This is a genomic window from Serratia sp. ASV30, from assembly GCF_016428815.1.
Taxonomy (GTDB): Bacteria; Pseudomonadota; Gammaproteobacteria; order Enterobacterales; family Enterobacteriaceae; genus Chania; species Chania fonticola_C.
In genome coordinates this window covers 1-43,012 of sequence record NZ_JAELTL010000048.1, presented here as the reverse complement: position 1 = coordinate 43,012, position 43,012 = coordinate 1, and the positions used below count along the sequence as shown (strand labels likewise).

Below are 43,012 nucleotides of genomic sequence, written 5' to 3'. Positions count from 1 at the left end.
GGCCAACAGTTCCTGCACGATATCCGCTTCCTGTTGGTTTTTGCTGCTGGCAAAGTGATGCACTTCTCCCTCGCTCGGCAGGAAGATATCGGTATATTCGAGGATGTAATCGAAGGCCTGGCTCATCTCCGGGATATTGAGCATCTCTTTGCGAATGTTGGGATCGAACGACACCGTCCCCTTATTGGCCTTGACGATCTGGATCGCCCGGCGCATGGCATCGATGATGCGGAATGAGAACAGCGAAGAACCCATAATGTGGAAATGCTGGCACTGGTTCAGCAAGCCCAGATCGATATGGTCGGCGGTAAAGAAGCCGCAGGCGCTGTTGGGGATATTGAAGATAAAATCGCGTTCCAGCGGGTTGCGATAGCTGACAAATGCCGTGCCGGTCGGGGCCTTGTCGATCACGCTGATGCCGTCGGTGATCACCCCTTCCAGACGCAGGCGCTCGATATTCAGGCGGCCAAAATCGTCGTTGCCCACGCAGCCAAACAGCGTGGAGCCAAAGCCAAGCCGCGCCACCTGAGCGGCATAGATAGCCGGTGCCCCGCTGGGGAACGGCCCAAGAAACTCGCCTGGCTGAGTGAATCCCTGATTATAATTTTTTGAAAGGAATTCAACCAGTAACTCACCCATCGTGCAGATGCTAACTGACATAAGTGCCCCTTTATTCCCCGATCGTTTCCCGGTTGGCCCAGGTAAAACATTCGTTATTGGTGTAGCGGATGCTGAAGTCGGATTCGAATAATTGCTGCTGATAATGTTCATTCACGCCACGGTTGGTCACCAGATTGTCCACCTGGCTGAGGTGGCCGATAGTCCCGATCGCACTGGCCTGAATGGGCAAATGGGTAATGATGGCGGTTTTATTCTGCGCCTTGTCCAGGCAGCGTTGGTAATGGGACGCCAACAGCGGCTGATCGATATTCAGGATGCCGGAGCTGTCCGTAATGCTGGCCTCGAGAATGCAGTGGTTGATGGTGAACTGTTGGATCACGCTATCCAACGCTTTACCGCTCAGCGCGGTATGCGAGCGGATCAACTCCCCACCCGCGACGATAATCTCACCGTCCAAAAACTGATCGGCCAGGATCGCATGCTGTAAGTCATTGACGATCAGCCGCAGCTTTTTCAGGCCGCTCAGGAACGGGATGATCTTGCGGCAGATATCGCCATGGCCGAGAAATAGCGTATCGCGATCGGCAATCATCCTGGCGCAGTGGCGGGCGATTTCCAACTGGTTAGCCAGCGTGAGTGGGGGCAGGGCGATCCCTGGTTCGGTCGGCTCCGCCAGCGGCTGCGTTGGGGTTGCAATGGCACCACCAAAGGATCGCTTGAGGTAGCCTTGCTGTTCCAGGTAGCTGAGATCGCCACGGATCGTCACGCCGGAAACCCCTAACTGGGCAGAAAGATCGTCGACCTTGATCTCCCCTTGCTGGCCGACGATTTCAGCAATTTTCAATCTGCGTTTCAGCAGGTTAGATGACTTTCTGGGCACATTCGCCCCCATCGTTAAACGGTAATAAGGGCTACTATATCCTTCATACTTTCTAATTGAAAGTAATACCCACGCAGGCTTTCGTTATTTTGAAAGTCAGGATTGGGCTAGTGTTTAGGTTTATATTTTTCTTATTATTCATGCTATTAGGTGATTCTCGATGGAGGGTATACACCCGAGATAGGGTAATCTTCAGCGCACAAACACCGGAACATACCTTATGTTTCGTAATCAACATCTAGTTATATTACGTTTTGAAAGTTATTTGATAATCTTCGATCCCTGTCACGCTTTTTTGCGCGTTTTCTCTCTATATTCGGTTTCACTTGGAAAGTTTATCTAACTAAATTTTCATTTTGTAATTACCGACTGCGGTATCAGGTGCGGGATCGAGGAGAATCGATGTACATCATTTCAAGCAAGAATATGCTGCAGAAAGCGCAGCAGCAAGGGTACGCGGTGCCAGCATTCAACATCCACAACCTGGAAACCTTGCAGGTGGTGGTAGAAACCGCTGCACAGTATCGTTCACCAGTGATCCTGGCGGGAACGACCGGCACTTACCGCTACGGTGGGCTGGAAAACATCATCATGATCGTCAAGGCACTGGCGCATGAGTATCAGATCCCGCTGGCGTTGCATTTGGATCATCACGAAGAGCCCGCCGATATCTACCATAAGATCAACGCCGGGATCCGTTCCGTGATGATCGACGGCTCTCACTTTCCTTTTGAAGAAAACGTGGCGCTGGTCAAACAAATCGTTGAATACAGCCACCGCTACGATGCCAGCGTTGAGGCTGAGCTAGGCCGCCTGGGAGGCCAGGAAGACGACCTGATCGTGGAAGGGAAAGACGCTATCTACACCTCGCCGGAGGCGGCGGTGGAGTTTGTTGCCCGTACCGGGATCGATTCGCTGGCGGTGGCTATCGGTACCGCACATGGTCTGTACCAGTCCGAGCCCAAGCTGGATTTTGCCCGTCTGGAACAGATCCGCGATCGTGTGGAAGTGCCGCTGGTGCTGCACGGGGCTTCCGGCCTGAGCGATAGCGATATCCGCCGCTGTATCCGTTTAGGCATCTGCAAGGTCAACGTGGCTACCGAGCTGAAAATCGCTTTTTCGGATGCCCTGAAAGAATATTTCCACCAGCATCCGGATGCCAATGACCCGCGCCACTATATGCAGCCAGCGAAAAGCGCTATGCAACGGGTAGTGGAAAAAGTGATTGGCGTGTGCGGCTGCGAGGGCCAATTATAACTATTAACGCGTAACACCCCTACAAAACAGCAAGCTAAATTAGCAGAAATAATAAAAACTGAGGATAGATCATGCATAAATTAAAGGTATTAGGCTCAGTGCTGGCCATCGGCCTGGCAATATTCTCACAGGCAACGTTGGCCAAGGAATATAAAATTGGCGCATCGCTGCTGACGCAACAGCATCCATTCTATATTGATCTGGCCGACGCAATGAAAGCGGAAGCCAAGAAAGACGACGTGGTGCTGAATATTTCGATTGCCAATCAGGATCTGAATAAACAACTCTCTGACGTAGAAGACTTTATTACCAAGAAGGTTGACGCCATTATTATTTCGCCGGTGGATTCCAAAGGCGTGCAGGCGGCGATTATCAAAGCGGAGAAAGCCGGTATTCCGGTTATTACCGTTGATGTGGCCGCCGAAGGCGTGCCGGTGGTCACTCACGTGGCGACCGACAACTACGCCGGTGGCGTCGAAGCGGGCAAGCTGATGGGCAAACTGCTCAACGGCAAAGGCAAGGTAGCGATTATCGATTATCCGGCGCTGCAATCGGTGGTGGCACGCGTGGACGGCTTCAAGAAAGGGCTGGCCGATACGCCTGACGTGAAGATTGTGGCGATCCAAACCGGCATCACTCGGGCGGAAGCGTTAACCGTGGCGCAGAACATGATGCAGGCGCACCCGGATCTGAATGGCCTGTTTGGTTTTGGCGATGATGCTGCGCTGGCTGCGGTGATCGCCGCCAAATCCGCGCGTAACGACAATATCAAGATCATCGGTTTCGACGGGATGAAAGAGGCTCGCGACGCCGTCGACAGCGACAAGACCTTTGTGGCCGTTATCCGCCAATATCCAGACCAAATGGGAGCCAAGGCTATTGATGCTGCCGTTGACCATCTGAACGGCAAGCCAGTCGCCAAGTTGATCCCAGTTGCACCAGGTGTTTATACCGGTAAATAACACTGCTCGTTATCCCAAGCTTCAGTGGCTAACCCTTACCCCAACCCTCTCCCAAAGGGAGAGGGAGTTGGTCGGAGTGCTTGATTGGTCCGTGCTGCTTCGGGAAGTGAGTAGTAAGAAGCAAGAGGACTGGGTATTACACAGAGAAACCAACGAACTCGATCGGTCCACTCTCCCTTTGGGAAAGGGCTGGGGTGAGAGGCCACGTGGGTGGAGGAAATAATGACGGATACGGTGCTGGCGGTAACGGAAATAGCCAAAAGTTTCGGCCATGTTAACGCATTAAAAAATGTCAGCCTGAAAATACGCAAAGGTAAAGTCCATACGCTACTGGGTGAAAATGGTGCCGGCAAATCTACGCTAATGAAAATCCTGGCAGGAATTTATCCGCCGACCAAAGGGGAAATACGCCTCAAAGGGCAAAACGTCACTATTAACAACCCGCAGCATTCCAGAAAGTTGGGTATCGCGATTATTTTTCAGGAACTGAGCCTGAGCAATAATATGAGCGTAGCAGAAAATATCTACGCTAATAATGAGCCAACCCGCTTTGGTTTTATTAACGATAGCCAGATGGTGAATGATTGCCAACGCCTGCTGGCGGACTTGGCCATTCCGCTCGATCCACAGCAAATTGTCGGCACCATGTCGATGGCCCAGCGCCAACTGGTAGAGATTGCCAAGGCGCTGAGCTACCCAGCAGATGTCGTGATCATGGATGAACCAACGTCGTCGCTGAGCGATAACGAGGCCGACATCCTGTTTGGCATCATCGACAAGCTGAAACAGCGCGGCTGCGCGGTGATTTATATCTCGCACCGCATGGATGAGATCATGCGGGTATCTGATGATATCTCGGTGCTGCGCGACGGCGAGTTCATTGCCACCCATGATAAACACCAGACCGATATTCACCGGCTGATTGCCCAGATGGTTGGCCGCGAAATGACCAACATCTACCCGCCACGCATCGGCGAACCTCCTTCAGCAGAGCAAGTGCCGGTGCTGGAAGTCAGGCAATTTTCGCAGGACAAACTGTTTCACGATATCCACTTCTCACTGCGTGCAGGTGAAGTGCTGGGCTTTTTTGGGCTGGTGGGATCGGGGCGTTCAGACGTAATGAAGGCCATTTTTGGCCTGACCGGCTATCAGGGTGAAATTCGCATTGATGAGGCGGTAGTCACTATTCGCAATCCAAAGCAGGCGATAGAGCATGGTATCGCCTTCGTGACGGAAAATCGCAAGGAGGAGGGGTTGGTGCTGATGCATGACGTAAGCATGAACACCCATCACGTCGCCTTTCAGTATGCGGGCTCCAGCCTGATCAACCATAAGCACGAAGAGGCGAAAACCCAGCAGGCGATCCGGCGGATGAACATCAAGGTTAGTTCGCCCCACCAACTGGTCAGTACTCTGAGCGGCGGCAATCAGCAAAAGATTGTGCTGTCGAAATGGTTGGAAAAAGTGCCACGGATCTTAATCCTCGACGAGCCAACGCGCGGCGTGGATGTCGGTGCCAAGTTCGAGATCTACAACGTCATACGCCAGCTTGCTGCGCAGGGCACTGCCATTATCTTGATCTCTTCCGAACTGCCGGAAGTCATGGCGCTCAGCGATCGGCTGGTGGTGATGCGCGCCAAGCAGATCGCCGACGTTTTTGCCACCGCTGGACTCACGCAAACCCAGGTCATGACCGCAGCAACAGGAGTGAAATAATGAGCGATAAAGTGCTGGCCGCCGAGGGCCATTCGGCGTTCAACGGGCCAGGGAAACTGGCAAAAGCCGCCAAGCAGTACGGCGGCATACTGGCGGGCCTGGTGGCCTTGGTGATCCTGTTCAGCGTGATCAACGACAGCTTCCTGAGCGTGAATAATATTACCAATATTATTTTGCAGGTCTCGATCATTGCCATTACCGCCTATGGCATGACTTACGTGCTGTTGCTGGGGGATATCGATCTTTCGGTGGGGTCAACCATTGCGCTGGTGGGGACCTTTGCTGCGCTTGGTCTGTCGTTTGGCATCCCGTTTATTCTGGTGATCCCGCTGTCGATTATGGCCGCGCTGGTGCTGGGCCTGGTTAACGGTAGCCTGACTGCGCTGGCCGGTATCCCGTCGTTTATCGTTACCGTCGCGACGATGGGCATCTTCCGGGGCATTGCCTATATCGTCACCGACGGCACGCCGATCATGATCAAAAACGAGGCGTTTTTGGCTCTGGGCAACGGCGAGTTCCTTTATATCCCGATCCCAATCTGGATCCTGTTGGTGTTGCTGATCGTCAACCATTTCATCCTGTCGAAAACCACCTTTGGCCGCAAAATTTATATCACCGGCGGTAATAAAGAAGCTGCGATCTATTCGGGGATTAACGTTTCCGCGCTGAAAATAAAGGTCTTTATGATCACCGCCGTGATGGCGGGCATCAGCGGCATGATCCTGGCTTCACGGCTGTATTCCGGCCAGCCTAATGCCGCGTTGAGCTATGAGCTGGACGCGATCGCCGCCGCGGTGTTGGGGGGCACCAGCCTGAATGGCGGCTACGGCACGGTGATCGGCACCATGATTGGTGCCCTGACCATTGGGGTCATCAACAACGGTATGAATTTAATGAACGTGCCTTATTTCTATCAAATGGTGGTGAAGGGACTGGTGATCCTTATCGCGGTGTATGTCGACGTCCGAAACAAGAAGAAACGCGGCTAACGATCACAGGCAGATTTGTATAAGGAACGGGACAATGAGAAAAATTTATACCATCGGCGAGATCCTGGTTGAGATCATGGCCGATAAAGTTGGCCAATCTTTTACCCATCCAGGCTCATGGAATGGCCCTTTTCCCAGCGGCGCCCCGGCGATTTTTATCGACCAGGTGACCAAGCTGGGCGGGCAGTGCGGCATCATCAGCTGCGTGGGTAACGACGGTTTCGGCACGTTGAATATCGAGCGCCTAAAGGCTGACGGAGTGGATACGCGCGGTATCCGTGTGTTGCCGCATGAGACGACCGGCAGCGCCTTCGTCACTTACCACTCCAACGGCGATCGCGATTTTATTTTCAATATCAAGAACGCAGCCTGTGGGAAATTATCGGCCGAACATGTGAATGCCGAACTGCTGCAGGACTGCCAGCACTTCCACATCATGGGTTCATCGCTGTTTTCCTTCCATATGGTGGACGCGGTGAAGAAGGCTGCGGGGATCGTCAAAGCGAACGGTGGCACCTTGTCTTTCGATCCGAATATCCGCAAGGAAATGCTCAATATCCCCGAGATGCGTGATGCGCTGCATTACGTGCTGGAGCTGACCGATATCTATATGCCGAGCGAAGGCGAAGTGATGCTGCTGTCTTCCCAAACCACGCTGGATGAGGCGATTGCTCGCTACCTGAAGGACGGCATTAAAGAAGTGGTGGTGAAACGCGGCAGTAAAGGGGCGAGCTATTATTCCGCGGATGAAACCCTGCATATCGACAGCTATGCCGTAGACGAGGTCGATCCGACCGGGGCGGGCGACTGCTTTGGCGGCGCTTACATTGCTTGCCGGTTACAGGGGCACAGCGTTTCCCAGGCGCTGCGCTATGCCAATGCCTGCGGTGCACTGGCGGTAACCCGGCGTGGGCCAATGGAAGGGACTTCTACCTTCGCTGAAATCGACACTTTCTTGCAGCAGCAACGGACCGTGCCGGTCGGCGCGCTGTAAATAACATTCCAACGTCTTGAATTTTCAGTTCAGGACATTGCTTTACCCTATGAATTTCAAGTCACAGCTAGGCAACAAGCTTGTTCATCCCAGGAGCTTACTTTTAGAAAGTGGCTGGGGTGGGCAAGTGCAGGTAACAAGGCTGTAACTTGAAAGGCGACGGGTAAATGAGGCCATAAGCATGAAATCTATTATCCAGCAGCATAAAAGCGGCAAGCATATTGGTATCTGTTCGGTTTGCTCGGCACATCCGTTGGTGATTGAGGCCACGTTGCGTTTTGACCTGGCTAGCCAGCGTAAGGTATTGATTGAGGCCACTTCCAACCAGGTGAACCAATTTGGCGGCTACACCGGGATGAAACCGGCGGATTTCCGCGAGTTTGTGTATGCCATTGCCGCCAAGATTGGCTTCCCGCAGTCACGGTTGATATTGGGGGGTGACCATCTTGGGCCGAACTGTTGGCAGGATGAACCGGCTGGGCTGGCGATGGAGAAAGCCGAACGCCTGATTGCCGATTACGTTCAGGCTGGGTTCAGTAAAATTCATCTGGATGCTTCCATGTCCTGCGCGGACGATCCGGTTCCTTTACCGCCAACGGTGGTGGCCGAGCGTGCGGCGCGGCTATGTGCGGTGGCGGAAGCGGCTGCCACCTTAGAGCAGCGGCAGGCGCTGAGCTACGTGATAGGTACGGAAGTGCCGGTTCCGGGTGGGGAAAGCCACGCTATCGCTCAGGTACACGTCACACGGCCACAGGATGCCGCCAAGACCATCGAGACGCATCGGCAGGCGTTTGCTCGCTTAGGTTTGGAGCAGGCCATGGAGCGGGTTGTGGGGCTGGTGGTGCAGCCGGGAGTCGAGTTCGACCATTCCACGGTGATCCACTATCAGCCGGAACAGGCACGCGAGCTTTCCGCCATGATTGAGTCAACGCCGTTGGTGTTTGAAGCCCACTCTACGGATTATCAAACCCCGAAAGCGTTCCGCCAGTTGGTGCGCGATCACTTTGCGATCCTGAAAGTCGGCCCGGCGCTGACCTTTGCCCTGCGTGAAGCGATCTTCAGCCTGGCGCTGATAGAGAAGGAGCTGATTGCCGCAGAACAGCAGAGCCACGTGCTGGCAGTGATCGATAGCGTGATGCAGGATGAGCCCAAGTATTGGAAGAAGTATTACGATCCGCGTCATTCGAAGGCGATGATCGATCTGCACTACAGCCTGTCCGATCGGATCCGCTATTACTGGCCTGAAGCGCGCATTAGCGCGGCCATCGACAAGCTGGTGGCAAACCTGAGCGGAGTAGCCATTCCGTTGGGTATGCTGAGCCAGTATTTCCCGCTGCAATTCCCACGCCTGATGGCTGGCGAGTGTGCCGGTGACCCACTTAGCCTGATTATCGACAAGATCCAGGAGGTTTTGCGGGCGTATGCTTATGGGTGCGATACCCCTCACCCCAACCCTCTCCCACAGGGAGAGGGAGCTGTCCGGAGTTCTTGATTGGCCCGTGCTGTTTCGGAATCAAGGTGAGTCAGTTGGTGCTAATGATGAATCACTACATTTTCAGCCTAACTCGATCGGTCCCCTCGCCCTTTGGGAGAGGGTTAGGGTGAGGGGCAAAATCCCTCTCTCCATTAAATAAAAAAACACCGCAGAAGTTCTCATGCGGTGTTTTTTATTAGCCCAATATCGTTAACCGATAATCAGGTTTCCTGCAGACCCAGCTTCTTCTCCAGATAGTGGATGTTGGTGCCACCATGCTGGAAGTTTTCGTCGGTCATGATCTTCTGCTGCAGTTCAACGTTGGTTTTGATGCCATCGATGATCAGCTCAGCCAGGGCGTTCTTCATGCGGGCAATCGCCACGTCACGGTTTTCACCGTAGGTGATCAGCTTGCCAATCATGGAGTCATAGTACGGCGGCACGGTATAGCCAGCGTAGATATGAGATTCCCAACGCACGCCGAAACCACCAGGAGCGTGGAAGCGGGTGATCTTGCCTGGGCTTGGCAGGAAGGTGTTCGGGTCTTCGGCGTTGATACGGCATTCCACCGCATGGCCTTGCACCTTCACTTCGTCCTGTTTGATCGACAGCGGCTGACCGGCAGCGATACGCAGCTGCTCTTTGATCAGATCCACGCCGGTGATCATTTCGGTAACCGGATGTTCTACCTGGATACGGGTGTTCATTTCAATGAAATAGAACTCGCCGTTCTCATACAGGAACTCAAAGGTACCTGCACCGCGGTAGCCGATTTCCACACAGGCTTTTGAACAGCGTTCACCGATGTAGCGGCGCAGCTCTGGGGTGATCCCCGGTGCTGGTGCCTCTTCGACCACTTTCTGGTGGCGGCGCTGCATGGAGCAGTCACGTTCAGCCAGATAGATGGCGTTGCCCTGGCCGTCTGCCAACACCTGAATTTCGATGTGGCGAGGGTTTTCCAGGTACTTCTCCATATACACCATGTCGTTGTTGAAAGCCGCTTTGGCTTCCGCTTTGGTCATGGAGATGGATTGTTCGAGATCTTTGTCGCCGCGCACAACGCGCATGCCGCGACCGCCGCCGCCGCCGGAAGCCTTGATGATCACCGGATAACCGATGCGCTTGGCGAAGGCACGGTTTTTGTCCATGTCATCGGTCAGCGGGCCGTCGGAGCCTGGTACGCAAGGTACGCCGGCTTTTTTCATCGCGCTGATGGCTGAAACCTTGTCACCCATCAGGCGAATGGTTTCGGCGCGTGGGCCGATGAAGATAAAGCCAGAGCGCTCTACCTGCTCGGCAAAGTCGGCATTCTCGGACAAGAAGCCATAACCCGGGTGGATCGCCACGGCGCCGGTAATTTCGGCGGCGGAGATGATGGCCGGGATGTTCAGATAGCTTTTAACTGACGGTGCAGGGCCGATACAAACGGTCTCATCCGCCAGCAGAACGTGTTTCAGATCGCGGTCGGCACTTGAGTGAACGGCAACGGTTTTGATGCCCAGTTCTTTACAAGCGCGCAGGATACGTAGCGCGATCTCGCCACGGTTGGCGATAACAATTTTATCTAGCATGGTGCGCCTCGTTATTCGATGACGACCAGTGGCTCGTCAAATTCAACCGGTTGGCCGTTTTCTACCAGGATCGCTTTAACCACACCGGATTTGTCCGCTTCAATCTGGTTCATCATTTTCATGGCTTCAACGATGCACAGAGTATCACCGGCGTTCACTTTCTGGCCCACTTCCACGAAGGCTTTCGCGTCCGGGCTTGGGGTGCGGTAGAAGGTCCCTACCATTGGTGAACGAACGATATGGCCACTCATGGCCGCTGGTGCTGCTGGGGTTTCTGCGGCAGCAGGGGCAACGGCGGTGGCCAGAGCAGGTTGCTGCTGGGCTGGCATTGCGTACTGCTGCATCATTGGGTAAGCCTGCACCGGTGCGGCACGGCTGATGCGAACCGACTCTTCGCCTTCAGAGATTTCCAGTTCAGAAATGCCTGATTCTTCAACCAGTTCGATCAGTTTCTTGATTTTACGAATATCCATGAGTGTGATTCCGTACTCTTTTTGTGTAGCAATTAGTGGGTTTTTGACAAACGGCGAACCGCTGCCTGTAAAGCAAATGTGTAGCCATCCGCGCCGAGGCCACAGATCACGCCTACCGCGATATCAGACAGGTAGGAGTGATGACGGAAAGGCTCACGAGCGTACACGTTGGACAGATGGATCTCGATAAACGGGATCTCTACTGCCAACAGTGCATCGCGCAACGCCACGCTGGTGTGCGTGAACGCGGCGGCGTTAATCAGGATAAAATCCGTATTGCCGCGTGCCTGATGAATGCGATCGATGAGCGCATGCTCGGCGTTGGACTGCAGATGGCTCAGGGTGATATCTAGCGCGAGCGCCTGGTTTTCCAATCCGTTAACAATCTCTGCCAGCGTAGCGCTGCCGTACTTTTCCGGCTCACGCGTCCCCAGCAGATTGAGATTGGGGCCGTTCAGAAGCAAAATGTGAAACTTATCCGCCATTGTGCTGGTATCTCCGGCAATAAAACCATCATCGTAGAAAATAACCCGATGTCACCGATTTGTCACCTGTTACGCGCAGATTTTGCTGCAGCGACAGGCTCAAGGTCGGGCATTATAACGATATCGTGGCAATTCGCAGCTAAATACTGGTCTTATCAGCGAAGATATTCAACCCTAAATCAGCAAACACCCAGTGCCGCTATTGGATTATGAGGGGTAGAACACAGAAAAGTTCCGCGCCCCGGTAGGGGATTTTTACCGTCAATCTTGCCGGTTTTAGCGTGGTTTACGCCACCACGAGCGGAATTTCTTGTAACGCAGAGCTAACAACAGCAGCGCCAGCGAGGCATAAATAAAAGGCTGCGGTGACAACGTTTTTACCGACCAAAGGTAGTGGATCGGTGCCAGGATCGCCACCAGATAGACGAAGTTATGCAGCTTCTGCCAGTTGGCCCCCAATTTACGCTGCGCCCATAGCGTTGAGGTGGCCGCCAGAGCTAACAAAATCAACCAGCAGAGGATACCTAACGTCAGATAGGGGCGGGTTACCAGTTCGCGCCCCAGCAGGCCTATGTTGCTCAGCCCCAGTTCCAGCGTCGAGTAGCTTACCAGATGCAGGGTTCCCCAGGCAAAACACCACAAACCCAGCAGACGTCGGCAACGGATCAGCAGCGGCTGGCGCGCGTAGCGGGCCAATGGAGTGACGAGCAGGGTGGCCAGCAGCAATTTCAACGTCATCCTGCCGGTAAAATGCTGGATATCTTTGGCCGGATCGGCACTGAACCAGCCCTGATCGACGGACAGCACCAGCCACAGAAAGGGCAGGAATGCTGCCAGGTAGATGGCAACTTTTAGCCAGGTGATCTGCTTGGGGGTTAAGCGCACTCAGAAGTTCTCCCGTAAATCGAGGCCGTGATACAGCGAAGCCACCTGATCGGCATAACCGTTGAACAGCAGCGTCGGCTGACGTTTCACATCCAGGATGCCGCCAGAACCGATAAAGCGCTCGGTGGCCTGCGACCAGCGCGGATGATCGACATGGGGATTCACGTTGGCGTAAAAACCATATTCGTTGGGAGCAGACAGATTCCAGGTGGTTGGCGGTTGTTCGCGGGTCAAGGTGATTTGTACGATGGACTTGATGCCCTTGAAGCCATACTTCCATGGAGTGATCAGACGCACCGGAGCACCGTTTTGCGGTGGCAGCATCTTGCCATACACGCCCACGGTCAACAGAGCCAGTGGGTGCATGGCTTCATCAAGGCGCAAACCTTCGACATAGGGATACTTGAGGCCACCCCCAATAAAGCGATCTTTCTGACCGGGCATCTGTTCTGGATCGTACAGCGTTTGAAAAGCCACGTAGCGCGCGTTGCTGTTGGGCTCGGCCAGCTTAAGCAGTTTGCCCAGCTCAAAACCGATCCACGGCACCACCATCGACCAGGCTTCAACGCAACGCATGCGATAAATGCGTTGCTCCAGCGGGAATCGCTTGAGTAAATCGTCGATATCCAGCGTTATGGGTTTACCGACTTCGCCGTCGATTTTTACCTTCCAGTCCGTCGTTTTCAGATCGCCCGCGTTGGCGGCGGGATCGGCCTTGTCCAGACCAAACTCGTAGAAGTTATTGTAACCCGAGACTTTTTCTTCAGGCGTAAGCTCCAGTTTGGCTTGCCAGGCTTCGGGCTTGCTGAAGTCCAACGCTTTACCCGGCGGGGCTGGGGGCCGATCGTTACCTTTGAACCATGACAGCAAGTCGGCTTGTGCCTGGGTGGGCAAAGCCAGCGAGGCTGCCGTGATCCCTAACGCCTGGAGTACCTTGCGCCGCTGATAGAACACGCTTTCCAGCGTGACATCGGCTTCGGTCAGTTTTCGCTGTTGTTTCATCTTTTTTCTCCGCAAGTGATGGTGTAAGCATGGCGTGAAAGCCAACTTTCTGCGAGAGGGTGGATGTAAAGAGAGGTAAACGAGAGGTAATTTCTTGTGGTGAATAAGCAGGCGCCGGATGCGGCGCCCAACAGATTACGGGCGGATTTTTACCAGGGTGCGGCCAGTGATCTGATTGTTCATCAGCGCGGTAGCAGCGGCAGGCACGTCTTCCAACTGAATTTCCTGTGTGGCTTGTTCGTAGAAGCTTTCTGGCAGAATACCGGCCAGACGTTCCCAGGCGGTTTGGCGACGATGCAGCGGCGTGAGCACCGAATCAACGCCTTGCAGACGCACGTTACGCAAGATAAACGGCATCACGGTAGTCGGCAACTTGTAGCCTCCCGCCAGGCCGCAGGCGGCAACGGTGCCGTTGTAATTCATCTGCGCCAGCACGCGAGCCAGCAATTTGTCACCGACGGTGTCGATGGCGCCAGCCCATAGCTGTTTCTCCAGCGGGCGCGGTGTTTCAATATACTCGCTACGGGGCAGGACGGTTTTGGCACCGAGGGATTTCAGATAGTCGGTATTGCTGTCGCGTCCGCTGATGGCGGTGACGCTATAGCCCAGTGCGGACAGTAGGGCGACCGCCGTGCTACCTACGCCACCGCTGGCTCCGGTGACCAGAACGTCGCCGTCCTCCGGTTTCACTCCACCTTCTTCCAGTGCCATCACGCACAGCATGGCGGTAAAACCGGCAGTGCCGAGGATCATCGCTTTGCGTTCACATAGCCCTTGTGGCAGCGGGACCAGCCATTCGCCGCTAACGCGGGCCTGTTCGCCCAACCCGCCCCAGTGACTTTCGCCAACGCCCCAACCGGTGAGCACTACGCTCTGGCCTGGTTTAAAACGTGGATCTGTGCTGCTGTGTACCAGGCCGGCAAAATCGATACCTGGCACCATTGGGAAGTGACGAATAATTTTCCCCGTGCCGGTGATCGCCAGGGCATCCTTATAGTTGAGACTGGACCAGTTGACGTCGACCGTCACATCCCCTTCTGGCAACTGCTTACTATCAATATTCTTGACTTGTGCCAGGGTTTTTTCGCCATCTTGTTCCAATAATAATACTCGCATGCATCGCTCCACGTTTTTTCATATATCATATGAATGTATGGTTCAGTATTGTCTGACTATATGCATAATAAAAAAGCCTGTCCTGATAAAGGACAAAAAAATAGTGCTTAATGGTTTTCTTCGTCGGCCAGGCTTGATAGCTTTGTAAAGCTAACCTGATGCTTGGCAAAGAAATTGAAGTCGCTTCATGATTTTTAAATATCAGGGTATTGCGTTGTTTTCAATCGAGCAGGAACGGGGCCTTGGAACATCAAAAGGTGGCTCTTCATTTTATCATCGCGCAGAAGGCACAGGGATGAGATTTACAACCAAACTCTCTGCTCTAATCACCCTGCTCGTCGCATTGGCTATGTTCTTGATGCTGATGGGGTGTTCATACAGTTTCTTTTACGTGACTCAGGAACGCCTCGAGCGCCGTTTTGAAGCCCTGGCCACCTCCATCGATCAGGCAATGCTGCTCCAACCTCTGCAGGCTCAGGATAACTGGCTGCCCTTGGTGATGCGGCCGCTAGGTATCGTTGCGATTCATGTCGATACCGAAACCAGCAACCTTTTCTCGTACAGTCTGCCGACCATCAAAGCCCCCTGGGCATCGCTGGCGGGCTACCGCCAAACCTCGTTAAACATGATGCATCACCCCGGCACCCGGGTGAATGTCACCTACCTCGATCCGTTCGCCAGCGACGTGCGTTCATTACAGTCCACGGCGGCGGTCACGCTGTCGATTGTCATCATGGTGGTGATCCTGCTGTTCAGTTTACGCTGGCTGCGTGAACAAGCAGTAGGTGAAGATCGCCTGGAGCGACGGGCGCGGCGCATTCTCAACGGCGAGCGTGAACAGGTGCTGAAGGGAGACATTCGCGAATGGCCCGCCAGCGTCAGCGGCGCGTTGGATCGTCTGCTGGCCGATTTGGCCGAAGCACGTGAGGAGCGCAGCCGGGTAGATACCTTGATCCGTGCTTTTGCCGCGCAGGATGCGAAAACCGGCCTCAATAACCGGCTGTTCTTTGATAACCAGCTCACGACTCAACTGGAAGATGTCGGGTCACACGGCATCGTCATGATGGTGCGCCTGCCGGATTTCGATACCCTGCGTGAAATTCACGGCAACGCGGCGGTGCAGGAGCTGATGTATTCATTGGTCAACCTGCTGTCCACTTTTGTCATGCGTTACCCTGCCGCCTTACTGGCCCGCTATTTCCACAGTGATTTTACCGTTCTGCTGCCACACCGCACGCTGAAAGAAGCGGACGGCATCGCGGCGCAGCTGGTCAACGCGATCGACTCCTTGCCCTCAACAGCGCTGATTGACCGCGAGGCGTTCTTGCATATTGGTATTGTTGCCTACCGCGGCGGGCAGACCACGGAAGAAATCATCGATTACGCCGAACAGGCAACCCGCCACGCCGTACTGCAAGGCGAAAACGGCTGGTACGTCTATGATAGCGATGTGCCAGAGAAAGGGCGCGGCAGCGTTAAATGGCGCACGCTGCTCGAACAGGTGCTGGCGCGTGGCGGCCCTCGTTTATATCAAAAACCGGCGGTGACGGTGGAAGGCGATGTGCATCACCGCGAAATCATGAGTCGGATTTATGATGGCGCACAGGAACTGTTGCCTGCCGAATATATGCCGCTGGTCAATCAGCTTGGGTTGGCGGAAAGCTATGACCGCCAGCAGATGAATCGGATTATTCCTTTATTGGCACTGTGGCCGGAAGAGACGCTGGCGTTTCCACTATGCGTTGATTCATTATTGCAGCGCAGTTTCCAACGTTGGCTGCGCGATACCCTGTTACAGTGTGAAAAAAGTCACCGCAGGCGAATTCTGATTGAACTTGCAGAGGCAGATGTGTGTCAACATATCGACCGTTTGCGTCCGGTGCTGCGATTGCTGACCGGATTGGGCTGTCGTCTGGCGGTTTCTCAGGCTGGGTTGACGGTGGTTAGTACCTCTTATATCAAGTCGTTACCGGTGGAGATCGTCAAGCTTCACCCAGGGTTGGTAAGGAGTATTGACCGGCGGGATGAGAATCAGCTGTTCGTTCAGAGCCTGACCGGTGCCTGCGAAGGCACTCAAGCGAAGGTTTTTGCCGCCAGCGTGCGTACGCGCAACGAATGGCAGACGCTGAAAGAGCGCGGGATCCTGGGTGGGCAGGGGGACTTTTTCGCTTCGCCAGAGCCGATCGATATAGCTCGCAAAAAATATTCGCGTCGATATCGTGTTTAACCTGATGACCGGGCAAAAATTAACGTAGAATGGCCCGTCTTTTCCTGTGGGCGTCAGTAGGTGCTTACCACCGGTGACAATCAGGAAAAATGTTAGATTTTATGAGCTGTGTTACTGCCGTTTGGTACGTTGATTTGGTGGCTAGCTGAGCCTTTGTTGAGGGATATCAGGCCCCATTCGCTTTCCGTGCATTCGGTCACAAATAACGCAGACTAATTTTCACCGAAGTAGGACGTTTTTGCGCCTTGTCGCTGCTTCGTGTGGTTGGTAAAGTAGGCGGATTTTATTTTCCGCCCCCAGCTTGCAGGATTATCCTTTCGTTATGTTTAAGAAATTTCGTGGCATGTTTTCTAATGACTTGTCCATCGACTTGGGTACCGCCAATACCCTGATTTATGTTAAAGGACAAGGCATTGTACTGAATGAACCGTCGGTGGTTGCCATTCGCCAGGATCGTGCCGGTTCACCCAAGAGCGTTGCGGCCGTAGGTCATGACGCCAAGCAGATGCTGGGGCGTACGCCTGGCAATATCGCGGCTATTCGCCCAATGAAAGACGGCGTGATCGCCGACTTCTTTGTCACCGAAAAAATGCTGCAGCATTTCATCAAGCAGGTTCATAGCAACAGCTTTATGCGCCCAAGCCCGCGCGTACTGGTTTGCGTACCTGTTGGTGCAACCCAGGTTGAACGCCGTGCGATCCGTGAGTCCGCTCAGGGTGCAGGCGCGCGTGAAGTCTTCCTGATTGAAGAGCCTATGGCTGCGGCGATCGGTGCGGGTCTGCCAGTATCGGAAGCCACCGGCTCCATGGTGGTTGATATCGGTGGTGGTACCACTGAAGTGGCGGTGATCTCGCTTAACGGCGTGGTGTACTCTTCTTCTGTGCGTATCGGCGGCGACCGCTTTGACGAAGCCATCATTAATTATGTGCGCCGTAACTACGGTTCACTGATCGGTGAAGCCACTGCAGAACGTATCAAGCACGGTATCGGCTCAGCCTATCCAGATGACGAAGTGCGTGAAATTGAAGTGCGTGGCCGTAACCTGGCTGAAGGTGTGCCGCGTGGGTTCACCATGAACTCCAATGAAATTCTCGAAGCTTTGCAGGAACCTCTGACCGGTATCGTCAGCGCGGTGATGGTTGCGCTGGAACAGTGCCCGCCGGAACTGGCTTCCGACATCTCCGAACGCGGTATGGTGCTGACCGGTGGTGGCGCATTGCTGCGTAACCTGGATCGCCTGCTGATGGAAGAGACCGGTATCCCGGTAGTGGTGGCTGAAGATCCTCTCACCTGTGTGGCTCGCGGTGGTGGCAAGGCGTTGGAAATGATCGACATGCATGGCGGCGATTTGTTCAGCGAAGAATAGTGAGCAGCCCCAGAATGGAGGGATCGTAGCGGATGACGGTATTAACCTGGCATCTGGTGCGTTCCCCTTTCTGTTGTCGAGGAACGTGCATAATTTATGAAGCCGATTTTTAGCAGGGGGCCTTCCCTGCAACTACGACTTTTCCTGGCAGTGATCGTGGCGATTGCACTGATCGTTGCCGACAGCCGGCTCGGTACGTTCGTTAAAATACGAAACTACATGGACACCGCCGTCAGCCCTTTTTACTTCTTGGCTAATGGGCCGCGTAAAGTTTTGGACAGCGTATCGGAAACGCTGGCTACCCGCCAACAGCTAGAGCTGGAAAACCGTGCTCTGCGGCAGGAACTGTTACTCAAAAACAGCGATAATCTTCTTCTTGGCCAATTCAAACAGGAAAATGCCCGTTTGCGTGAGCTGTTAGGCTCGCCGTTGCGCCAGGACGAACACAAAATGGTCACTCAGGTGATCTCCACCGGTTCAGACCCCTATAGCGATCAGGTCGTGATTGATAAAGGGTCGGACAACGGGGTGTATGAAGGCCAGCCGGTTATCAGTGATAAAGGCGTGGTCGGGCAGGTGGTGGCGGTGGCTAAAATGACCAGCCGCGTCCTGCTGATCTGTGATGCTTCCCATGCGTTGCCGATCCAGGTATTGCGCAATGATATCCGGGTGATTGCCGCAGGCAGTGGCTGTACGGATGACCTGCAGCTGGAACATCTACCGGGCAATACCGATATCCGCGTCGGGGATGTGCTGGTCACCTCCGGTTTGGGCGGGCGCTTCCCGGAAGGCTATCCGGTAGCCGTTGTGTCCTCGGTAAAAGTGGATAACCAACGCGCCTATACCGTGATCCAGGCGCGGCCAACCGCTGGTCTGCAACGCCTGCGCTATCTGTTGTTACTGTGGGGCGCCGATCGCAACGGCACTATGCCGCTGCCGCCGGAAGAAGTTCACCGCGTTGCCAATGAACGCCTGATGCAGATGATGCCGCAGGTATTGCCACCGGCCGATGCCATGGGCCCACCGGCTCCGCTGCCCGCTCCTGCTACCGGTACCGTTCAGCCGCCACCGGTGGGGACAACCCGATGAATCGCTATCGCAGCAACGGGCGCTGGATTATCTGGCTGTCATTCCTGGTGGCATTAGTGCTGCAAATCATGCCGTGGCCGGAGCAAATCTACATGTTCCGGCCGTCCTGGCTGCTGCTTATCCTCACTTATTGGGTGATGGCGCTACCCCACCGGGTTAACGTCGGCACCGGGTTTATCCTGGGGCTGATCATGGATCTGATCCTGGGTTCCACGCTCGGCGTGCGTGCGCTAGCCATGGGCATCATCGCCTATCTCGTCGCGTTCAAATTCCAATTATTCCGCAATATGGCACTGTGGCAGCAAGCGCTGATCGTCGTGCTGCTATCATTGGCTATGGACGTGGTGGTGTTCTGGGCGGAGTTTTTAGTGATCAACGTTTCTTTCCGCCCCGAGGTGTTCTGGAGTAGTGTGGTCAACGGCGTGCTTTGGCCGTGGTTATTCCTGCTGATGCGCAAGATCCGCCGTCAGTTTGCCGTACAATGAGGTTATAACGATGTTTTCGCTCTATCTTGCTTCCGGTTCTCCCCGTCGTCATGAACTGCTGACTTTGCTCGGCGTACCGTTCGAAGTCATTCTGACGCATACTGAAGAGCAGCGACAGGAAGGGGAAGCTGCGGAAAATTACGTTCGCCGTCTGGCGCAGGATAAGGCCAGAGCGGGTGTAACCCTGGCGCAACAGGATTGGCCCGTGCTGGGGGCAGATACGATCGTGGTGTTGAATGGCCAGGTGTTGGAAAAACCGCGGGATGAAGAGCATGCGGCGCAGATGCTGGCGGCCTTGTCCGGGAAGCAGCATCAGGTGATGACCGCCGTGGCGATCGCCGATAAACAGGGCGTTTTATGCCAGTTGGTGGTCACCGACGTGACGTTCCGCAATCTGTCACCACAGGATATCTGCGACTATATCGCCACGGGCGAACCGATGGATAAAGCGGGCGCTTACGGAATTCAAGGCAAGGGTGGTTGTTTCGTCAGAACGATAACCGGAAGTTATCATGCGGTGATGGGGTTGCCGCTGGTCGAAACACATGAGCTGCTCAGTCATTTTGTCGCATTACGAGAGGTAAGAACCGGTTGATGCCACCACTAGATTTCCCGTCGCCGCCATAGCGTGAGCGCAGGAAAGATAAGGGGCGGGCGCTACACCGGCTCTGAGGAGAAAGCATGACAGCTGAGCTACTGGTAAACATTACGCCGTCGGAAACGCGGGTTGCCTATATTGACGGCGGCATTCTGCAAGAGATCCATATAGAGCGCGAAGCCAAGCGTGGCATCGTGGGCAATATCTACAAAGGGCGTGTCAGCCGCGTGTTACCCGGCATGCAGGCGGCCTTTGTCGATATTGGCCTGGATAAAGCGGCCTTCCTGCACGCCTCCGATATCATGCCGCACACCGAGTGTGTTGCCGGTGATGAACAAAAGAATTTCTCTGTGCGTGATATCGCCGAACTGGTGCGCCAGGGACAGGACCTGATGGTTCAGGTGGTGAAAGATCCGCTTGGCACCAAGGGCGCACGCCTCACTACCGATATCACCCTACCTTCGCGCTACCTGGTCTTTATGCCGGGCGCTGCGCACGTGGGGGTTTCCCAGCGTATTGAAAGTGAAGCCGAACGCGAGCGTCTTAAGCGCGCCGTGGCGGGATATTGCGACGATCTGGGCGGCTTTATCATCCGCACTGCGGCGGAAGGGATCGGCGAAGAAGAGCTGGCGCAGGATGCCGCTTTCCTCAAACGCTTGTGGACCAAGGTCATGGAGCGTAAAAAGCGTAACCAGACCAAGTACAAACTGTATGGTGAACTGGCGTTGGCGCACCGTATCCTGCGCGACTTTGCCGGGGCGGCGCTGGATCGTATCCGCGTCGATTCACGCCTGACGCATGACCAACTGGTGGAATTTACCGGCGAGTACATCCCGGATATCACCAATAAGCTGGAGCTGTATACCGGCAGCCAGCCGATCTTCGATCTGTATGACGTCGAGAACGAGATCCAGCGAGCGCTGGAGCGCAAGGTTGAATTGAAGTCCGGCGGTTACCTGATCATCGATCAAACCGAAGCCATGACCACCGTGGATATCAACACCGGGGCCTTTGTCGGCCACCGCAATCTTGATGAGACCATCTTCAATACCAACATCGAAGCGACGCAGGCCATTGCCCGCCAGCTGCGGCTGCGCAACCTGGGCGGCATCATCATCATTGATTTCATCGATATGAACAATGATGAACACCGCCGCCGGGTATTGCACTCGTTGGAGCTGGCGCTGAGTAAAGATCGGGTAAAAACCACGATCAATGGTTTCTCTCAGCTAGGCTTAGTGGAGATGACGCGTAAACGCACGCGTGAAAGTATTGAGCATGTGCTGTGTAACGACTGCCCGACCTGCCAAGGGCGCGGAACGGTGAAAACGGTGGAAACTGTCTGTTATGAGATTATGCGTGAGATCGTGCGCGTGCATCATGCTTACGATTCCGATCGTTTCCTGGTCTATGCCTCTGCGGCAGTGGGTGAAGCGTTGAAAAGTGAAGAGTCTCACGCGCTGGCGGAAGTGGAAATCTTCGTTGGCAAACAGGTCAAGGTGCAGATCGAACCGTTATACAGCCAGGAACAGTTTGACGTTGTGATGATGTAATACCCCTCACCCCAACCCTCTCCCATGGGGAGAGGGAGCTGGTACGGTGTTGTGGTTAAGTATGGTGTTCTTGATGTGGCTTAATAATCTGTGATGGTCAGGTAAATTTCTGCAACTGATAACGAACTCTTTCGGTCCCCTCTCCCTGTGGGAGAGGGTTAGGGTGAGGGGCACAAGCGTTAGGTTATATATTTGGTCATTAAGGAGAAATGCGTGAGGCGACTGCCCGGGATCCTGTTAGCCACAGGCGCCATTTTGATTGTTGTTGTGGCGTTGCTGATCAGCGGGTTGCGTCTGGTGCTGCCTGAGCTTAACCACTATCGCCCGCAATTGCTGGAAAAGGTGCAGGCGATCGCTGGGGTGCCCATCGAAGCGGACTTTATCCAAGGCAGTTGGGAAACCTTTGGCCCAACGCTGGAAGCCCGCAATATCCGTTTGGCCCTACCAACAAGCACGCTCCAGATCGAGCGGGTCACGCTGGCGCTGGACGTGTGGCAATCCCTGCTGCATTGGCGCTGGCAGTTCCGCGATCTCACCTTCTACCAACTTCAGCTCGATCTTGACGCGACGCTCGGGGGTGAAGGCAGTAATGGTAATGGCCTTACTCCGAACGGGGTCAGCGATCTGTTCCTGTATCAGCTGGATCACTTTGATCTGCGCAATAGCCGTCTCTCGTTCCTGACCCCATCCGGTTCCCGCGCTGAATTCCACATCCCGCAAATGACCTGGCTCAACAGCTATAACCGCCATCGCGCGGAAGGTCAGATCAGCCTGACCAGCCTGAATGGCCAGCACGGTGCGGCACAGTTACGCCTGGATCTGCGTGATGAGCAGGGGTTACTCAATACCGGCACCATCTATATGCAGGCCGATGATATTGACATGAAGCCCTGGTTCAGCCGCTGGCTGCAAACCAATACCGGCCTGGAAAGCGCCGATTTCAGCCTGGCCGCCTGGCTCAATATCAAAAATGGTGCAATCTACAGCGGGAATGCCCTGCTTAATAAAGGTACCGCCAGTTGGTCGGCGGGTAGCGATCAACACCGGCTGGACGTCGATAACCTGGCGCTGGCACTGAGCCGTGAGGGCAACGGCTGGCAGGTGCATGTGCCGGCCCTGAATCTTAAAACCGATGGCCAAGCCTGGGCACCGGGAACCCTTACTGCGCTGTGGTTGCCGGAAAATACCCAATTTATCGGGCCAAATCAGAGTGAAGAACTCCGTATCCGCGCCACCGGCATCCAGTTGGAACGGTTGGAAGCGTTGCTGCCTACTTTTTCGTTCCTCAGCCCGGAAGTGCTGGAGCACTGGAAAGACTTACAACCTCGCGGCATGCTCAGGGCGCTGGCGCTGGATATCCCTCTGCAACAGCCGGAAAAAACCCGTTTTCAGGCGTGGTGGCAGGATCTGAGCTGGCAACACTGGAAACTGCTGCCGGGCGTTGATCACTTTTCTGGCGCATTAACCGGGGGCGTGGAAAATGGCCGCCTGACGCTGGGGCTGAACAACAGCACGCTGCCTTATGGTGATATGTTCCGAGCACCGTTGGAGATCGGCCGTGCGAGCGGGGCGTTGACCTGGCAAAACAACGCTCAAGGCTGGCAATTGGCAAGTCAAAGTCTGGATGTACAGGCCAAATCCTTGTGGATTAACGGTGATTTCCGCTATCAGCAACCGGCCAACGGCGAGCCTTGGCTGGATATTCTGGCTGGCATCCGTTTGTATGATGCCGCCGATGCCTGGCGTTATTTCCCTGAACCGCTGATGGGTAAACATTTGGTGGATTACCTCAGCGAAGCGATTCAGGGTGGGCAGGTTGATAATGCTTCCCTGATTTATGCGGGCGATCCGCAGCACTTCCCGTATGAAAAGAACGAAGGGCAGTTTCAGGTGTTTGTCCCACTACGCCACGCGACCTTCCAGTTCCAGCCGGAATGGCCAGCGCTGAACGATCTGGCGATCGACCTCGACTTTGCCAACAATGGCCTGTGGATGAACGCGCCGCAAACCAAACTGGGTGACGCGACGGGGAGAAATATTAGCGCCATCATTCCGGACTATCGCAAAGAACGCCTGTTGATTGATGCCGACGTTGCGGGCACCGGACAAGCTATCCACGACTATTTCATGCAGACGCCACTTGATGATTCTGTCGGGGCGGCATTAGATGAGCTGCAGGTGGGTGGTAATGTTAGTGGGCGCTTACATCTAAATATTCCGTTGGACGGTGAGCTGGTTAACGCCAGTGGTGAAGTGACGCTGAACAACAACTCGCTGCTGGTCAAGCCACTGGAGAGCCAGCTAGAGAGAGTGAGCGGCAAGTTCCGCTTCGACAACGGCAACCTGCAGAGCGATACCCTGACGGCCAACTGGTTTGGGCAGCCGCTGACGGTCAACTTCGATACGCTGGAAGGCAAACAGGATTATAAGGTTAACGTTGGGCTGAAAGGCGATTGGCAACCGGCCAAGGTTGAAGGCCTGCCGACAGAGTTTGCCAAAAAGCTGGCAGGCAGCGCCGCCTGGCAGGGTAAGGTGGCGATCAACCTGCCGCATAAAGGTGAGCCGAGCTATGAGATTGGTGTGAATGCCGATCTGAAAAAAGTAAGTAGTCACTTACCCTCTCCCCTGAATAAACCCGCAGGGGAAGCGTTACCCGTTAGCGTAAAAGTGAACGGCGGCCTGCAAGGATTTATGCTCAATGGCAGTGCGGGTAAGCAAAACCACTTCAACAGCGAATGGCTGCTGGCTAAACAACAGGTAACGCTGGCACGTGCCGCCTGGCAAACCGGTGGTTCCTCTACCCCAACGTTACCCAAAGATAAATCCCTGGTGCTCAAGCTGCCCGCACTGGATGGCGAGCAATGGCTGGGGCTATTGGCACCGGCGATGAAGCAAAGCAGTGGCGCAGGCAAGGTGGGCAACTTTGTGTTCCCAACCAGCGTAACGCTCGAAACCCCGCAACTGACGCTGGGCGGACAGGCGTGGCATAACCTTCAGCTGGCGGTCTTGCAGCAGTTGGCGGGAACGACCGTCACCGCCAAGGGTAAAGAGATTGATGGTAGCCTGTCGATGCCGGATAGGGGCGTGTGGCGCGCGGATCTTGGCTATCTTTACTACAACCCGCAGTTTGCTAGCGGCGACGGCAGTGCTGGCGCTACCAACCCGCTGGACTCTAAGGAGCGGATCTCTTTCCAGGGCTGGCCTTCACTGATGTTGCGCTGTAAATCCTGCTGGATGATGGGGCAGAACCTTGGCACGGTTGAAGCCGACGTTAAACACGAGGGCGACTCGTTAGTGCTCAGTCATGGTCTGGTAGATACCGGCTATGGCCGTATGAGCGCCACCGGCCTGTGGAAACAGAATGCTCAGGAAGAACGTAGTGCGTTAAAAGGTAAACTGCTGGGCAGCAAAATCGATCGCACCGCCAGCTTCTTCGGCGTGATCATTCCATTAAAAGACGCACCCTACGATATTGATTTTGATCTGCACTGGCATGGGCAACCATGGAAACCGCAGATCAACACGCTCAATGGCACCATGAAGGTCGATCTGGGCAAAGGCGAGATTGACAACGTCGGCGGTGGCAGGGCTGGGCAGTTGTTACGCCTGGTCAGCTTTGATGCCCTGCTGCGCAAATTACAGTTCGACTTCCGTGATACCTTCGGTAATGGATTTTACTTTGACTCCATACGCGGCACTATCTGGGCGAAAGATGGCATAATGCATACAGATAACTTTTTGGTGGATGGGCTGGCGGCGGATATCGCCATGAGTGGCCAGATCGACCTGGTGAAGCGCCAGATTGATATGCAGGCCGTGATAGCGCCAGAGATCTCGGCAACGGTCGGCGTGGCGACCGCGTTTGTGATCAACCCGATTGTGGGGGCGGCGGTGTTTGCGGCCTCGAAAGTGCTGGGGCCGTTGTGGAGCAAGATCTCGTTTATCCGCTATGACATTACCGGCAGCCTGGACCACCCAAGTATTCATGAGGTGTTGCGTAAGCCAAAAGAGGATAAATCGCCATGAAAAATGCTAACGTTGCGTTATTACAGCTGTGTAGCGGTGAGCAGATACGGGACAACCTGGCCCAGATTGAGCAGCAGATCAAGCAGCTCAATCCCGGGATCAAGCTGGTGATGACTCCGGAGAACGCCTTACTGTTTGCCAACTCGGCTGCCTACCGTGAACATGCGGAAACGGAAGGTCACGGGCCGTTGCAGCAGGCGGTGCGCGATATGGCTCGCCGTTACGGGGTATGGTTGCTGGTGGGTTCTATGCCATTGATCAGCCGCGAAGATCCGACACGTATCACCACCAGCAGCCTGCTGTTTGACGATCAGGGGGAAATCCGTGGTCGTTATGACAAACTGCACATGTTCGATGTAGATATCAATGATATCCACGCCCATTATCGCGAGTCAGATACCTATCAGCATGGCCAGCAATTGACGGTGGTTGATACGCCGGTTGGCCGTTTGGGCATGACGATATGCTACGACCTGCGCTTCCCTGGCCTGTATCAGGGGCTGCGCGCGAAGGGGGCGGAGCTGATCTCGGTGCCCGCCGCATTTACCCGCGTTACCGGTGAGGCACACTGGGAGATTTTGCTGCGTGCCCGCGCTATCGAGAACCAGTGTGTGATCCTGGCTCCTGCGCAGGTTGGCCGTCACGGAGCTACCCGCCGCACCTGGGGCCATTCCATGGTGGTAGACAGCTGGGGCAATGTGCTGGCAGAAAACCCCGACGCGGTTTCCGCGCTGAAAGTGCGCGTGAATACCGGCAAGTTGCATACGGTGCGCAAGCAGATGCCGGTGATGCAGCACAACCGATTCCAGCCGACGCTGATTGCGCCGGTTGAAAACTCCTCCAATAAAGAGTGAAAAAATTATGAGCCTGTCGTTTGTCAGTGAGCAGTTACTCGCTGTGAATAAGCTGAGTCATCAAGACCTGTTCTCCGTATTGGGTCAACTGGCCGAACGCCGCCTCGATTACGCCGACCTCTATTTTCAGTCCAGCTACCATGAATCCTGGGTGATTGAGGATGGCATCATCAAAGATGGCTCGTACAATATCGACCAGGGCGTTGGTGTGCGCGCGGTCAGCGGTGAAAAAACCGGTTTTGCCTATGCGGACCAAATCACCCTGAACGCCCTCAACCAAAGCGCACTGGCCGCTCGCAGCATCGTGCGTGACAGCGGCAATGGCAAAGTCCATACGCTGGGTGAGATCGGCTATCAGGCGCTTTATCCTATGCTCGATCCGCTGCAAAGCCTGCCGCGGGAAGAGAAGATCGCGCTATTGCATCGGGTAGATAAGGTGGCACGTGCAGAAGACAAGCGCGTGCAGGAAGTGACGGCCAGTATCACCGGCGTGTATGAACAGATTCTGGTTGCGGCAACGGATGGCACCTTGGCGGCGGACGTTCGCCCGCTGGTGCGTTTCTCCGTCAGTGTGCTGGTGGAAGAAAATGGCAAGCGTGAGCGCGGAGCCAGCGGTGGCGGTGGCCGTTTTGGCTATGACTACTTCCTGGAAGTGGTGGATGGTGAAGTACGTGCAGATGCTTTTGCCAAAGAAGCGGTGCGTATGGCGCTGGTCAACCTCTCTGCCGTGGCTGCCCCAGCGGGCACCATGCCTGTGGTGTTGGGCGCGGGTTGGCCGGGCGTGTTGCTGCATGAAGCTGTCGGTCACGGGCTGGAAGGTGACTTCAACCGCCGTGGTACTTCAGTATTCAGCGGCCAGATGGGGCAGTTAGTGGCTTCTGAGCTGTGCACCGTAGTGGATGATGGCACCTTGCAAGGCCGCCGTGGATCGCTTGCGATCGATGACGAAGGCGTGCCGGGTCAATACAACGTGCTGATCGAGAACGGCATTCTTAAAGGCTACATGCAGGATAAACTCAACGCACGGCTGATGGGCGTTGCGCCTACCGGTAACGGCCGCCGCGAGTCTTATGCTCACCTGCCGATGCCGCGCATGACCAACACCTACATGCTGGCGGGCAAGTCGACGCCAGAAGATATTATCGCCAGCGTGGAGTATGGCCTGTATGCGCCAAACTTTGGCGGTGGTCAGGTTGATATCACCTCCGGGAAATTTGTCTTCTCCACCTCTGAAGCCTATCTGATCGAAAATGGCCGCGTTACCAAACCGGTGAAGGGGGCCACGTTGATCGGTTCCGGCATTGAGGCGATGCAGCAGATTTCGATGGTGGGCAACGACCTGGCGCTGGACAAGGGCGTGGGCGTGTGCGGTAAAGAAGGGCAGAGCCTGCCGGTAGGGGTTGGCCAACCGACGCTGAAGCTGGATTCACTGACCGTGGGCGGCACGGCGTAATAAGCGCGGTTTTATGTATCAAGCCCTGACCCTCGGTGGGTTGGGGCTAAAGCAAAGAAGGTTAAAGCTCCTATTCAGAAGATTCGTTTCCTAAACACAGTTGCATGCACTCCAGAAACGTCTTCATGGCAGGGCTTACTGTTCGGCCTGCATGATAAGCGCAAAGCGCCATGATCGTTAGCGGATGTTCTGTGAAAGGCAAGGTCTTCAACTCACCGGACTCCAGTTCACGGACAACACAAAATCTTGGGAGGAAAGAGACGCCAAGATTTCCGGCAACACAATTTTTGATACTCTCAATGCTCCAGAGTTCGATTGTATTATCCATCGTTATCTTTCTTTCGCGAAGTGTGGATTCAAATATTTGTCTGAATATACATTGCGGTTCATTAATGATGAAACTGACAGGTATATGTTGATTTGGCCTAGTGAAATCGACATCTTCGAGTGCAGGCGAGGCAACGAGCACAAGATCCTGTTGCCCGAAATTTTCCATATGCAGCGCTTCATCATTGCCGACTCGGTAAAAAACGCCTAAATCAGCATTATCAGAAAGTAATGAATCCCGTATAGCGTAACAATTAACTGACTGTAGGGAGATGTTAACCTTTGGCGCTTTTAATCTGAAATGGCGTAATACTTCTGGCATTTTATACGCTAGCAAGGTCTCCCCAATCATCACTCGCAGTTCACCTGCAATTTCCGTCCCACATTGTGACACCTGATGAATCCCTTCCAGCACGCGGGTGAGCTCATGCACCTGGGGCAATAAGAGTTTCCCCGCGGGAGTAAGAGCCATACGGCGACCGATTTTGTCAAAAAGCTGGATGGATAACTCTTGTTCAAGCTGCTGAATTTGAAAAGTTACTGTTGATTGAGTACAGCAAAGTTTGCGGGCGGCCTGAGCGAAAGAGCCTTCTTCAACCACAGTTTTAAAAGTAACAAAACGTCGCAAGTCCACATCACACCTCGAAGCAGAAACATCGAAATATTAAAATTCAGGTATCTAAAATTTTCACTATTCTGAAATTTTACAGTGGGCTAATATCCTGTAACTAACAGGAGAATACAAGTGACATCAGCAATAATTAGTGGTTTTTTTACCTATACGTTAATAACAGCACTCACGCCAGGTCCTAATAATATTTTGGCATTAAGTTCAGTAAATCAGTTTGGATTACGCCGTAGCCTTAGGGTGCTGGCAGGCATGAGCGCAGGATTTTTTGTTCTGATGCTTGCCTGCGGAATGTTTACTTTTACGCTAATTAGCATCCTTCCCGCAGTAGCAAAATGGCTAGCCTGGGCGGGAGTTGCTTACATACTCTGGCTGGCCTGGCGCATTGGAACAAGCGATCCTGGCGTTTCACAAGGAGATGATAGGCCCCTAAGTTTCTGGATTTGTTTCTGGCTACAGTTTGCAAACGTTAAGATTATTCTTTACGGAATTACTGCTCTATCTGCGTTCGTATTACCCGTGACTCATGACGTCTTCTGGGTTGCAAGTGTCAGTATTCTTTTGGCTATCATAGGTTGCTTCGGTAACTTTGTTTGGGCACTGGCGGGGCATTTTTTTCAATCGATCTTCAGGAAGTATGGCAGAGCCGTCAATGTAACTTTGGCTTTGTTACTTGTTTATTGCGCTGTAAGGATGATTATTTAAACATGACTATCTAAGCCGTGGTATTAAAAGACAAGGTAAAGGGTTCAAAAAATCCCCCGGGCAAAATGCCAGGGATTTGTGTAAAAGAGATAGGTATAGATAGCGGCCAGCTGTTCCTGCATATATGCAAATCTGGCCTGGACTGTAGCAACCTGTCTAGACACATCGTTGGGGATCGTTGGTGCCAGCCGTCGAAATAGACAGCAACGTCCCCTGATGATAGTAAAGCGAAATCATCAGTTGGCTAAGCTCTTTGAAGTTAAACGGATCCAATGAGGTCGCTTCTTTGATCTGGTTAAGCCGGTAGGTGAGCGTGTTGCGATGTACCCCAAGTTCCCGCGCCGCGTTTGCCAGTTCGGCATTGTGCGCGATATAGGTACTCAAGGTATTGAGCAGCATTTGACCGGTGCCCAGCATCAGCAATTTATCAATTCTCTGTTTGAAATAAAGGGTGAATGAGCTGCTTCTGGCTTCATTCAACAATCCGCTAAAGGCAAACTGCTGGCCGTTAATGACTCGCGATAGTGGTAACGACTCACGAGCATGTTCTATCATCTCTTTGATCATAAATATCGATTGGCGGAAAATTCCGGCAGAGCCAGACTCTATCCCAATGCCAATAGTGTAATGGCTCAGCTGAGTTTCCATAAATGCGTTAATAGCTTTAACGGTGGCATCGGTCTGGTCGATAGCGGTGATAATTAACAGGATCTCATCATTGCTGAGCAATATTACCCGCTGGGATTTTAAAATATGTGAGAGTTTATTGAGGATGTGATCGATGGTTTGCCCCAATAAATGCCCTCCGGTTTCAATATTGATCAATACCGGCAGCAGGGGTTGAGACAGGTCGATTTCTTGCTGTACCAACTGGTGAAGTATTTCCTTTCCTTTCTCTGTGTCGCCCACTTCCAGATACTGTTTTAGCAGCAGATCCCTGATACGGTATTGCCAGTTCATTTCCCGGATAGCTAAAGACTGTTTGATCAACAGCTCCGCCGCCAGGATGGCCAGCTCGGCGTAACGCGCAATCGCGGCGGGATTGCCACTGATACCTATTACCATAACCACCTGATCATCCACGATAATCGGATGATTGATACCGGGTTGCACATTTTTGTACCGGGCGGCCTGCTGAGCATTTTCTATCGTCATACGCTGGCGGCTTTTTATCACCTCAAATGCCACTTCATGCCGTTCACCGATCCTATGTGGTTCGCCAGAAGCGATAATTATGCCCTGATGATCGATAACATTAACGTTATAATGGATAATACTCATCGCTCGTTTCACAATGGTATTAGCCAGCTCTAAGGTGATCAGCATACTCATACCTTTATGATATAAAACCTCTATTATAGTGAGGGGGGGTAAATATAATATTGAATGTTTCTTGCCAATTTCACGATAACCTTATTCACCCATCAACAGCGCTACGTAGTGAACTTAAAACAATTCAGGCAACTCAATGTGTATGCCGATTTTCCTCCATCCGACCCTCTCTTTGGCAGAGGGCCGGAAATATCTATTGCGCTAACTTAAGAGACTACCTTTCCCGTTCAAACAGCATAGAGATCCCTTGGCCTCCACCGATGCACATGGTGGCTAAGCCGGTATTGACGCCACGGCGCTCCATCTCATACATCAGTTTTACAGCGATGATGGCTCCGCTGGCCCCAACAGGGTGCCCCAACGCAATTGCTCCTCCATTGACGTTCACTTTCGCCGGATCCAACTCAAGATCGTTAATCACCGCCAATGATTGGGCAGCAAAGGCCTCATTTAGCTCAATAAGATCGATATCGTGCACCGACATATTCAACTTTTGCATCAGTTTACGAGTTGCCGGAGCCGGGCCAAAGCCCATGACTTCTGCCTCGCAACCTGCCACTGCCCAGCCTCGGATCACCATCCGGATTGGTAGCCCCAGTTTTTCCGCGTTGGCTCGGGTAGTGACAACTAACGCGGCAGCCCCATCATTGATACCTGATGACGTTGCTGCCGTGACCGTGCCGTCTTTTTTAAACGCCGGTTTCAGCTGCGCATACTTTTCTTTCGGCGTATCCCTTGGGTGCTCATCGGTGGCAAACAGACGGCTGTTCTTGCCTTCACGAACCTCCAGCGGCAGGATTTGCGAGGTAAAATGCCCCTCTTTAATGGCTGCCAAGGCTTTTTGCTGACTGCACCAGGCAAACTCGTCCATCGCCTCACGGCTGATGTGGAAACGTTCCGCGACGAACTCGGCGGTCATACCGTTGTGATAAGGGCCTTCCGGCCAGGTTAAAATAGAGACGATGCCGTCTTCCAGCTCTCCGTGCCCAAGGCGATAACCGTAACGAGCCTTGCGAATATAGTGGGGCAGTTGAGTCATATTCTCTGTCCCACAGGCGACGGTGATCTCGGCGTTACCGGTTTGCAGTTCCAGCATGCAATCGACAATCGCTTGCAGACCCGAACCGCACTGGCGGTTTACCGAATAGGACGTCGTTTCGTTTGGTAAGCCCGCGCGCAGTTGGCAAATGCGGGCGATAAAGCCACTTTCCGCGATTTGCCCGACGTTACCTACCACCACCTCATCAATTTGTGCGGGTTGCAGCCCGGCACGGGCCACGGCCTCACGGATCACCGCAGCCCCCAAATCATGCTGGTGCGTATCTTTAAAGCTACCGCCCATGGTGCCGATCGCCGTGCGTACGCCGCTGACGACGACAATGTCATTTGCATTTTTCATTCGATTCTCCTTACAGCACCATGCCGCCGCCGACGTTGATCACTTCGCCATTGATATAGCGTGCCTCGTCGGACGCCAGGAAGGCCACACAATGGCCGACATCAACCGGATCGCCAGCATATCCAGCAGGAATTTTGCCGATCATGATGTCCCAGACTTTTTCCGGCACGCCGCGGGTCATATCGGTTTCGATAAATCCTGGGCAGATGGCGTTAACGGTCACCCCTTTTTTTGCCAGCTCCCGGCAGGCCGTTTTGGTCAGGCCGATCACCCCGGCTTTTGAAGCGGCATAGTTGGCTTGCCCTACATTGCCCAACCAACTGGCCGACGAAATGTTGATGATGCGCCCGCTGGCACGCTCGCGCATGCGTACGGCGGCTTCCTGCATACAGTGGAAGGTCCCTTTCAGGTTGATATCCATCACCAGATCCCAATTCTCCTCCGTCAGCTTGTGCAACATGGCATCACGGTTAATCCCGGCGTTGTTGACCAGAATATCTATCGGCCCCAGCTGCTGCTCGGCAGCAATAAATAACTGGTTAACCTCTTCGCGGTTGGCAATATTACAGGCGATGAAAATGGCTTTATGGCCCGCGCTCACCAATTCGGCGGCGGTTTTATTACCGCCTTCCTGGTCGACATCACAAATGACTATGGCGGCCCCTTTCTCAGCCAATACCTGGGCAATGCCTCGCCCAAGACCACGGCTGGCCCCGGTGACGATAGCCACTTTATTCTTTAAACACATAGGGTACTCCTTATATTTTAATTCATGACCACGCTGAATTAGCGCAGAGATAACAAATATGTTTTTACTGCCTGGCCAGCATTTCCTTCAGACCAAAAGGGGCATCGCAAAATAGTGCCGCGTCCATCTGTTTTAATGAGGGGGAAATAAGCGGCATAAATTCCATTTGTTGTAGGATGTCACGCTCAAGATCGACGCCGGGGGCGATTTCTATCAACATCGGGCCCTGCGCCGTCAGTTCAAACACCGCTCGCTCAGTCACCAAATGCATTTTTTGTTTTTTCTGGCGGGCTATTTCACCGTTATAGGAAATCTGGTTAATCGACCTCACCAGCTTTTTAACCGAGCCCTCCTGCAGGATGGTTAATTGCCCTTGTTGGAATGCCACCTCCAGCCCCTTGGCGGTAAAGGTGGAGCAAAACACCACGTGGTGTGCATTTTGGGTAATATCGATAAACCCTCCAGCCCCGGTACAGCGGTCCCCCATACGGGTGGCATTGATATGCCCGTTAGCGTCCATCTCGCCGGCCCCCATATAGGTAATATCCACACCGGCCCCGTTGTAATATAGCATCTGCTCCTGATGGTTAATCATGGCGGTCAGGTTTTTGCCGATGCCAAAATCAACCCCGCCGGCCTGTACGCCGCCGTAGATACCTGATTCAACGGTGATGGTGACCGCTTCGCTCACCCCCTCTTCATGGATGATGGTGCCAATAACATCGTTGGGAATACCGGTGCCCAGATTGATCACGCAGTCTGGGGATAGGAATTGACAAGCGCGGCGGCCAATCACCTTGCGGATGTTGAGCGGGAGCGTTTCCACTTCGCTGGCAGGGGTAATCAGATTGCCACAATAGGCCGGATCATAGAACCAGGAAGAGGTTTGACGGTGGTCTTGTTCAGGGTCTTCACACACCACAATGGCATCAATAAAATTGCCCGGTACCACGATCTGTTTCGGGTGCAGACTCCCTTTTTCCGCCAGGTTTTTTACCTGGGCTATCACCTTGCCGCCAAAGCGTTTCGCCGCCAGCACCGCCTGCAGGATCTCCAGCTTCATGGCCTCTTCTTCACAGGTGAGGTTGCCTGCGGTATCCGCCGTAGTGCCACGGATGATCACCGTATCCAACGGGAGGGCTGGATAGAAAAGATATTCCTCCTCGCGCATACTGACCACTTCCACCAAATCAGGCAGGGAGCGGGTCAACGTATTCATTTTGCCGCCTTCCAGGCGGGGATCGATAAAGGTACCCAGCCCCACTTTGGATAAATACCCGGCCTGACCGGCCGCCATGGCCGTATACAGATGGACAATCTGCCCCTGCGGCAGACAGAAGGCTTCAACCTCATTGGCGGCAATCTTTTCCATCCACTTGGGTGCCAGCCCCCAGTGCGAACCAATAATGCGTTTTACCATGCCTGGCGGAGTAAAATGCTGATTACCGCGCTCACGATTCGACTGCCCCGCAGAGTGAATATAGGTCAGCCCGTGCGGTGTCCCTGTTTCAAGAAAGCGCTTTTCCAGAGCCTTCAAAATCGACTCCGCAGCCCCAATCAATGTCATGCCGATGGTGCACAGGGTCGAACCGTTATTCACTAACTCTGCGGCCTGCTGAGCCGAAATGACTTTATTTCTCATTATTGCTACCTTACTTCTGTGCGGCGGTGCGCCATGGCACCGCGTTTAGGCTCTATTTCTCAATCACGCTATTCATTGCAGCCGGGGGGCATTGATTGGCCGGTTTATCTTTGCTGCCTGCGGGTTGTTTCACCCGTGCAGCCCCGATGATGGCAAGGGTCTGCAGCACGATGGCAAACCACAGGCCAGCGCTAGGTGACCCGGTTCTATCTTCGAGGAGACCGAACACATAAGGCCCGAAGAACCCACCGGTAATGCCAAGGCAAGCCAGTAATCCCAACCCGCCAGCGAGCATGGGGCCGCTCATCAGCGTGGCTGGGTAGGTAAAGATGATGGATTGCACGACGAAGAACATCGAGGCACCGATACAGAAGCCGATCAGCCCTAATACCGGGCCACCCAGTACGCCAATCAGGAAACCGACGGCCATCGACATAAAGCCGGACACCAGCATGATGCGTGAGCGAGAAGCGGTATTGGCATATTTGGGCAGGAAGAAGCCACCCAAGGCTGCTGCGATCCACGGAATGGCGGTTAGCAGGCCGAGCATCAGAGTGCTCATCTTGCCGTAGCTGTTGATAATGCTGGGCAGGAAATAGGTCAGGCTGTAGACCGAAATCTGATGGGTGAAATAAATCGCCACGATCAGCATGAAGGTCTTATTGGTAAACGCCGTTTTAAAGGAAAACTTCTGGTTCTTATCCACCCCGACCGGTTGCTCTGCAGCCAGCTTGTTTTCAATATACTCAATGTCGGTTTTGGTTAGCCATTTGGCATCGCGTGGTTTATTAGGGAGTACGGCATACACATAAAACGCCAGCAGCACTGCCGGGAGCCCTTCCACGATAAACATCCATTGCCAGCCGTGCAGTCCACCCAGGCCATCCAGCATGAGCAATGCGCCGCCCAATGGTGCCCCGACAATATTGGCGATACAGACACCGAGCAGGAACATGCCTACGGCTCTGGCGCGATCTTCACGGCCAAACCAGTAGGTAAGATACAGGATGATACCGGGGTACAACCCCGCCTCTGCCGCCCCAAGCAACAGGCGCATGACATAGAAAGAGGTGGGGCCGGTGACGAAGGCCATACCTGCGGAAATCACACCCCAGGTGAACATGATGCGGGTGATCCAGAATCGGGCCCCGACCCGCGCCATGATCAGGTTGCTAGGGATCTCCATGGTGGAATAAGTCAGAAAGAACAGACCGGCTCCCAACCCGTAAGCGGTAGCGGAAAGCCCAAGATCGATGGACATCGAGGCTCGGGCAATGCCGATATTGGTTCTGTCGATAAAGCTGATGATATAAACAATGATCAGTAATGGCATCAGGTGTTTATATATTTTTGCATTCGTTATTGCCGCCTGGCTTTTCGATGCAATATCTAACGGCCGGTTTGACATGATAATGACTCCTCCTCGTGATGAGGCGATTAAATAGGGTTGCGTTTTCTGCGTTATTATTAGAGGTGCAGATGTTCTGTTATTCTCATGGTGCGCACGTTTCCTGGTGTTGGCGCACTTATTTTGACTCAGTTGGATTTCACGTTGCCTGCGTCAATTTTTGTCGTAATGCTAATTTATCGATTTTGCCATTGGCGTTTTTCGGTAATTCCGCCGCAAAGACGATTTTTGATGGTATTTTAAATTTGGCAATCTTATTTGAGAGCCAATGAATAATATTGTCACTCACCAAGGGTTTATTCCTTTGTGCCACAATAAAGGCGACGGCTTCTTCTCCGTAGATTTCGCTGCTGCTGGGAACTATGGCAATCTCCTTGACGCCAGGATAATTCGAGATCAGGTTTTCTACTTCAATGCAGTATATTTTCTCACCACCGCGGTTGATCATGTCCTTGCTGCGATCTTTGATATACAGGTAGTTATCCTGATCGAGGCAGGCGATATCGCCGGTGTAGAACCAGCCGTCGTGGAAGAACTGCTGATTGGCCGCCGGATTCTTCCAGTACTGGCTCATGACCACCGGCCCTTTCAGCCATAGATGGCCAATCTCACCGGCAGCAAGCACCTGGTGATGATCGTCGCGAATTTGGTAACTCAGGCCGGGAATGGGTAAGCCAGAACTGCCTATCTTATCGCTGCTGCGCACATCGAGCGGGAAAATGCTGGCCGGTGAAGAAGTTTCTGTCAGTCCATAGATCGGTCTGATTTCCGTGGTTGGGAACAGTTGTGCGAGCCTTTCGATAATTCCCACGTTCAAATGCCCGGCACCGCAAGCGATCATCCGTAAGCTGGAGTAGTCGCCCGCTTGTGGATACTTTTCCGCTTCTTGCAACAGTAGGATAAACACCGTTGGCGAGCCATGCAGGAAGGTAATGTGATGGTTACTGACGGTTTTTAAAATCTCTTCTGCATTGAATCTTTGCTGCAAATGCAGCGTGCCGCCAAGATGAATAAATAGGCAGAGCAAAGCCGATAGGCCGGTAATATGGCAGATAGGGATCGGCAGGATGGCGCTGTCTTGTTCGGTTAACTTAAGAGCTTGTTGGTAAGCCGTGATAGCCGCAATAAAGTTACCGTGAGTGAGCGCCGCTCCTTTTGGGGAGCCAGTGGTGCCGGAAGTATAAATAATCGCGGCAATGTCATCCGCTACGATGGCGGCAGGCTCTACGGGTTGGATCACCTTTTGGTCATCTGCATTACTCAGCATCAGTTGCCAATCGGCCAGTGACACCACCTGGCTTTGTTGCACGGGTTCCAGCGTCGCCATCCACGGCTGACTGTTGGGATCGTAGAAAACCGCCTTGGCATTAACACTGGACAGGATGATATGGCTGTCTTGCGATTTTAACTTGGTGCTTAACGGCACCACGATAATCCCCAATGCCATTGCCGCATAAAACAGCGAGCAGAATTCAGGTCGGTTACCCAGAGCCAGAACGATCACATCGCCTTTGGTGAGGTTAAAACTCTCTTTCAGACAGGCGGATGATAAATTAACATTATGATTTAAATGGTTATAACTGTATTTATGGCCTTCAAAGAACAGGGCGGTATGCTCAGTTCGGCGCTTAACGCTCTGCTGTAAACTCTGATAGAGGTGTGTGATTTTTGCCTGCTGCATAGGTTGCCCCTTCACCGACATTTACTGATGGTGGTGAGTATAGGGAAAGGCAACGGTGCAAGAATGCGCAAAATTTCACATCTTTCTTCGGTAAACAAGGCTGACGCTTTGTATAAAATGCCAACCCAGGGAGGGCAAAAAAATCGATGTTATGACGAGCTGGTTAGCAAATGTTATCGAAAATGATAAAAATTATGATGAAAAAGGTGAGTTACGGGTTTTGCTTTTATGCAGATGCATAAAAAGAGGGGGATGACGCTCGGGCTAATCCCCAGCGTCAGGGTACCGGTTAGTTCAATATTGATTGGTGCCTTGCGCACCGCCATCACGTCACATGGGTAACCGCACAAGGATCGTATGCTGGTGGAGAAGTGCCCCCCTAAGCCTATTCATATCTATGGCCGAAAAACGCGAGCCGTTCGGCCACAAATCATGCGTACTTAATTAACCGCCAGCCGCAAAGCCAAATTATGCGGATAGGGGTCAAAGTATTTTTGCGTCAGCAGGTAGCTGTCTGGGTATTCGCCCAGATAATGCTTCAGCAGCGTCAACGGCGCGAGTATTGGCAGCAACCCCTCGCGATAGTGGAGGATCACGTTATTCAGCTCGCCGCGCTGACGTGAGTTCAGCTGGTTACGAAAATACCCTTGAATGTGCATCAGCACGTTGGTGTGGTTCTTGCGCGAAGCGGGTTTTCTTAAGATCGTCATCAGTTTTTCGCGATAAGCCACGAAGAATGCATCCAGGTCTTCCCACTCGTGCAACGAGGCGACAAACGGTCCAATTTCTCGATAGCCCGCTTGGTGGTGCGCCAGCAGTTGGAGCTTGTACCGGCTGTGGAAGTCCAGCAGCGCATGGCGGGTCAGGCCGTTGGCCTTCAGGGTGTTCAACTCGTGCAGAGCGAAGATGCGCTCGACAAAGTTTTCCCGCAGCACCGGGTCGTGCAGGCGGCCATCTTCTTCGACCGGTAACCACGAGTATTTCTCCAGCAGCGCCCTGGTAAAGACGCCCACGCCCTCTTTACGCCCGCGATTGCCCTTTTCATCGTACAACCGCACGCGTTCCATACCGCAGCTCGGCGATTTTGCGCAGACGATAAAGCCCGATAGTTCGTCCAGATGTGAGAGATAGGAATCCGTGAATTCGGCCATTTTCTCCGTCATATCGTCGTGTGGCGCTTGGCTGAAGTGCAGCCGGAAATCCCCTTCGGTGGTCTGGACCAGGCGCAGGGCAGGACGGGGAGAGGGCAAGCCGATGGCCATCTCCGGGCAGATGGGTTTGAAGGCCACCCACTGCGCCAGCCCGTCCATGACAAAGCTCATGCGTTTATGTCCGCCGTCAAACCGTACGGTCGAGCCGGTTAAACATCCGCTGATCCCAATGACGGGTTGCTTATTCATGTCGCGATCCTCTTACTGTTCTTTTCGGGTGAAGAAAAGCGTCACCTGACCGACGGTGATACCGAATTTCTTCATCGCTGTTTTATTAAAAAGATGCGTGTCATCCTGCAGGTACATCCAGTCATCAAAGTGAAGCAGCCAGGTACTGCCATTGGCTTTCACGCTCATGCTGTAACGCCAGTTAAAGGCATTGCCTTCCGCCACGCCACTGGCCACACCTTCAATATCGCCTGCAGTGCCTTCGTAGCGATTGGGGCCGACGCGCCGGATATGCCACACCCGTTGCTGCTTCTCGCCATCGTCATAGACAAAGTGTTCATTTAGCGTCAGCGTGTCGCCGATGACGTTGCCAGTGATTTCCACATGGAAGCGGCGCAGCTGTTTTCCGCTGCGGTCCTGTACCATGCCCCATGCCTCGGTTTTCCCCTGGAAGTAGTGGAAGATATCAAGCGGCGGTTGTTGATGCCGGTAGTCGCTGATGTCTGTACTACAACCCACCAGAAGCATCATCAGCGCCAGGCCAAGTGTCAGAATGCGTTTCATTTTTCACCTCCGATCAACTGCTGACGTAGTTCGGGATATTGCGTGTGTGGATCGAGCCAGATGGCCAGAAAGTTGGTACTGAAGGCTGCAGACTGGCTGGAGCCGAGCGGGGTAAAGCTTTTTTCTGCCGCCGAGGCGCGATACCAGAACTGCCCCTGCTTACCTTTAAGAACAAAGGTAAGCTGTGAGCCCGGCGTGACGTCCGGCCAGAGTGACTGCAGCATGCGCAGCCAGGCTTCGCTTTGTGGTTCGCGCTCCAGGATACCCTGCGCCTGCCACTGGTCACGGGTGGCTTCGACCAACTGGTCGCGATCGATGTCGCGTTTGTAGGTAATAATCAGCGCCTGATCCTGCTCCGGCCCGTGATACCGACCATCCGGCGTGCTCAACTGGGAGGTATAAACGGCAAACGGCCCCCATGTGAGGCTGGCATCACCCACTTTGCGCCAGCTTAACCAGTCGGCGGCATGGGCGACGGGCGCGATGGCCGCCAACCACAGCAGCATCAGTAAAGAGGTTCTCATTGTCGCCTCCCCGTCAGAATATGGAACAACAGCATCAGAACCAGCCAACCCGGTGCCATCCAACTGACGACGATCCAGGTCGGCTCCCGGAAGGTCATGGCGCCCAGACGTTCGCCAATCACATACGCTACGGGACCGCCAACGGTTGCCAGCAGAGCCAGCATCCATCCCGGCAGCGTGGTCGTGAGGGTCAAGTGGGTCCAGACGGTGGCGAACATCAGCCACAGCGCCATCATCCACAGGGGTAACAGAGCATCGCTGTTAAAACCGATCAGCCCCGTCAGCACCCAGAGGGCATCTATACCGCAGCCCGCCGCGGCCAGCAGCAGGGCGTAAACACGGTGTGCAGGCGACAGCATCAGACAGGCCAGGATCGCCAGGGCGAGCCACAGAAACAGGCCGCGCTCGCGAAACAACACTACCAGCGTCCAGTAGAGATCGAACGCGAGAGCCATCAGCACGACCTGCACAGAGCGGTTCATACGCGCTCTGCGGTCAGTTGCACCACGCTGATGGTGCGTGCGTTAAAACCGGCTTCGCAGTAGCCAAAGTAGTAGAGCCACATACGGCGGAACCTTTCATCGAAACCGAGCTTTTCAATGTCCTGCCAGGCGTGCAGAAAACGCTGCCGCCAGTGCGTCAACGTGCGGGCATAGTCTGGCCCCATATCGAATAGATTACGGACGACAAAATCGGTATGACGCGTCATCAGTTCACTCATTGTCGTGATGCTAGGTAGGAACCCGCCGGGGAAGATGTAACGCTGGATAAAATCGACGCTTTTGCTGTAGTCGCGGTAGCGCTGATCCTGAATGGTGATGGCTTGAATCGCCATTTTTCCACCCGGACGCAGGCGCGCCTGACAGGTGCGGAAGAAGTCAGGCAGGTAGCGTTTACCCACGGCTTCAATCATCTCAACCGATACCAGTTTGTCGAACTCTCCGGTCAGGTCGCGGTAGTCGCACAGCAGAACCTGTACTCTGTCCTGCAATCCCGCGCGGGCTATCCGCTCTGAAGCCCAGATGTACTGTTCCCTCGACAGCGTCGTGGTGGTGACGCGGCAGCCGTAGTGACGGGCGGCGTATTCCGCCATCGCCCCCCAGCCGGTGCCAATTTCCAGCAGGTGATCGCTTGCGGTCAGCGCCAGCTGTTCGCACAGACGCGCCATTTTTGCCTGCTGGGCCTGGGAGAGAGCCTGGTCTTCGGCGGTGAACAGCGCACTGGAGTAGAGCAGATCTTCATCGAGAAAGTGCGCATAAAATTCGTTACCCAGATCGTAATGGGCAGCGATGTTTTCCCGCGCCTGTTTGCGGTAGTTACGCCGCGTCCAGTGGCGAAGCCGCTCCAAGGGCTTGCCCAGCAGGCGAAAGCCACTCTCCAGCCTTCCCAACACCTTGCCGTTGAGGGCGAGGATCTGCAACAGCGGGGTTAATTGATGCGTCTCCCACTCACCTTCCATCCAGGATTCGGCTGCGGCAAGGCTTCCACCGGTGAGCAGACGCCAGTAAACACCTGGCGCGAGGATTTGCACTTCAGCACGCAGCGCGGAAGACTCATCGCCAAAATGGAGAGTCTGCCGTCCTTCACGCACGGTGAGCGAGCCCTCGCGGATACCGCTCAGCAAACGAAAGAGTAGCCAGCGCGCGATACGGGCGTTACGAGGGATATCGGATTCAAGCGCAAAGGCAGGATCGGTCATGAGCGCTAACTCCTTCTGACGGGATGGTTGTACAGCGGCACGCGTTTAAGCCACAGCCGTAACGCTTGCCAGTAAATCGCCAGGACGGTTTTCAGGGTCATCAGCGGTATGCGCAGCAATATCGATCTCAGGGTCGCACGCGTAAGGTGCTCACGGCGAAGCGCAAGCGTGGCGTCGAACACCTTCGAGTCCTGATGATTTTCGATATGCATAAGCAGCGTTTTACCGGGGGCGTTGAAGCGCCAGTGATAGACCATATCCATCGGATTAAACGGGGAGACATGGAAGGCTTTCGGCTGCGGGCGAGCCGCCTGGCCATCCACCGCGTAATAATGGCGCTCGTTCCACGGGGTGTTGCGCACTTCGGCCAGTACCCAGCGCAGGATGCCCGTACTGTCATAGCAGTAGTAGAGATTGATCGGATTAAAATGGAAGCCGAAATAACGAAGCTGGGTCAGGAGCATGACGCGGCCATCGGGACGTTCCCCGGTCAGGGTTTGCAACCGGTCGAGGGCGTTCTCTTTAAGCGGTGTGCCGAGTGGGTAATCCGCATCATGGAAGGCGGCCGCGGCAAATCGATTACGGCGGATCCCCGCCGACGGTAGCGCATCCAGCTCGTCCAGATCGATCCAGGCCATAAACACGTTATAGCGAAAATGGTGTGATTTCGGCTGGAAGCGACGATGGCGTAACACACCCTGGTAAAGGCAGCTGTTCATCTTACAGGTTCTCCCCAGCAGCGATCTCCTTCACCACGTCCAGCGCACTGCGCACCCCATCCTCGTGAAAACCGTTGTACCAGTAGGCTCCACAGAACCAGCTCCGTTGGTGGCCGTTAATCTCGCTGCGGCGCGACTGGGCACGCCAGCTTTTCGGGTTAAACAGCGGATGCTCGTAGAC

The 43,012-nt window shown here is 54.0% G+C and carries 37 protein-coding genes and 1 pseudogene; 16 read left to right on the top strand and 22 right to left on the bottom strand.

Going from position 1 to position 43,012, the window contains the following annotated elements; translation table 11 throughout:
- Positions 1-660, bottom strand: a 660-nt coding sequence (locus JHD74_RS19135; RefSeq protein WP_199063307.1) for a sugar kinase, incomplete at its 3' end; no start/stop codon positions are given.
- 10 nt (positions 661-670) lie between these two features.
- A complete protein-coding gene (locus tag JHD74_RS19130; RefSeq protein ID WP_081375838.1) occupies positions 671-1,513 on the bottom strand; it encodes a DeoR/GlpR family DNA-binding transcription regulator in 843 nt (280 codons plus the stop codon).
- Between the two features lie 390 nt (positions 1,514-1,903).
- On the opposite strand from JHD74_RS19130, the gene JHD74_RS19125 reads away from it, so the two are divergent.
- The 6 genes from JHD74_RS19125 to gatZ all read left to right on the top strand — a co-directional run bounded on the left by JHD74_RS19125 (position 1,904) and on the right by gatZ (position 8,911).
- On the top strand, positions 1,904-2,758 hold the full coding sequence (locus tag JHD74_RS19125; RefSeq protein ID WP_074031512.1) for a tagatose bisphosphate family class II aldolase: 855 nt from the start codon (positions 1,904-1,906) through the stop codon (positions 2,756-2,758).
- Between the two features lie 71 nt (positions 2,759-2,829).
- A complete protein-coding gene (locus tag JHD74_RS19120; RefSeq protein ID WP_074031513.1) occupies positions 2,830-3,720 on the top strand; it encodes a substrate-binding domain-containing protein in 891 nt (296 codons plus the stop codon).
- 222 nt (positions 3,721-3,942) lie between these two features.
- A complete protein-coding gene (locus JHD74_RS19115) occupies positions 3,943-5,436 on the top strand; it encodes a sugar ABC transporter ATP-binding protein (protein WP_199063306.1) in 1,494 nt (497 codons plus the stop codon).
- Positions 5,436-6,425 (top strand): ABC transporter permease, encoded by a 990-nt coding sequence (locus tag JHD74_RS19110; RefSeq protein ID WP_024527973.1) that lies wholly within the window; start codon positions 5,436-5,438, stop codon positions 6,423-6,425. The genes JHD74_RS19115 and JHD74_RS19110 overlap by 1 nt, the downstream gene beginning before the upstream one ends.
- 34 nt (positions 6,426-6,459) lie before the next feature.
- The gene (locus tag JHD74_RS19105; RefSeq protein ID WP_199063305.1) at positions 6,460-7,419 is read left to right on the top strand and encodes a sugar kinase; all 960 of its coding nucleotides are present in this window, start codon (positions 6,460-6,462) and stop codon (positions 7,417-7,419) included.
- Positions 7,420-7,600: 181 nt separating this feature from the next.
- Positions 7,601-8,911, top strand: coding sequence for a tagatose-bisphosphate aldolase subunit GatZ (gene gatZ, locus JHD74_RS19100; protein ID WP_199063304.1), 1,311 nt, complete (start codon positions 7,601-7,603; stop codon positions 8,909-8,911).
- A 203-nt stretch (positions 8,912-9,114) separates the two neighbouring features.
- Here gatZ and accC read toward each other — a convergent pair whose 3' ends face one another.
- From accC to JHD74_RS19070, 6 genes are all read right to left on the bottom strand, one after another.
- Positions 9,115-10,464 (bottom strand): acetyl-CoA carboxylase biotin carboxylase subunit, encoded by a 1,350-nt coding sequence (gene accC, locus JHD74_RS19095; RefSeq protein ID WP_021180772.1) that lies wholly within the window; start codon positions 10,462-10,464, stop codon positions 9,115-9,117.
- Positions 10,465-10,475: 11 nt separating this feature from the next.
- Positions 10,476-10,937: an acetyl-CoA carboxylase biotin carboxyl carrier protein gene (accB, locus tag JHD74_RS19090; protein WP_199063303.1), complete on the bottom strand. Its 462-nt coding sequence runs from the start codon at positions 10,935-10,937 to the stop codon at positions 10,476-10,478.
- Positions 10,938-10,969: 32 nt separating this feature from the next.
- Positions 10,970-11,422 (bottom strand): type II 3-dehydroquinate dehydratase, encoded by a 453-nt coding sequence (aroQ, locus tag JHD74_RS19085; protein WP_024527969.1) that lies wholly within the window; start codon positions 11,420-11,422, stop codon positions 10,970-10,972.
- Positions 11,423-11,698: 276 nt separating this feature from the next.
- Complete coding sequence (msrQ, locus tag JHD74_RS19080; RefSeq protein ID WP_024527968.1) at positions 11,699-12,307, bottom strand: protein-methionine-sulfoxide reductase heme-binding subunit MsrQ; 609 nt, start codon at positions 12,305-12,307, stop codon at positions 11,699-11,701.
- Positions 12,308-13,309 carry a protein-methionine-sulfoxide reductase catalytic subunit MsrP gene (msrP, locus tag JHD74_RS19075; protein ID WP_199063302.1) on the bottom strand — a complete coding sequence of 334 codons (1,002 nt, stop codon included), beginning with the start codon at positions 13,307-13,309 and terminating at the stop codon, positions 12,308-12,310. It abuts the gene before it with no gap.
- Between the two features lie 135 nt (positions 13,310-13,444).
- Entirely contained in the window at positions 13,445-14,425 is a 981-nt protein-coding gene (locus tag JHD74_RS19070) for an MDR family oxidoreductase (protein ID WP_024527966.1), read from the bottom strand.
- A 295-nt stretch (positions 14,426-14,720) separates the two neighbouring features.
- Between JHD74_RS19070 and csrD the strand changes: the two genes are divergently transcribed.
- The 9 genes from csrD (at position 14,721) to tldD (ending at position 28,076) form a co-directional block, all read left to right on the top strand.
- The gene (csrD, locus tag JHD74_RS19065; protein ID WP_024527965.1) at positions 14,721-16,652 is read left to right on the top strand and encodes an RNase E specificity factor CsrD; all 1,932 of its coding nucleotides are present in this window, start codon (positions 14,721-14,723) and stop codon (positions 16,650-16,652) included.
- Between the two features lie 322 nt (positions 16,653-16,974).
- Positions 16,975-18,018 carry a rod shape-determining protein MreB gene (gene mreB / locus JHD74_RS19060; RefSeq protein WP_021180765.1) on the top strand — a complete coding sequence of 348 codons (1,044 nt, stop codon included), beginning with the start codon at positions 16,975-16,977 and terminating at the stop codon, positions 18,016-18,018.
- Between the two features lie 96 nt (positions 18,019-18,114).
- A complete protein-coding gene (mreC, locus tag JHD74_RS19055) occupies positions 18,115-19,107 on the top strand; it encodes a rod shape-determining protein MreC (protein ID WP_024527964.1) in 993 nt (330 codons plus the stop codon).
- Complete coding sequence (mreD, locus tag JHD74_RS19050; protein ID WP_024483772.1) at positions 19,104-19,592, top strand: rod shape-determining protein MreD; 489 nt, start codon at positions 19,104-19,106, stop codon at positions 19,590-19,592. The genes mreC and mreD overlap by 4 nt, the downstream gene beginning before the upstream one ends.
- A 10-nt stretch (positions 19,593-19,602) precedes the next feature.
- Complete coding sequence (locus JHD74_RS19045; RefSeq protein WP_024527963.1) at positions 19,603-20,187, top strand: nucleoside triphosphate pyrophosphatase; 585 nt, start codon at positions 19,603-19,605, stop codon at positions 20,185-20,187.
- Positions 20,188-20,273: 86 nt separating this feature from the next.
- Positions 20,274-21,743, top strand: a complete 1,470-nt coding sequence (gene rng, locus JHD74_RS19040) for a ribonuclease G (RefSeq protein WP_021180761.1) — start codon at positions 20,274-20,276, stop codon at positions 21,741-21,743.
- A gap of 213 nt (positions 21,744-21,956) precedes the next feature.
- Positions 21,957-25,769, top strand: a complete 3,813-nt coding sequence (gene yhdP / locus JHD74_RS19035; RefSeq protein WP_199063301.1) for an AsmA2 domain-containing protein YhdP — start codon at positions 21,957-21,959, stop codon at positions 25,767-25,769.
- Positions 25,766-26,623, top strand: coding sequence for a deaminated glutathione amidase (gene nit1 / locus JHD74_RS19030; RefSeq protein WP_199063300.1), 858 nt, complete (start codon positions 25,766-25,768; stop codon positions 26,621-26,623). Before yhdP ends, nit1 begins: the two co-directional genes overlap by 4 nt.
- A 7-nt stretch (positions 26,624-26,630) precedes the next feature.
- A complete protein-coding gene (gene tldD / locus JHD74_RS19025; protein ID WP_024527960.1) occupies positions 26,631-28,076 on the top strand; it encodes a metalloprotease TldD in 1,446 nt (481 codons plus the stop codon).
- A 70-nt stretch (positions 28,077-28,146) separates the two neighbouring features.
- Here the strand turns inward: tldD and JHD74_RS19020 are convergent, their stop codons facing one another.
- On the bottom strand, positions 28,147-29,037 hold the full coding sequence (locus tag JHD74_RS19020; protein ID WP_199063299.1) for a LysR family transcriptional regulator: 891 nt from the start codon (positions 29,035-29,037) through the stop codon (positions 28,147-28,149).
- Positions 29,038-29,148: 111 nt separating this feature from the next.
- Between JHD74_RS19020 and eamB the strand changes: the two genes are divergently transcribed.
- Positions 29,149-29,736 carry a cysteine/O-acetylserine transporter gene (gene eamB / locus JHD74_RS19015; protein WP_199063298.1) on the top strand — a complete coding sequence of 196 codons (588 nt, stop codon included), beginning with the start codon at positions 29,149-29,151 and terminating at the stop codon, positions 29,734-29,736.
- A 156-nt stretch (positions 29,737-29,892) separates the two neighbouring features.
- On the opposite strand, the gene JHD74_RS19010 is transcribed toward eamB, so the two are convergent.
- From JHD74_RS19010 to JHD74_RS18950, 13 genes and pseudogenes are all read right to left on the bottom strand, one after another.
- Positions 29,893-31,062, bottom strand: a complete 1,170-nt coding sequence (locus JHD74_RS19010) for a sugar diacid recognition domain-containing protein (protein WP_199063297.1) — start codon at positions 31,060-31,062, stop codon at positions 29,893-29,895.
- 220 nt (positions 31,063-31,282) lie between these two features.
- Positions 31,283-32,467 carry a thiolase family protein gene (locus JHD74_RS19005; protein WP_024527957.1) on the bottom strand — a complete coding sequence of 395 codons (1,185 nt, stop codon included), beginning with the start codon at positions 32,465-32,467 and terminating at the stop codon, positions 31,283-31,285.
- Between the two features lie 10 nt (positions 32,468-32,477).
- Entirely contained in the window at positions 32,478-33,215 is a 738-nt protein-coding gene (gene fabG / locus JHD74_RS19000; protein ID WP_024527956.1) for a 3-oxoacyl-ACP reductase FabG, read from the bottom strand.
- A 64-nt stretch (positions 33,216-33,279) separates the two neighbouring features.
- On the bottom strand, positions 33,280-34,857 hold the full coding sequence (locus JHD74_RS18995) for an acyl CoA:acetate/3-ketoacid CoA transferase (RefSeq protein ID WP_199063296.1): 1,578 nt from the start codon (positions 34,855-34,857) through the stop codon (positions 33,280-33,282).
- Between the two features lie 52 nt (positions 34,858-34,909).
- Positions 34,910-36,265 (bottom strand): MFS transporter, encoded by a 1,356-nt coding sequence (locus tag JHD74_RS18990; protein WP_186580594.1) that lies wholly within the window; start codon positions 36,263-36,265, stop codon positions 34,910-34,912.
- A gap of 139 nt (positions 36,266-36,404) precedes the next feature.
- Positions 36,405-37,946, bottom strand: coding sequence for a class I adenylate-forming enzyme family protein (locus tag JHD74_RS18985; RefSeq protein WP_199063295.1), 1,542 nt, complete (start codon positions 37,944-37,946; stop codon positions 36,405-36,407).
- Between the two features lie 440 nt (positions 37,947-38,386).
- The gene (locus JHD74_RS18980) at positions 38,387-39,346 is read right to left on the bottom strand and encodes a DUF523 and DUF1722 domain-containing protein (RefSeq protein WP_065684770.1); all 960 of its coding nucleotides are present in this window, start codon (positions 39,344-39,346) and stop codon (positions 38,387-38,389) included.
- A gap of 12 nt (positions 39,347-39,358) precedes the next feature.
- The gene (locus JHD74_RS18975) at positions 39,359-39,889 is read right to left on the bottom strand and encodes a DUF3833 domain-containing protein (protein WP_199063294.1); all 531 of its coding nucleotides are present in this window, start codon (positions 39,887-39,889) and stop codon (positions 39,359-39,361) included.
- The gene (locus JHD74_RS18970; protein ID WP_199063293.1) at positions 39,886-40,413 is read right to left on the bottom strand and encodes a hypothetical protein; all 528 of its coding nucleotides are present in this window, start codon (positions 40,411-40,413) and stop codon (positions 39,886-39,888) included. Before JHD74_RS18970 ends, JHD74_RS18975 begins: the two co-directional genes overlap by 4 nt.
- Entirely contained in the window at positions 40,410-40,895 is a 486-nt protein-coding gene (locus tag JHD74_RS18965) for a DUF2878 domain-containing protein (protein WP_199063292.1), read from the bottom strand. Before JHD74_RS18965 ends, JHD74_RS18970 begins: the two co-directional genes overlap by 4 nt.
- Positions 40,892-42,112, bottom strand: coding sequence for a cyclopropane-fatty-acyl-phospholipid synthase family protein (locus tag JHD74_RS18960; RefSeq protein WP_199063291.1), 1,221 nt, complete (start codon positions 42,110-42,112; stop codon positions 40,892-40,894). The genes JHD74_RS18965 and JHD74_RS18960 overlap by 4 nt, the downstream gene beginning before the upstream one ends.
- A 5-nt stretch (positions 42,113-42,117) precedes the next feature.
- On the bottom strand, positions 42,118-42,831 hold the full coding sequence (locus JHD74_RS18955) for a DUF1365 domain-containing protein (RefSeq protein WP_199063290.1): 714 nt from the start codon (positions 42,829-42,831) through the stop codon (positions 42,118-42,120).
- A 1-nt stretch (position 42,832) separates the two neighbouring features.
- A pseudogene (locus JHD74_RS18950) lies at positions 42,833-43,012 on the bottom strand (FAD-dependent oxidoreductase); the annotation flags it as partial.

Bases quoted from the DNA above. Each gene is read 5' to 3' on its own strand.
- aroQ (WP_024527969.1), bottom strand. From the start codon at position 11,422: ATGGCGGATAAGTTTCACATTTTGCTTCTGAACGGCCCCAATCTCAAT.
- rng (WP_021180761.1), top strand. From the start codon at position 20,274: ATGACAGCTGAGCTACTGGTAAACATTACGCCGTCGGAAACGCGGGTT.
- JHD74_RS18960 (WP_199063291.1), bottom strand. From the start codon at position 42,112: ATGACCGATCCTGCCTTTGCGCTTGAATCCGATATCCCTCGTAACGCC.
- msrP (WP_199063302.1), bottom strand. From the start codon at position 13,309: ATGAAACAACAGCGAAAACTGACCGAAGCCGATGTCACGCTGGAAAGC.
- JHD74_RS19010 (WP_199063297.1), bottom strand. From the start codon at position 31,062: ATGCTGATCACCTTAGAGCTGGCTAATACCATTGTGAAACGAGCGATG.
- JHD74_RS19130 (WP_081375838.1), bottom strand. From the start codon at position 1,513: ATGGGGGCGAATGTGCCCAGAAAGTCATCTAACCTGCTGAAACGCAGA.
- JHD74_RS19125 (WP_074031512.1), top strand. From the start codon at position 1,904: ATGTACATCATTTCAAGCAAGAATATGCTGCAGAAAGCGCAGCAGCAA.
- fabG (WP_024527956.1), bottom strand. From the start codon at position 33,215: ATGTGTTTAAAGAATAAAGTGGCTATCGTCACCGGGGCCAGCCGTGGT.
- JHD74_RS19110 (WP_024527973.1), top strand. From the start codon at position 5,436: ATGAGCGATAAAGTGCTGGCCGCCGAGGGCCATTCGGCGTTCAACGGG.
- mreB (WP_021180765.1), top strand. From the start codon at position 16,975: ATGTTTAAGAAATTTCGTGGCATGTTTTCTAATGACTTGTCCATCGAC.
- JHD74_RS18975 (WP_199063294.1), bottom strand. From the start codon at position 39,889: ATGAAACGCATTCTGACACTTGGCCTGGCGCTGATGATGCTTCTGGTG.
- JHD74_RS18965 (WP_199063292.1), bottom strand. From the start codon at position 40,895: ATGAACCGCTCTGTGCAGGTCGTGCTGATGGCTCTCGCGTTCGATCTC.
- JHD74_RS19070 (WP_024527966.1), bottom strand. From the start codon at position 14,425: ATGCGAGTATTATTATTGGAACAAGATGGCGAAAAAACCCTGGCACAA.
- JHD74_RS18990 (WP_186580594.1), bottom strand. From the start codon at position 36,265: ATGTCAAACCGGCCGTTAGATATTGCATCGAAAAGCCAGGCGGCAATA.
- accC (WP_021180772.1), bottom strand. From the start codon at position 10,464: ATGCTAGATAAAATTGTTATCGCCAACCGTGGCGAGATCGCGCTACGT.
- mreC (WP_024527964.1), top strand. From the start codon at position 18,115: ATGAAGCCGATTTTTAGCAGGGGGCCTTCCCTGCAACTACGACTTTTC.
- JHD74_RS19120 (WP_074031513.1), top strand. From the start codon at position 2,830: ATGCATAAATTAAAGGTATTAGGCTCAGTGCTGGCCATCGGCCTGGCA.
- JHD74_RS19105 (WP_199063305.1), top strand. From the start codon at position 6,460: ATGAGAAAAATTTATACCATCGGCGAGATCCTGGTTGAGATCATGGCC.
- JHD74_RS18970 (WP_199063293.1), bottom strand. From the start codon at position 40,413: ATGAGAACCTCTTTACTGATGCTGCTGTGGTTGGCGGCCATCGCGCCC.
- gatZ (WP_199063304.1), top strand. From the start codon at position 7,601: ATGAAATCTATTATCCAGCAGCATAAAAGCGGCAAGCATATTGGTATC.
- mreD (WP_024483772.1), top strand. From the start codon at position 19,104: ATGAATCGCTATCGCAGCAACGGGCGCTGGATTATCTGGCTGTCATTC.
- JHD74_RS18980 (WP_065684770.1), bottom strand. From the start codon at position 39,346: ATGAATAAGCAACCCGTCATTGGGATCAGCGGATGTTTAACCGGCTCG.
- tldD (WP_024527960.1), top strand. From the start codon at position 26,631: ATGAGCCTGTCGTTTGTCAGTGAGCAGTTACTCGCTGTGAATAAGCTG.
- JHD74_RS18985 (WP_199063295.1), bottom strand. From the start codon at position 37,946: ATGCAGCAGGCAAAAATCACACACCTCTATCAGAGTTTACAGCAGAGC.
- accB (WP_199063303.1), bottom strand. From the start codon at position 10,937: ATGGATATTCGTAAAATCAAGAAACTGATCGAACTGGTTGAAGAATCA.
- csrD (WP_024527965.1), top strand. From the start codon at position 14,721: ATGAGATTTACAACCAAACTCTCTGCTCTAATCACCCTGCTCGTCGCA.
- JHD74_RS19005 (WP_024527957.1), bottom strand. From the start codon at position 32,467: ATGAAAAATGCAAATGACATTGTCGTCGTCAGCGGCGTACGCACGGCG.
- nit1 (WP_199063300.1), top strand. From the start codon at position 25,766: ATGAAAAATGCTAACGTTGCGTTATTACAGCTGTGTAGCGGTGAGCAG.
- JHD74_RS19045 (WP_024527963.1), top strand. From the start codon at position 19,603: ATGTTTTCGCTCTATCTTGCTTCCGGTTCTCCCCGTCGTCATGAACTG.
- JHD74_RS18955 (WP_199063290.1), bottom strand. From the start codon at position 42,831: ATGAACAGCTGCCTTTACCAGGGTGTGTTACGCCATCGTCGCTTCCAG.
- JHD74_RS19115 (WP_199063306.1), top strand. From the start codon at position 3,943: ATGACGGATACGGTGCTGGCGGTAACGGAAATAGCCAAAAGTTTCGGC.
- JHD74_RS18995 (WP_199063296.1), bottom strand. From the start codon at position 34,857: ATGAGAAATAAAGTCATTTCGGCTCAGCAGGCCGCAGAGTTAGTGAAT.